Below are 56,498 nucleotides of genomic sequence, written 5' to 3' on the forward strand. Positions count from 1 at the left end.
ATTTCCGCGCTGGCTGGGCTCCTGGGGAGGGCGATGGAATTGAACCGTTGGGCGCTCCGCACCCGGCAGAGAACACGAGGGCCGCCACAGTGGCACGTAGGCTCATGGAGGGCTCTCCGCCTTGGGGCTCTCCCTCGAGCTCAGAGCCGCTCGTCGATGGCGCGGTTGCTCATCTCGTCCGCGGCGGCGTTCATCGCTCGCGGGACGTGGACGAGCTTCACTCGGGAGAAGTCGTTGAGGAGCTTCACCGCCTCCTCATAGAGGGGGCGCAGGGAGGGGCTCTTCACCTGGTAGCGACCGCTGAGCTGACGGATGAGCAGCTCGCTGTCGGCGAAGACCTCGATCTCCTTGGCGCCCAGGGACTTGGCGTGCTTCAGGCCAATGAGCAGTCCCATGTACTCGGCGTAGTTGTTCGTCTGGTTGCCCAGGTACTTGCCGAGCCTGGCCACCACCTGGCCGCCGGGTTCAATCAGCACCGCGCCCGCGCCGCTGGGGCCCGGGTTGCCGCGGGCCGCTCCATCCGAGTACAGCCTCAAGCGAGGCGTGGCGCCGCGAGGCTCCTCGGCAGGGGCAGGGGCGGATTCAGCGGGGGCTTCCGGTGAGCCGGCCGCCAGCCGCTGGGCGACCTCCTCCAGGATCTGCCCCAGCCGCTCGCGGGTGAGCCCGCGAAACGCACGCACCGTCGCCGTCAGCGCCTCCTCGCGCGCAATGTGGCGGAGGATGTCTGCCTCGGTCGGCTTCGGCATGGCGGGACGGAGCGAGCGGAGCTACTTCGAGGTGGGCTCGGCGAGCGCTTCCACCGCGTAGATGATGCGGTGGCACGAGGGGCACACGTCCGTGCCCAGCGAGGTGCGCAGCTGGTTGTAGAGCTGCGGGGGCACGTTCATGTTGCAGCCCTGGCACGTGCCGGCCACCACACCGACCAGCGCGGGCAGCTTCTTCTTGCGGATCGCCTCGTAGCGGCGCAGCAGGTTGGAGTCCACCCCCGCGGCGGCGCCGGAGCGCTGGCCCTCGAGCGCCTTCACCTGGCTCTCGGCCTCGGCCAGCTTCGCGCGCAGCTCGCTCATCCGAGCGCCCAGCTGCTGCTGCCGGGTGGCGAACTCCGCCTCCTTGCCCTTCACCGCCTCGCGCGCCGTGGCCAGCGTTTTGGTGAGCTCCACCAGCTCGTCGGCCATGGTGAGGTTCGCCTTCTTGGCGATGTCGATCTCCCGCGCCAGCGCGGAGTACTCGCGAGTGGAGCGCTGCTCGGCCAGCCGCGCCTCCCACTTCTTCACCTTGTCCTTCTCGTCGGCGATGTTCTGCTCGAGCTGGAGCTTCTGGCGCTCGATATCCGCGAGCCGGTTCCTCTCGGCCTCGATCGCACTGCGCGCCGCGCCCAGCTCGCGCTCCAGTTCAGCGATCTGCTTGGGGTGGACGTCTGCGGCTTTGCGCAGGGCGGCGGCATCCATGTCCACCTTCTGCAGCTCCGCCAGAGCCTTCAATTTCTCCCGCAAAGTTGCTGCCTCCCACGAGGGCCACACCGGCGTGTGACCGGCGCACATCTACCAACAAAACGCATTGGGGTCCAACGCCGAGATGGCTCCGTGTTCATCCCGGCGCCTCGAAGGGGTGGGGTTTGAAACGGACCTTCGGAACCGCTAGACGGGCCCCGTGCACCACTTCCGCTCACTCTCCGCGCTCGCGCTCCTGGCACTCGCGCCCGCCTGCCGACCCTCCTCGGAGTCAAACCCGGCGCAGCCTGCCGCCACTCCCACCCCTCCGCCCGCCAAGGCCGCCGCCGCGCCTGTCGGGCGGGGCTTCATTGAAGGAGTGGTGCGGTTGGCTGGCACCCCGCCCCCTCCCATGCGCTATGAGACGACCCCCAGCGCCACGGACGCCTGTGGCGTGGATGTGGCCGACCGCTCGCTCACCGTGGGGGAGGGAGGCGCCCTGGCGCAGGTGGTGGTGTCGCTCGAGGGTGGGGCCTCGCTGCCAGCCGAGGGTGTCACCGCTCCGACCACCGTCCTGGACCAGCGCAGGTGCGTCTACGAGCCGGCGGCCCTGGCCGCCCGGGCGGGCACCACGCTGGAAGTGCGCAACTCGGACCCCGTCATGCACAATGTACGCGCGGCGGCCGGCGCCCAGCCCATCTTCAATGTGGCCATGCCCCTGGAGGGGATGAGCCTGCGCAAGCCGCTCCCCGCCGCTCCGGGCCTCATCCAGGTGAAGTGCGACGTGCACCCCTGGATGCGCGCCGTGGTGCGCACCTTCGATCATCCCTACTTCACCACCACGGATGCCCAGGGCCGCTTCCGGCTCGAAGTCCCAGAGGGCACCCACACCGTGGTGCTCTGGCACCAGCGCCTGCCCGAAGTCTCCAAGCCCCTCACCGTGAAGGCCGGAGAGACGGTCCGCCTGGAGCAGGAATGGGCCGTCAGCCAGCTCCAGGAGGCAGGGGCGGGTCAGAAGTGACGCCCCCCTGTCCGATCCGGGCACAGTAATCCCGGACTACGTCCTAAAGCTGGAGGGGCTTCGGACGGTGCTTTTCAGCAAGTCACCGGAATGTCGAGAATCGGAACCCTCATTCTGCTTTGGCGGCAAAATTGCTATCTAGTGGCGTGAATCCCACTGGGGAAGGACTCCCACATGCAAGCCAAGAAGCGCGCACAGAATGGGGCTGAGGTCCGCACCGAGGACGCCAAGGCGTCGCGTCCGGTGGGGATGCAGGCCATGGGACCGACGCTCTACGAGCAGATCCGCCGCGTCCTGGTCGAGATGAAGCTGGTGTCCGAGAATTGAACAGGACGCCGTGAAGCGCCGCGCCCTCATGGAGGGCGCGGGTGGTACGGGGCTCCCGCCTGGGGAGCCCTGATTCGGAGTGAGGACTCGCTGGGGTGTTTGAGACCCACCCCCCGCTAGATGTCCTCCTCCTCGTCGGCCTCGACGGGCTCCTCGTCGAAGGAGTCGAGATCCTCCTCGTCCTCGGCGGCCTCAGGCTCCTCGGGCTCCGGCTCGATGACCTTCGGAGCGGCAGCCAGGCGGCCACGGCGCCCCTCGGACGCCGGCTTGAGGGCCGGGCTCTCGCGCTGGTCTGCCCCGCACTTCGGGCAGAGCGGATCCGGCTTCTTCATGTCATAGAACTTCGTTGCGCACTTGAAGCAGACGTACTTTGTCCCGAGGTCCTTCGCCGGCATCTCGCCACCTTCTGAAACGAGGAAAGCTGAAACCCAAGGCGCGGGTGCATAGTTGGCCCTCGCAAAGGAGTCAACGGGACGTTTTGCACCCGAGGACTCTGGAGTAGCATCCCCCACCCGTTTCCCCAGCGCGCATCGGTCGCCCCCTTGAACTTCTCCTGTGACAAGTGTCAGAGGCGGTACTCCATCGCGGACGAGAAAGTCCGCGGGAAGACCGTCAAGGTCCGTTGTAAGAACTGCCAGAACGTCATCTCGGTCCAGGGGCCGCCCGCCGAGATGGAGGAGAGCACCCGCGTGGTGTCTCTCGCGGACGTAGAGCGGATCCGAGAGCAGGAGCGCGCGCTGATGGCCGCCTCGGCTGCTCCGGCCGCTACGGCTGGCGGCAACCCCTGGGAGGAGGAGCCCACCCGGGCTGCTCCGGCCCGTCCCGCGGCCGCGCCCTGGTTCGTGATGGTGAAGGGCAAGCAGGAGGGCCCGCTGGACGAGGCCGGCCTGCAGGCGCTCGTGGAGAGCGGCGCGATCAACACGCGCAGCTTCTTCTGGCAGCAGGGCCTGGCGGACTGGAAGCGCGGCGCGGACATCCCGGAGCTCTCCGGCATCTTCGCGGCGCCGCCTCCTGCCGCCGCGCCGCCGCCCGCGCCGCCGCTGCCGCCCGAGCCCTCCACCTCCAGCATGCGAGGGCAGCGGGGTGGAGCCGCCGCCCGGCAGCAGCCGGTGCAGCAGGAGGACGATGGCGCCTGGGACAACGTGCCCACCACGGTGGGGCGTGCCCCGGTCGCGGCCGGCAGGGAGCCGTGGGATCTGGATCCGCCCGCGGCCGCGCAGCCGCAGCAGGCCCAGCAGCAGCCGGCGTGGGACTTCGACGCCGCGCCGCGGCAGGAGCAGCAGGATCAGCCCGCCTGGGACGAGCCCGCGCCTCAGCATCAGGAGGAGCAGCAGGATCAGCCCGCCTGGGACGAGCCCGCGCCTCAGCAGCACCATCATCATCAAGAGGAGCAGCAGGATCAGCCCGCCTGGGACGAGCCCACCGAGCCCACGCCGCAGCAGCAGCGCACCGCCGCGCGCGGGGGCAACAACAAGGCGGGCGTGGCGGATGATCTGTTCTCCGACCTGGACCTGCCGGACAAGAACGACCAGCTGGATCAGCCCGAGCCGCCGACGTCGGTGAACCCCGAGCCGGATCCGCTGGCCGCGGTGGGCGGGGGCAAGCCGGGTCGCGATGGGAAGAAGCCCGTCGAGGACACGCGCTACTTCATGGCGAAGTCCGGCGTCACCAAGCGCAACCCGGTGTGGAAGGTGGCGCTCTTCATCCTCATCCCCATCTTCCTGGTGGTGGGCGGGGCGTTCGCCGCGGACCGGCTGAACGTGGTGCCCAAGGTGAAGGTGGTGAACGCGCAGGGGCAGACCGAGGAGAAGTCCCTGTTCTTCTCGGGCGAGGGCCGCAACGAGCTGCGCGACCTGCTGATGGGCAAGAAGAAGACGGCGCCTCCCACGCCGCCGCCGACGCCGGCCGCCAACGACAAGAAGCCGACGCCGGGCGGCTCCGCGCCGAAGCCGGATCCGAGCTCTCCCGAGGAGACGAAGGCCGCGGTGCCGGAGACGGGCAAGTCCGCCGCGGAGCTCGACGCGCTCTACGGGGATGGCTCCAAGACGGAGGTCAACCCCGAGGTGCGCAAGGACACCGAGGTGGCGGCCAAGGATGCCGAGAGCACGGGCGGGCTGCCGGCCGAGGACATCATGAAGGTGGTGGCGGCGTCCCAGGGCGCCATCCAGGGCTGCGTGGAGACGGAGCTGCGCAAGAACCCCTCCTTCAAGGGTGGCAAGGTGATGCTGGTGGCCACCGTGGGCACCTCGGGCACGGTGAAGGGGGCGAAGCTGGACCGCAAGGAGCTGGACTCCTCCGCCGTGGGCGACTGCATCAAGAAGAGCGCCAGGCGGATGGTCTTCCCCGCCTTCAAGATGGAGGACGGCTCGGCGGAGATGGACGTGGAGATCCCGCTGGTCCTCTCCTCCGGAGCGAGGTAACAGGCGCGCATGTACCTGGGACGCGTCCTCGGCACGGTGGTGTGCGAGCGGAAGTACGAGGGGCTCGAGGGCAAGCGGTTGCTGGTGGTCCAGCCGCTGGACCACAACCGCGAGCCCACGGGCAGCCCGGAGGTGGCCGTGGACACGGTGTCCGCGGGCCGCGGGGAGCTGGTGTACCTGGTGGGCAGCCGCGAGGCGGCCCTGGCGCTGGAGCCCACGTTCGTGCCGGTGGATGCCGCCATCGTCGGCATCGTGGACGCGGTGGACGTATGAACCTGTGCAAGGTGCTCGGCAGCGTCACCTCCACCCTCAAGCACCCGGCCTTCGAGGGCCGGAAGCTGATGGTGGTGCAGCCGCTGGATGAGAAGCAGCAGCCCACGGGCAAGAGCTTCATCGCGGTGGACCACACCTCCTCGGCCGGGCCGGGGGACGTGGTGCTGGTGATGCGCGAGGGCGGCGGGGTGCGGCAGATCCTCGGCGACAAGACGCTGCCCATCCGCTCGCTCATCGTCGGAGTGGTGGACGGGGTGGACACGTGAGCGAGGGCTTCGTGCCGCTGCCGAAGCTGCGGGCGGACGTGGTGGACACGTCCCGCCGCATGCACGAGTACGGCTGGGTGGCCAACCACGACGGCAACGTCTCGGTGCGGCTCAAGGGTGGGCGCTTCCTCATCACCTGCACGGCGGTGTCCAAGCGGGACGTGGACGACGCCTCGCTGCTGGTGGTGGACGCCCAGGGCAAGGTGCTGGAGGGGCGGCGCAAGCCCTTCAGCGAGCTGGAGCTGCACCTGGCCGTCTACCGGGCTCGGCCGGAGGTGATGGTGGTGCTGCACGCGCACCCGCCGGTGGCCACCGCCTTCGGCCTGGTGGGGCAGGAGCTGTCGCCCATCGCGCTGCCGGAGATGGTGGTTTCGCTGGGGGACCGGGTGCCCACGCTGCCGCGCGCGATGCCCCGGGAGCCCGAGGGCGTCAAGCGCGTGGAGGCCGCCGCCGCCGAGTACGACGCCTTCCTGCTGGCCGGCAACGGTGCCCTCACGATGGGCGAGGACATGACGCAGGCCCTGCTGCGCATGGAGCTCGTCGAGCACTACGCGAAGATCCTCATGGCCGCCCGCTCGCTGGGGCCGGTGCAGCCGCTGGCGCCGGGAGACGTGCAGAAGCTGCTCGAGGCGCGCAAGAAGGCGGGCCTTGGACCGCGCCGCTAGCACCTCGGAGCGGCTGCCGCGCACGGTGGTGGTGCTCGGCCTGGTCTCGCTGCTGACCGACGTGAGCAGCGAGATGATCTTCCCCCTGCTGCCGGCCTTCCTCGCCGCGCGTCTGCCGGCGGTGCCGCTGCTGCTGGGGACCATGGAGGGGCTGGCGGATCTGGTGTCCGCGCTCCTCAAGTACCAGTCCGGCGTGTGGGCGGACCGGGCGCAGCGGCTCAAGCCGCTGGTGCTGCTGGGGTACGGCGTCTCCAGCCTGGCGAGGCCGATGATGGCCTTCGTCACGGCGGTGTGGCAGCCGCTGCTCATCCGCTCGCTGGATCGGGTGGGCAAGGGCGTGCGGACCAGCCCTCGCGACGCGATCATCGCCCACACCGTGCCCGCGGGCCTGCGGGGCCGCGCCTATGGCTTCCATCGAGGCATGGACCATGCGGGGGCGGCGCTCGGGTCGCTGGTGGCGCTGCTGCTGCTGGCGGCCGGGATGAAGGTGGAGCATGTCTTCCTGGCGGCGGCCGTACCGGGCTTCCTGGGCGTGCTGGCCATCCTCATGGCGTCCGAGCCACAGCGCGAGCAGGCCCCGGCGCAATCCGGAGGCGCTGGGCGAGAGCCCGTGCCGCGGCGGCTGGCCTGGTACCTCGTCCCGGTGGTCCTCTTCGGGATCGCGAACTCCACGGATGCCTTCATCCTGCTCAAGCTGAGCGAGGAGGGCGCCAGCCCGACCCTGCTGCCCCTGGCGTGGCTGATGCTGCACGTGGTGAAGGCGGCAGTCTCCTATCCGGCGGGGTGGCTGGCGGACCGGCTCGGCGCGCCGCGCCTGGTGATGGTGGGGTGGCTGCTGTACGCCTTCTGCTACGTGGGGCTCTCGAGGGTGCACGGCGTGACGGGCACGCTCGTCGTCATGGCGGTGTACGGGCTGCACTACGCGCTCTCCGAGGGCGCGGAGAAGTCGCTGCTCACCTCGCTGGTGCCGGCGACCGCCCGGGGGCGCGCGTTCGGGCTCTACAACGGCCTGAAGGGAGGCGCGGCGCTGGCGGCCGGGCTGCTCTTCGGGGCGGTGTGGACGCGGTGGGGAAGCTCCGTCGCCTTCGTCATGGCGGGGATCATCGCGGCGGTGAGCGCGATCCTGCTCGTGCTCTTCCTGCCGCGTGCCCGGCCCTCCGAGACGGCCTGAGGGCTACAGATCGAAGTTCCCAGGGGGCGGCTGCTTCTTCTTCGCCCGCTGGCGCGCCTGGCGCACCTGGGCGCGCAGCGCTTCGGTGGCCTCGGTGTCCACCCAGCCCGTGTCCAGGTCGATGATGTCACCCTCGCGCGCCTCCGCGGGCAGCTCGGCGCGAGGACGGGTCACCTGCCGACCCTCGATGATGAGCACCGCCACTTCCTCCTCGAAGCGATCCACCGTGGCCTTTGGCATGGGCGTTCCTCAGGGATTGCAGTCTCTGGCGGGAGAGCGTTCCTTCATCGCATCTTCCCGAGAGGTGTACGTGACGAGGTTCTCGGCGTGGATCTTCTTCACGATGGGGCAGGTGGCCTTGTGGAAGATCTGCTTGTGCCGGCTGGCGTAGTACAGCTCGCCGGAGCCTCTGCTCTTCTTTCCGGTGCGGACGGCGCGCTCCTCGCCTCGCTTGGGGCTGACCTCCACCACCTTGTCGAAGCGCGAGAGGTCCACGTCCGGCGCCTTGGCGCTCACGGCCTTCGCGGCGGCCGGCTTCACCTCGGGCTTCGCGGGCTCCGGCTTCGCGGGGGCGGGGGGCGGCGTCAGCGCGATGAAGGGCAGGGCGTTCTTGTCCTCGGGCACGAAGACATGCTCGGCGTTCGGGGACTCGCCGGCCTGGAGCTTCTGGGTGGTGAGGACGAACTTCTCCCCGTCGCTCACCGCATGCACCTCGCCCACGACATCGGTGCGGAACAGCTGCGCGTTCACGGCCTTCAGCCGAGCCAGCGTGGCCTGGCCCGGCGCGTGCTTCTCACCCAGGCTGATGATGGCGGCCTGGGGGCCCACCCGCTGGAGGAAGGGCTCGGTGGTGGCGAGGTCCGCTCCGTGCGCCGCCACCTTGAGCAGCGTGGAGCCCAGCTCCGCTCCGCCGTTCAGCAGCGCGGCCTCCGTCTCGGACCGTGCGTCGCCCGCGAAGATGACGGACGTCTTCCCATGCACGAGGCGCAGGACGATGGAGTTGGCCTCGTGCTGCGCGGCCATGCCGTTGCCGGAGGTCTGCACCGCGAGCAGCGGATGGCTGGGCGCCCGGGGCCACAGGACGGTCAGCTCCACATCCTTGCCCAGCGGCAGGCGCATCAGCTCCTGGGGCTGCGAGGGGTTCGGAGCCGGTGAGAAGATCGCCACCCCTTGCGAGCCGAGCGTCGTGAGGAGCGTGTCGTACTCGGGCGGGTTGCCCGGCAGCTGGGGCTCGAGGAGCTGGCGCGGGTTGGCGATCTTCTGCACCACCTCCATGGCGCCGTAGTGGTCCGGGGCCGGGTGGGTGAGGACGACGAGATCCAACCGCGCGGCGAGCAGCTCCGGGAGCCGGTTGATGAGGTGGTTGACGGCCGAGGCCGGGCCGGCGTCGACGAGGACGGTGCGTCCCTCGGGGGAGACGATGAGCGCGGAGTCGCCCTGTCCCACGTCGAGGAAGTAGACGTGGAGCTTCCCGTCCGGCGCGCTGCCCAGGAAGTGGGTCGTCGCGCTGGCGCGAGGGGCCGGCGCGGGGGCGGGGGGAGGGGGCGGCTCCTGCTTGCACGCGGCGACGAGCAGCAGGCCCAACAGTGGCAGCAGGCGCGCGTTCATGGGTTGCAGTCCTCGGCGGGCCGGCGCTCACGGGCAGCGGTGGCACGGCTCGTATACACCTTGCGCTCCTTCGTCTTGGCCCGCTTGAGCGTGGAGCAGTCCTCCCGATGGAAGACCTCGCTGCCCTTGAGGCTCACGAAGCGCAGGACGTTCGTGGGGGCCGGCGCCGGGGGGCTCTCGACAGCGGCGGGCGCGGGCGTGGACGCGGGCGCGGGCAGCCTTCCCGAGGCCAGGATCGTCTCCTTCCCGGAGCGAGCGGAGGCGGGAGGCGCGACGGCGGGGACGGGCCGGGGCGTGGGGCTCGTGGGCGCTGGGGAGGCGCTCGCGGTGGCGGTCCGCACCTCGCCTGGGACGACGAAGCGCGAGGTGTCCCCCTTCTCGGCCTGCAGGGTGACGGTGGTGCCGTCGCTCACGGCCTTGACCTCCCCGTGCTGGTCGGTGCGGAACACCCGGGCGCCGGTGGCCTCGAGCCTCGAGAGCGCCTCGGGGGTGGGGTGGCCGTAGTCGTTGCGCGCGGCGCAGGAGATGACCGCCGCCTTGGGCTTCACCGCCGCCAGGAACGCCTCCGTGGAGGAGTGCTTGCCGCCGTGGTGCGCCACCTTCAGCACGGTGGAGGTGTAGTCCACCTGCTTGCGGAGCAGGGCCTCCTCGGTGTCCGGCTCCGCGTCCCCCGTGAAGAAGAACGCCGTGCGGCCATAGGTCAGCCGCATGACGATGGAGTTGGAGTTCACGTCCGAGCGGGTGCTCTTGAGGAACGGCTCGCGCGGGTAGCGGGGCCAGTAGACGGTGAGCAGGGCGCCCTCGCCCAGCCCGATGGTGAGGAAGCTCTCCGGCGTCTGGGGGTTCGGCTCGGGCGTCATCACCTGGCCGACCTCCTGGCCCACGTACTCGAGCAGATCCCGGTAGGCCGCGCTCGGGTGGTCGAAGCCAGGGTCCATGTAGCGCCGGGCTCCCACCGCCCCGATGGCGTCCTTCATGCTGCCCAGGTGATCCAGGTGCGGGTGGGTGAGGATGACCAGGTCCAGCGGCGCCTGGACGAGCTGCCGCAGCCGGGCCGCCAGATGCTCTCCGGCCTCCGGAGGCCCGCCGTCGATCAGCACCGTCTTGCCCGTGGGCGAGACGACGAGCGCCGCGTCGCCCTGGCCCACGTCGAAGAAGTACACCGCGAGGGGCTTGCCGGGAGCGGTGGGGGCAGGGGCGGGGGCAGGCTGCGCCAGGCCTGGCAGGGCCGTGAGGAGGAGGACGAGGAGGCTGAGCAGCCGGAAGGGGGACATCACAGGGCGACTCTAGCGCCTGCCACCCCCTGTGAGGCACCCGGCAAGCACCCAGGCGGACTCGTCCGAATGCTTCCCGAGGGGCCCCCATCTGGGCTACATCCGCTCCATGGCTCAGGCTGATGACGTGAACCAGGTCGTCGACGAGATCGCCGACCGTGTGCGCCGCAGGATGCAAGCCCTCCGAGCAGGCAAGGAGCAGCCCTGCACCGCTTCCCCCGGGCCCGCCGCACGGGACTCCGGCGCCTCCACTCGCAGTGCGGGTGACGGGGCGGGAACCAGTGGGAGCTCCAAGGAGTGTGCGCCCTCCTGCGATGTGTGCCCCAACGTGGACAGCTGCGGTACCGTGGGAGCCATCAAGGCGGGGGCGGCACGCATCTCGCCGGAGTCCATCCGCACCAGCGCGGACATCGCCCCCTACATCGACCACACGCTGCTCAAGCCCGAGGCCAGCCGCGAGGAGGTCATCAAGCTGGCCGAGGAGGCGCGCAAGCACGGGTTCGCCACGGTGTGCGTGAACTCGGTGAACGTGGCGCTGGCGGCGCGGATCCTGTCCGGCTCGAAGACGGTGCCCATCGCGGTGGTGGGGTTCCCGCTCGGCGCGGCGCTGCCCAGCGCCAAGGCCTTCGAGGCGCGTGAGGCCATCCGCTGCGGCGCGAAGGAGATCGACATGGTGATCAACATCGGCGCGCTGAAGGCGAAGGACTACGCGCTGGTGTTCAAGGACATCTCCATGGTGGTGGAGGCCAGCCGGCCGCACCCGGTCAAGGTCATCCTCGAGACGAGCCAGCTCACCCACGAGGAGAAGATCTCCGCCTGCGCGCTGTCCAAGGCTGCGGGCGCCGCCTTCGTGAAGACGTCCACGGGCTTCAGCTCCGGCGGGGCCACCGCCGAGGACGTGGCGCTGATGCGCAAGGTGGTGGGCGACGACGTGGGGGTGAAGGCCTCTGGCGGCGTGCGCTCGTCCGAGGACGCGATGAAGATGATCCAGGCCGGAGCCAACCGCATCGGCGCCTCGGCGTCGGTGGCCATCATCACCGGCCAGAAGTCCACCGCGAAGTACTGACCACCGATTGAGGCCCGGGGGAGCGCCGTGACGGACGCCCAGCGAGAGGAACTGCGCAACCTGCTGCTCGGGCTGCACGCCGAGCTGACTGGCAAGGCGCCGCTGAAGATCGAGCCCAACCGGACGGATGACGCGAAGGTGGGCGGCGACGAGGACGAGCAGCCGCTCAACGAGATGATGCAGGCGATTGCCTCCAGCCGGAACCGGAACATGGACGGCGTGCTGGCGCGCGTGGTGAAGGCGCTGGGCAAGCTGCGCAACGATCCGGACAGCTTCGGCGAGTGCGAGGACTGTGGCGACGAGCTGCCGTATGGGCGGCTCAAGGCCATGCCGTACGTGGAGTACTGCGTGGAGTGCCAGGGCAAGAAGGACAAGCCCAAGGGTGGGCCCACGCGCAAGAAGCTCACCGACTACACCTGAACGCGTCACGCGGGGCCCCGGGAGACGGGGCGAGGAGGCGGGACATGGACATCACCAGGCTGAGGGAGCAGGCGGAGGCGTGGCGCAAGGCGGATCCGGACCCGAACACCGCGGAGGAGCTGGCGCGGCTGCTGACAGCCGGGGATGCCGCGGAGCTGGCGGACCGCTTCGCGGGCAACCTGGAGTTCGGCACCGCGGGGCTGCGCGGCGTGCTGGGCGCGGGGCCCAACCGGATGAACCGGGCGGTGGTGCGCCGCACCACGGCGGGGCTGGCGCGCTACCTCAAGGCCCAGGTGCCGGACGTGGCCACGCGCGGCGTGGTGGTGGGGCGGGATGGGCGGAGGATGAGCGCCGAGTTCGCGGAGGACACGGCCTGCGTGCTCGCCGCCGAGGGCATCCCCGCGCTGGTGTTCCCCACGCTGGCTCCGACGCCGCTGACGGCGTTCGCCACGCTGCACCTGAACGCGGCGGCGGCGGTGATGGTCACCGCCAGCCACAACCCGCCCGAGTACAACGGCTACAAGGTGTACTGGGGCAATGGCGCGCAGATCATCCCTCCGCACGACAAGGGGATCGCCGCCGCCATCGACGCGGTGGAGCCCGCCAACGAGGTGCGGCTGCTGACTCCGGCCGAGGCTCGCTCCAAGGGGCTGTGGCGGGAGCTCCAGGCGGATGTGGGAGAGGCCTACCTGAAGGCCATTCTGGGGCTGCGGATGTATGGGCGCGGCTCGGACACGCTCGCCATCGTCTATACGGCGATGCACGGCGTGGGCGGCGTGTGGATGGACCGTGCCATCCGTGCGGCGGGCTTCTCGCGCTTCCACGTCGTGGCTGAGCAGCAGCAGCCGGACGGAACCTTCCCGACGGTGCGCTTCCCGAACCCCGAGGAGCCTGGCGCGATGGACCTGTCCACCGCCGTCGCCGAGCGCGAGAAGGCGCAGCTGGTGCTCGCCAACGATCCGGACGCGGATCGGCTCGCGGTGATGGTGCGTGACGGGGAAGGCAAGCTGCGCATGCTCACCGGCAACGAGGTGGGCGTGCTGCTGGGCCACTACCTGCTCACCCAGGGCACCAAGAAGGCCCGGCCCTATGTGGCCACCACCATCGTCTCGTCGGTGCAGCTCGGGCAGATCGCCCACGAGCTGAACGCCGCGTATGACGAGGTGCTGACGGGCTTCAAGTGGATCGCCAACCGCGCGCTGGAGCGCGAGCGGAGCGAGAGCATCCAGTTCGTCTTCGGCTACGAGGAGGCGCTCGGCTACACGGTGGGCACGGTGGCGCGCGACAAGGACGGCATCAGCGCGGGCCTGGTGTTCGCGGACCTGGCGGCGTGGTGCGAGTCTCGCGGGACGACGGTGCTCGGCTACCTGGAGGAGATCCAGCGCCGGCACGGCCTCTTCGTCGGGGGGCAGCGCAACTTCACGTTCAAGGGCGCGGAGGGGGCGCAGACCATCGCGCGCATCATGGAGGGCTTCCGTGCCGCGCCTCCGGAGCGCGTGGGGGCCTACGCCGTCCAGAACTCCAAGGACTACAAGAAGCGCGAGGCGCGCAGGGGCGGGAAGGTGGAGCCGCTCACCCTGCCGTCCTCGAACGTCATCGCCTACGAGCTGGAGGGCGGCCACCGTGTCACCCTGCGGCCCTCCGGCACCGAGCCGAAGATCAAATACTACTTCGAGCTGAAGGAGACGCTCGGAGCCGGTGAGCCCATGGCCCAGGCCCGTGCTCGGGCGGAGGGGCGGCTCCAGGCGTTGATGGATGCCTTCGTGGCGCTCGCGCGTGATCGCGGGCAGCCCGCCTGAGTCTCCTGCTGCGTCAGCTCCGTTTCCCCTGGCCGCGCTCGTCGCGGCCTCTCACCGAGGGTGTTTCGTGAAGCGTCTCGTTGCTGGGTTCTTCCTCTGCTCGCTCCTCGCCGCCACGGGGGCGTTCGCGCAAGAGGAGCAGGCCTCCTACGGCCGTGGACAGGGCTGGTCCCTGCTGGCGGGCGATACCGTGGGCGCCAACCAGAATGTCCTCTCGGCCCAGATCGGTTGGCCGGGCCTCTCGCTGGGGCTGCTCCACGGCGCCAGCTCCCGGTTGGACCTGGGCGGCAAGTTCACCTTCAACTACGGCCAGGAGGGCATCGTCGAGATCGTCGAGCCCGGCATCAAGCTCCAGGGCTGGGTGCGGCTGATGCTGGCGCGCACGCCCCAGGCCACGCTGGCGCTCGTCTTCCAGCCCGGGCCGCTCTTCTACTTCCACGATGGAGACACGGACGTGGGCCTGGCGCTGCCGGTGTCGCTGGTGGCCGGCATCCCGGTGGGCAGCGCCATCATGCTCAACCTGGGGCTGGACGTGCCCTTCCACGTCTACTTCGGCTCCGGCGGCGGTCCCGTCTTCCCCCTCCTGGCGGGAGGGGGGCTGGAGTACTTCATCGACCGCAGCCTGCAGGTGAACTTCAACGTCCGGATGGGGCCTTCCATCATCCCGGAGTCAGGCCGCCGAGGGCGCAGCGACGCGTACTTCACCCTCGAGGCCCTGATGGGCGTGGCCTGGCGCCTCTGAGAGGTTCAGGCCGTCCTTGGAGGTTCCTGGAGGCGCCTCGCTCGAGCGACGCGGCGACGCCTGGGGTGTGGCGGACGTATTCTCGCGGCACCATGAAACGACCCCCCTTGCGGTGGGCGTGGCTGCTGCTGTGCAGCGCGCTGGCAGCCTGTGCGACGACCTCAGCTTCCTCGCTCGAGAGCGTGGAGGACGACGACGCGGGAGAGATCGTCTCGTTCGAAGAGGCGTGCACCGAAGAGAGCAGCCTGCTGGCGCTGTGCGCCGGAGAGCGGTGCGGGCTGTACCGATGCCGCGAGGTGATGGAGCAAGCCGGCGCGGGCCGCGTGGTGCTTACCCGTGGCGGACCGCCGGTGCTGCCTGGCCCGCAGGCGGGACCCCTGCGCTACCGGGGGAGCGCGCAGCAACTGCCTCGGGACACGCGGCCCGTGTTCATCATCCCGTGGAGACACAGGCAGGAGCTGCTACCCAGTCAGCAGAAGCTGCTGGAGGAGCAGGCGGCGGAGCGCAGCCAGCCGCACGAGCGCCACCACATCTTCCCCCGTGCGTTCAGAGCGTGGTTCGGCCTCCAGGGCATCGACATCGACGAATACGTGATACCGCTGCTGGTGACGAAGCACCGAAGCATCCACCTGGGAGCGAATGGCGGCCCGTGGAACGCTGCCTGGCGGAAGTTCATCGAAGCGCACCAGGAAGAGGGCGTTACGAAAGAGGAGATCTATCGATACGCAGGACAGCTCATCTACGAGTTCGAGCTGTTCGGTCCAGTGGTGCCGTACTGGAAACAGCCGCCACCGCTGCCTCTGGGGTATTGAGGAACCGATGCGATTCTACTGGCTGCGCAACGTCCCGCGCCCACGTTACCCAGGGGGGTATACGGACGGCCGCACCTGGTTCCTGCCGGGAGTGCACTGCCCGCTGTGTGGTGCGACAGGGGGGACGACCGCGAATGCCTATCCCTCGGTGGATCTGTCCCTGCTGCCGGCTCAGGAACAGGGGAAGTATTTGGCGCGCCTGGAGGAGGACTATGCGGAGTTCGAGCGGTTGCGCGAGCAGGTACGCCCGCTCGTGCCCGCCGGAGCCCACCTCTGGCCGGGGACGGGCTTCGGCCCCATGAACGGCTCGGCCCAGGGAGAGTTTGGTCCGCTGGTGCTCGTCAACCCCTGGGAGCTGCTGATGAAGCCCGAGCCCTTGCAGCGCCTGCAGGCCGAGGGACTGCGTGGCCTGAAGGGATGCCGCACGGCCCTGCGCTTCCGCAAGAAGAACCCGCCCGAGCTGCTGGAACTGGAGCTTCTGCCCGGAGGCGACCTTCACCCGGACTGTCTGTCGGAACGCCCCACGCCCTGCCCGAAATGTGAGCGCATCGGCCTCAAGCGTCCGGAGGAACCCATCCTGGACGCGGCCACGCTGCCAGGAGAGCTGGACGTGTTCCGGCTGGCTGCCTTCAAGACGATGCTCATCGGCACCGAGCGGTTCGTCGAGACGGTGCGACGGCTGGGCTACGAGCAGGACATCGCCTTCCGCGAACTGCCTGTGCGCTCGTAGCCAGCTGCGACTACCAGGAGCGGACCTGCTCCGCGGGCAGCTCCACCGTGAAGATGTTGCCGCCGGTGGGGCGGTTCTTCACCGTCAGCCGCGTGCCCAGCGTCTCCGCGCGCTCGATCGTCGCCTGCATCGCGTCCTCGACGATGACGCTCGCCCCGGTGTCCTGCACCCGCAGCCGCGGGCCGTAGTCACCGAACGGATCCGCCGGCTCCACGATGACCCGGAGCACGTGCGCGCGGTCCGTCAGCGCCTTCATCGCCGCGGCCGCCGTGGCCACCATGTGCTCGATGATCTGCGCGAACTGGCGCCGCGGCAGCTCCACCTTCACCGTCTCGGTCGGCAGGTGGTAGTGGATGTCCACGTTGTCCAGCCGGCCCTCGGTCAGCATCTGCGCCACCACGTCCTGCGCCAGCTCGCTCAGGTCCAGCGGCAGTGTCTCGCGCAGGTAGGCATCCAGCGAGACGACGTTGTCCAGGCTCGGCGCGGTCTGGGGCGCGACCATTTCCGTCGGAGACTCCACCGACAGGGTCTTGCGAGCGGTTGCCGTCGTTGCCGAAGTCGCCATCATCTCGCCACCTCCACCGAGTGCCGCCTCTTGGACGGCCGGGCAGGAGAAGTTCCAAACCGTATAATCCCACCTGCTAGATGCGTGCCTAGTTTTTGTCCTGAAAACTTCTTCTCGTCTCTCTGGAATTGTCGCCGTTGCCCAAGAGAAATCATGGGGTTGGCAGCCCCCACCGCTCCCGGAATTCGAGAAAAGGAAGGCATGCCTACACAGAGGGGTGGGTCAACCGTGAATCCTGGTCAGTCCTGACCCGGGTGTTTTCCGACTCTCACCAGCAGGTGGGGTTTATCGGGATTCCTGCTCGTAGGGCGTTCCGAGCGCCGCTGGAGCGCTGCTGCGCTGGCCCTGGATGGTGAGCAGCAGCAGGGTGAGCAGGTACGGCAGCGCGAGCAGGAAGCCCTGGGGGACGACCTCCAGGATCTGCGGAGCGCTGGAGGCCAGCCCGATGCGCAGGGCGTTGCCGAAGGCGAAGAAGGAGGCGGCCCCGAAGGCGCCCAGCGGCGTCCAGCGTCCGAACACCATGGCGGCCAGGGCCATGAAGCCCAGGCCCGCGGGGGTGTGCTGCTCGAAGCGGTCCAGCACCGCGGTGGAGAGCACCGCGCCGCCCAGGCCCGCCAGCAGGCCTCCTCCGAGCACCGCGCCCCAGCGCAGCGCCGGCACGCTCAGGCCCAGGGTGGCCACCGCGTGGGGCTTCTCGCCCACCGCGCGCAGCCGCAGGCCCATGGCGGTGTGGTTGAGCACCGCGTGGAAGATGAAGGGCAGCACCAGCGCCAGGTACGCCAGCCCCGGGTGGTCCGAGAGCGCGCGCAGCAGGGGCACATCGTGAATCAGGGGCAGCTTCCAGCGCGGCAGCTGCGCGATGGGCGGCGTGCCGTTGGGGCTGTAGAGCGCCTCCAGCAGGAAGGTGCCCCCGGCGAGCGCCACCAGGTTGATGGCCATGCCCGAGACGACCTGGTCCGAGCGCCAGCGGATGCTCAGGTAGCCATGGATGGAGGCCAGCGCCGCGCCCGCCACCATCCCCACCATCACCCCCAGCGGGGTGGGCATGTACAGCGCCGCCACCGCCGCGACGAAGGCGCCGGCGCGCATCTGCCCCTCCAGGCCCACGTTCACCACGCCCGCGCGCTCGGAGAGCACACCTCCCAGGGTGGCGAAGATGAGCGCGGGGGCCGCGTCCAGGGTGGAGAAGAGGAGCGCCTCGAGGATCTCAAGCACGGGGCACCTCGGCGGGGGCGGCAACGGCTCGGCGTTTGCGCAGCAGCGCCAGCCACACCAGGCGGCCCGCGACGAAGAGCAGCGCCAGGCCCTGGATGAGCTCCGGGAAGCTCTTGTGGACGCCCAGCAGCTGCATCCGCGTGCCCCCGGCGCGCAGGGCTCCGAAGAACAGCGCGGTGAGCGTCACACCCAGCGGGTTGCTGTTTCCGATGAGCGCGATGGCGATGCCGTCGAAGCCATAGGGCGCCCCCAGCACGCCGGGGTAGCGGAACTCGGTGCCCAGCACCAGCACCGCGCCGGCCATCCCCGCCAGCGCCCCGGCCATCGCCATGGCCTCGGCCGCGCGCTGCTTCACGGGGATGCCCGCCGCCCGCGCCGCGTCCGCGCCCAGGCCCGCCGCCCGGGTCTCGAAGCCGCGCCGGGTCCGGTTCAGCCACACCCAGACGAGCAGCGCCACGAGCAGCGCCACCACGAAGCCCAGGTTCAGCCGGGAGATGTCTCCCAGCAGCCGGGGCAGCCGCGCGGTGGCGTGGATCTCCGCCGTGCCGGACACCGACTGGCCCGAGCCGGCCGCCGCGCGCAGCGGGCCCACCACCAGCCAGTTGTCCACCAGGCTCACCGCCACCCAGTTGAGCATGATGGTGGAGATGACCTCATGGACGCCGCGCCACAGCTTGAGGGCCGCGGCGATGAGCGCCCAGGCCGCTCCGGCGAGGGCGGCGGCCAGCAGCGCCATGGGGATGTGCAGGGGGCCGGGGGCAGACACCTGCGCGCCCACCACCGCCGCCACCAGCGAGCCCACCACCATCTGGCCCTGCGCGCCGATGTTGAACAGGCCGGCCTTGAAGGCCACCGCCACCGACAGGCCGGTGAGGATCAGCAGGGCCGCCTTGCCCGCGGCCTCACCCAGCGGCCGGGCCAGCAGCGCGCCGTCGCCCACCTCCAGGTACCGGGGCCACTGGCCCAGGCCTCCATAGAGCATCTGGAGGTACGCCTCGCCGGCGATCTTCACGTCCCGTGTCAGCGCGATCGCGATCCAGCACACCACGAGCGCCAGCAGCACGGACAGGATCGACGGTACCGCGGCGCGCCACTTCTCACCCATGGCTCGACCCCGTTCCCAGCATTCGACCGCCGATCTCCCGCTCGTCGAACTCGGGCCGGGTGAAGGTGCCCGTCACGCGCCCCTCGAAGAGCACGTAGACGCGATCGGCCATCGTCAGCACCTCCTCCAGGTCCAGCGAGATGAGCAGCACGCCCACGCCTCGGGCCCGCTCCTCGCGCAGCCGCGAGTGCACCTGGGCCACCGCGCTGATGTCCAGCCCGCGCGTGGGCTGCACCACCACCACCAGCTTCGGCTCGCAGTCCAGCTCGCGCGCCACCACCACCTTCTGCTGGTTGCCTCCCGAGAGCGCCTGGATGGGGAGCAGCGGATCCGGCGGCCTCACGTCATACGCGCCCAGGAGCTTCCGCGTGCGCTCCCGCCGCCCCTTGAAGTCCAGCCAGGGGCCCCGCGCGAAGGGCGGCAGGCCCTGGCGGCCGAGCGCCACGTTCTCCTCCACGCTCATGCCCTTGACCACCGCGCGCCGCAGCCGGTCCTCGGGCACGTGGCTCAGGCCGCGCCGTCGCGCCTCGTCCGGGTTCAGGCCCCGCAGCGGCTTGCCGAGCAGCGTCCCGCCGCCGTCCTCCAGCGGGCGCAGGCCCGTGAGCACCTCGGCCAGCTCCCGCTGCCCGTTGCCGTCCACCCCGGCGATGCCGACGATCTCCCCGGCGTGCACGGTGAGCGACACCCCGTTCAGCGCCATGCCCCCGCCATCGGTGCGGGCCTTGAGGTTGGTGGCCTCCAGCACCACCGGGCCCGTGGGCGGCTGGTAGGGCTGGATCGCCGCGCCGGCCGGACGGGCCTCGCCCACCATGAGGTTGGCCAGCGCGTCCGCGCTCGTCTCCGCCGCCTTCACCTCGGCGACCCGTTTGCCGCGGCGCATGACGGCGATGCGCTCGGCCACGCTGAGCACCTCGCGCAGCTTGTGGCTGATGAAGACGACGGTGTGCCCCTGCTCCTTCAGCCCGCGGGCCACCCGGAACAGATCCTCGGCCTCCTGCGGGGTGAGCACGGCGGTGGGCTCGTCCAGGATGAGCACCTTGGCGCCGCGGTGCAGCGCCTTGACGATCTCCACCTTCTGCTGCGAGCCCACCGAGAGCGTGTCCACCCGGGCCCGCACATCCAGCTGGAAGCCGAAGCGCTGGCAGGTGGCCGTCACCTCGGCGTGCGCCCGCTCCACGTCCATCCGCCCCCAGCGCGTGGGCTCGCGGCCGAGCACCACGTTCTCGGTCACCGTGAGGGTGGGCACCAGCATGAAGTGCTGATGCACCATGCCGATCCCCCGGGCGATGGCGTCCCGGGGGCTCTTGAAGCGGACCGGCTTGCCGTCCAGCAGGATGTCACCCGAGTCCGGGTGATAGAGCCCGTACAGCACGTTCATCAGGCTGGACTTGCCCGCGCCGTTCTCGCCCACCAGCGCGAGCAATTCGCCCGCGTGGATGTCGAGCGACACGTCGTCCAACGCCGCGACGCCGCCGAACCGCTTGTGGATGTGGCGAAGGGAGATCAGGGCGTGGCCTGGAACGCGTTGAGCTCCTCCAGCGTCCCGGGGACCTTCAGCTCCCCGGAGATGATGCGCTGGCGCAGCGCCTCCACCTTCTGGAGGGCCTCGGCCTTGCCCGGGAAGTCCACGCGGACCTCGGCGTAGCCCACGCCGCCGTCCTTGAGGCCCAGCACCTGATCACCCGAGGAGAACTTGCCCTCGGCCAGGTCGCGGCAGGCGTTGTAGATGGCCAGGTCCACGTGCTTGAGCATGGAGGTGAGGATGATGTCCGGGCCCAGGTGCGACTGGTCCGAGTCCACGCCGATGGCGTACACCGTCTTGCCCGCCGCCTTGGCCTCCTTCACCGCCTGGATGACGCCCAGGCCGTCCGCGCCCGCCGCCTGGTAGACGACGTCCGCGCCCTTCTTGAGCAGGTCCTGCGCCACCTGCTTGCCGGCCGCCACGTTGTCGAAGCTGCCGGTGTAGACGGCCATCAGGCCCGCCGCGGCCTTCGGGTTGGTCATCTTCACGCCCGCGCGGAAGCCCGCCTCGAAGCGCTTGATGAGGGGCACCTCCATGCCGCCCACGAAGCCAATCTTGCCCGTCTTGGACGCCAGACCCGCCAGCGCGCCCACGAGGAAGCTGCCCTCATGCTCCTTGAAGGTGACGGTGCGCACGTTGGGCAGCGTGTACGGCTTGAAGTCCTTGTCCATCAGCAGGCTGTCCACCAGGAGGAACTTGGCGCTGGTGTTCTTCTGCGCCACCGCCTCCACCGCGGTCTCCAGCAGGAAGCCGTTGCCGATGGTCAGGTCCGAGCCCTGCTCCACCAGCAGCTGCAGGTTGGGCTCGTAGTCCTCCGGGGACTTGCTCTGGATCACCAGCGGCTCGATGGGCTGCGCGGTGATGGGCGGCTGGAGCGTGGCCAGATCCGCGGTGATGGCCTGCTTGATCTCGTCCGCGCTGGCCTGGACGTACTTGCCGCCGTCGTACTTCTTGCCCGCGGCGAAGATCTCCAGGCCTCGGAGCGCCGCGTCATTGAAGGAGTGGTCTCCGCGGCCACCCACGTCCACGACGAGACCTACCTTGAAGGTCTTCGGCGCCGGGGGCGGAGGCGGCTTGGCCTCGGCCTGGGCCTCTGGCGGCTTGGCCGGCGCGGCGGGAGCAGGGGGCGGTTCTTCCTTCTTGCAGGCGCCGAGCAGCGCCACAAGGGCCAGGGCAGACAGGCGGAGGGTTCGGGTCATGATCGCGTATCTAGCAGATGATGGACCCGATGGAAGGGGTAGGCTATGGGCACGATCGTGAGACCCTACGAGCTCATCAAGGCCAAGCGGGAAGGCCGGACGCTGGATCCGGACGCCATCCGCGAGTTCATCACCGCCTACACCCGCGGTGACGTCCCCGACTACCAGATGTCCGCCATGTGCATGGCCGTCTTCTTCCGCGGCCTGAGCGCCGTGGAGCTGGGCGCGTGGACGCGCGCCATGCTCGAGTCCGGCGAGGTGCTGGATCTGTCCGAGACGCCTGGCGTCAAGGTGGACAAGCACTCGACCGGCGGGGTGGGGGACAAGGTCTCCCTGAGCCTGGCGCCGCTGGCGGCCGCCTGCGGGGTGCCCGTGCCGATGATCTCCGGCCGCGGGCTGGGGCACACCGGCGGCACGCTGGACAAGCTGGAGTCCATCCCCGGCTTCCGGGTGGACCTCTCGGTGGCCGACTACCGGCGGCTCGTGCGGGACGTGGGCGCCTGCCTCATCGGGCAGACGGCGACGCTGGCCCCCGCGGACAAGAAGCTCTACGCGCTCAGGGACGTGACGGCCACCGTGGACTGCATGCCGCTCATCGCCAGCTCCATCATGAGCAAGAAGCTGGCGGAGGGCATCGACGCGCTCGTGCTGGACGTGAAGACGGGCAGCGGCGCCTTCATGAAGCGCCTGGAGGACGCGCGCGAGCTGGCTCGGACGATGATCGGCATCGGCACGCAGATGAAGCGCAAGGTGACGGCGCTCATCACCGACATGGATCAGCCGCTGGGGCGCGCGGTGGGCAACGCGCTCGAGGTCATCGAGGCCGTGGACATGCTGCGCGGCAAGGCCCCCGAGGACTACACCGAGGTGACGCTGGCGCTCACCGCGGAGATGCTCGTGCTGGGCGGCAAGGCGGCCACCGTGCAGGAGGCGCGGGCGCGATTGACGCGCTCGGTCGAGGACGGCAGCGCGCTGCGCAAGCTCCAGGAGATCGTCCAGGCGCAGGGCGGCAACCCGCGCGCCATCGAGGACTACTCCCTGCTGCCCCAGGCCCGGGCCACGGCGGACGTGCTGGCGCCGGGTGACGGTTTCGTCACGGGCATCGACACGGAGGCGGTGGGGCTGGCGGCGGTGGCGCTGGGGGCGGGCCGGCAGCGGGTGGACAGCCTCATCGATCCCGCGGTGGGCTTCACGCTGCTGCGCAAGGTGGGCGAGCCGGTGAAGGCCGGCGAGCCGGTGGTGCGCGTGCACTACAACAACGAGGGTCCGCTGAGGGACGTGAAGGAGCGGCTGCTCTCGGCCTACCGCTTCGGTCCTCAGGCGCCCGCGCCGCGCCCGCTCATCGTCGAACGCCTGGAGTAGGCCTCACGAGCACCTCGCGTGTCATGAGTCCTTGATGACGTGGGGGGTCTTGTGGGAGATCGCTCGCGCCATCCGGGAGGGGTGCCACATGACTCGCAACCTGCTGTTCCTCGCCACACTCGTCGCCGTCTTCCTGTCTCCGGTTCAAGCTCAAGCGGGTGTGTGGTTCGAGGTTCTCCACGCCCCCTGCTGGACGGGGGACGAGAACAACGTGAAGCACCCCACCGAGGGCGACCTGACGTACGGTCGCTACCGGGGCGCCGTCGACTGCTTCAACGACGACTTCAACGGCCGCGGCTCGCGCACCATCCTGTCCATCAAGGCGTTCCAGGCCTGGGAGTACGGGACGATGTTCCTGTACTACGACATCACCGGCCCCTGGAATGGCGCGAACTCCAAGACGGACGGCGCGGATGATCGCGCCAACGAGCGCGGCGGCTTCTTCGGCGGCATCACCACGACGGTGTCCCCCAAGAAGATCGGCGAGAAGATCGCCGGCCGCCAGTTCGACTGGGGCCCCATCGCCGACCTGGAGATCAAGTACGAGATGGAGCACGTCGCGAAGTTCGGCATGCTCAACTACTACGGCCTGCAGTGGGGCCTGAAGGCGCCGTTCCTGGACTTCCTGACGGTGACCACGGTGATCCGCGACGACAGCGTGTTCAAGGGCATCGACTTCCAGGTGGGCGCGGCGTGGCAGAAGTCGTTCTCCATCGCCAGCCAGGACTTCATCTTCGCCGGCTTCTTCCAGGCGGGCCTGTTCGGCGAGGGCGAGGGCGTGGGCAACTTCGAGGGCAGCAAGGGCAACCAGTTCTTCCTCTCCCAGCCGCAGCTGCTCTGGGACTTCGGCAAGCCCATCGGCTTCACGCCGGGCAAGCTGTACGCCGGCTTCGAGTACCAGCTCGCCTTCAACCGCTACCTGATCGGCGGCAAGACGGAGAACGTGCTCCAGGGCATGCTCCGCTGGAACATCTGAGCCGGTCGTAGGTCAGTCCCCGCGCGAGGTTCTCGTGCGGGGACGCAGTGAAGCAGTCGTTGACGTGCGGGGGGATGAGATGAGCGAGTCGTTCGAGGCCAGGTGCCTCCGGTGCGGTGCGCCGGATCCAGGGGACAAGCCGCGGTGCATCTGTGGCGCCAGTCTCCTGGTGGATGTGTTGTTGAAGCAGCCCATGGAGGATGAGCGCCAGCGCTTCGTGATGGCGCGCGCCCTGGCCCTGCTGGGACCGCCGGCGCCGGCGTTCTCCCAGGCGCGGGTCGCGCTGGGCATTCCCGGAGAGCGCCTGGTGCGTGGCGCCTCGCGGGTGTTCGCCGAGAAGATCGTCGCGGTGCTCTCCGAGCATGGAGCCCAGGCGGTCCTCCAGCAAGCGGAGCAGTCCGTCGTGCAGCCCGCCGCCGCGCCTCCCCGGAGCTCGGCACGCTCCGCGCTGATGGCGGTGTTCCTGCTCGTGGTCGTCGCCGGGGCGGGACACCGGCTCTGGACCTCCCAGTCCGCCGAGATCCAGAAACAGGTGGCGTTCGGGCTCGGGGCTCCCTCGCTGGCTCCCGCGGAGTCCGGCAAGCCCGCCTGGCTGACGACGCAGGAGATCTCCCAGCGAGCCTCTCCCAGCACGCTGAGCCTGCGCTGTGGAGGGCAGATGGGCTCCGGCTTCTTCGTGGAGCCGGAGCTGGCGCTCACCAATGCGCATGTGGCCTGCCCGCTGGGGAAGACCATGACCGTGGTGCTGCCCGATGGCCGCCAGCTCATTGGGGAGACCCTGGCGCGGGACGAGGAGCTGGATCTCGCGACCGTGCGGGTGGTGGGCGCCAAGGCGGTGCCGCTGAAGCTGGGGGATGTCACGCGCCTTCAGCCCGGAGATCCGCTCGTCTTCATCGGCAGCCCCAAGGGGCTGGACTTCACCGTCCACGAGGGGAAGGTGGGCTTCGTGGGGCGGCACTACCTGGGGCTCGGCTACGTGCAGTTCAACGCGTCGGTGAACCCCGGCAACAGCGGGGGACCACTCCTGGATGGGCGCGGCGAGGTGGTGGGCGTCGTCTCCCTGAAGATCGAGAACGCGGACGGCCTGGGGCTGGCGCTGCCCATTCCGTACGCCAGCAAGCTCATCCCCGTGAGTGCGTCTCCCGAGGCGACCGCTCGCTGGGAGGAGTTGCTGGCGCGTGTGGAGCGTGAAGAGGCGCGGGAGGTCGAGTCCTTCAAGGTGGAGACGTCCCGGCCGGTGCTGGCCTCGGTGAAGGAGGCCCCAAACGTCGGGCTCGTCGTACTGATCGTCGAGCGCTTCGACGCCCCTCCGTCTCGCAAGAGGCATGGTCTGGTGCTCCAGACGAAGGATGAGACGTGCGCGATGCCCGCGGACTTCGAGTTCTGGCTGCCCATCCAGGAGGCGATGGAGCGCGAGAAGGACTCGCGCCGCATGCGCTGGATCGCCTCTCGTGGAATCACCGAGGGGCTCTACGTGGGCGCTGCCCGGCTCCCCGTCGAGGACTGCTCCCTGCCGGAGGTGGGGAAGGCCTGGCTGAAAGTGGATGGGGCGGGCGACGAGGAGTTCGACCGGTATGAGCTGCCTCTGCAGGCCGTGACGACCGCTCGCGGGGTGTGGAACCGCAACAAGCGAGGCATCAAGGCGTGGGAGCAGACGCTCTGGCAGGCGAGGGTGGAGAATGATCGCTCGCGGGAGGATGCCGAGCAGTGGCGCGCCTCCTTCCGCCGGGCGCGTGAGCGGCTCTCCCGGGCCGAGGAGGCGAAGCGACGGTTGGAGGAGGACGCGGCCGCTGGCAGGTACGTGCGCCAGAAGCTCTCCGAGGCCGAGGCGGAGCTGAAGCTCGCCAACCAGCAGCTCGCGGAGCTCGAGCGCTATGCCTCCGACAAGCGGGTGCCGGAGGAGTGGCGGCAGTAGCGCGCGGAGCCCGCCGCCCGGGCGTCACCGGGCGGCCAGGGCGTCCAGCTCGGCGACCAGGGCGGGCACGTTGCCACGAGGCACCGTCCGGCAGGGCAGGAAGCCGGACGAGCGATCCGTGGCGATGACCGGGATGCCCCGAGCCACCGCTCGCGCCAGCTCGGGCGGGTGGCTCTCGCACCAGGAGGGGGCGAGCACCACGTCCACTCCGTGGAGCGTCCGCTGTACCTCCGCCGTCACCCGTCTCACCCGCGGGTGGTGGAGGTGCTTCGGGTCCGTCCCCTCGGCGGGCCGCACCCACAGGCTCCACTGGGGCCGCGCCTCGATGGCCGCCAGCGCTTCCCGCAGTCCGCCTCGCGCGAGCGCAGGGCCCGCGAGCAGCGCCACCTGGAGCGTGTGAGGCTCGAGGGAGCCCCTCGGCGGTGGCCTGGTGGTGCCGGCGTCCTCCTGGAGCGGAGGCAGCTCCCGGATCAGCTCGGGCGCGTGGCCCGCGGCCATCAGCCGCTCGCGGCAGAACTCGCCTCGCACCCAGAGCTCGTCCGCCAGCACCCGCTCCGCCTCCTGCCGCGCCACGTCCTCCGCCGAGGCGCGGTGGTTGCGCAGGAACGCCTCCTCCGGGTGCCTCGAGGCCGCCTCGTCCAGGTCCGCGTGCAGCGCTCTCAGGGTGGGCAGGTCCTCCACCAGCACGCAGCGCGCCCCCCGGCTGCGAGCCAGGGCGAACACTTCCCGCGCGCACAGCGAGGGCGCGAGCACCGTCTCCACCGAGCGAGGCAGCAGCGTCGCCACCGCCTGCGCCACCCGCCTGCGCAGCGCGAAGCGCGCCCGGAAGGTCGCCGCCGTCGAGGGCGCCGCCAGCCGCATGCCCGCCTCCACCGCCGCCCACCCTGGCAGCCCCCACACCCGGAAGCCCTCGGGCACCGGGAGCGTCCTGCGCTTCCAGGCCGTGCGCAGTCGCGCGGGGGCAGGCACTCGCAGGGGCAGGGACGGAAGCGCCCACGGTGCCACCACCTCGCCCCCGCGCTCGGACTTCAGCAAGGACGGGAGCTGGTGGAGCCACGGCGCGGGCTCTGGCGCGAGGACCAGGTTCATGACGCCGCGCTCCCAGGCTGGGGGACCTCCACCCGCGCGTGGCACGCCGCCTCGCCGCACGTCAGGCACGTGCGCTTGCGCGACTCGGGGTTCAGCATCCGCCGGCGGTTCTCTCCGATCGTCCGCTCCTCCAGCACCGCGCCCGTGCCCACCTCCTCCACCCGCCGGACGATGCGGTTGGTGCGCACCGGGCCCTCGGCCGTCTCCACCACGGCGTCATCCTCGGACCACAGCCGTGCGCGCGTCCGCGGAGCCGCCTCCCCGTGGAGGGTGAGCCGCAGCTTGCCGCCCTGCACGCGGGCCCCCAGCCGCACCGGCCCCTCCCTCGGCGCCACCACCAGATCCACGTAGGGCCAGGCCACCGTCGCGTCCATGCCCCACAGCGCCCCTTCCAGCGCAGGCACCGCCTCCAGCGTGTGTCCGTGGCGCTCCAGGATGTGCCAGCCCTGGCGCGCCGCCAGCTCGAAGAGCGCATTGGCCACCAGGCAGATGCCTCCACCGACGGAGGGAGTCAGGCACCCGCCGCGCAGCGACAGGCCATACCGGTAGCCGGCCTGCTCCGTCAGCCGCCCCAGCGTGCGCCAGAAGGAGAGCGGCCGATCCGGCGCCAGCAGCAGCCCATCGAAGGCCGGCGCGGCCAGGCGGACGTTGTGCTGCTTGCCTGCCTCCAGCAGCGGATCCGCCTCCGGATCCGTGCGCGCCATATCCACGGTGTGCGAGGCCAGCAGCACGCTCATGCCCCTGGCCGGCGCCAGCAGGGGACGGGGCCAGCGCTCGGGGGTGGCGGCCCACCGCACCAGCCGGTTCGCCTGCAGCGCCAGCTGCTTGCTCCGCCGCCACAGCAGCGCGGCCGCGGAGAGATCCACCAGGCGAGGAGCCACTGTTCGCGAGGACATGTCCGTCTCCGGTGCAAGGCCACGGCCAGCCAGCGGAGCAAAGCCCGAAAGGGCAGGGAGACGTAAGGCCTTCACTGCCACACATGCAGCCCGGTGGTCCCAAGGGTATTTGTTCAGAAGCGAGCTTGGGTGAAATAGTCTGGCTTCAATTATTCAATCAGGGCGGTATAGCACCGGTGTTGGAGTCAACGGACGAAGCACTCGCGGAGAGGGCCTCCGCGGCGGAGCGAGGCCTCGCGGTCCAACGCGTGCTGATCGTCGCGGCCGGGTGGATCACCTACCCCCTGCTGGATCACACCGGGACGACTCCCTGGCTGGCATACCTGCTGCTGAGCCTCGCCACGCTCTACTCCCTCGGCGTCTTCCTGCTGAAGCCCTACCGCCGGGACACGGTGCGGCCCTCGTCCCTGGTGACGTCGATCAGTGACGTGCTCATCACGCTCTTGTGGCTGTACGCCACCGGCGGCGTGCTCTCCCCCTATGTCATCACCCTGCCGCTGGGGGTGATCACCGTCGGCATCCGCTTCACGGCGCGGGACACCGCCATCGCCACCGCGGTGGTCGCGAGCGGCTACCTCGTGCTGGTGTTCCTGATGGGGCAGCTCGTGGAGCACCTGGCCCTGGTGCTGATCCGCCTGAGCTACATCCTGGTGGCTGGCATCCTGGGGCAGCTCGTGGCCCGGCTGGTGCTCGAGCAGCTCGTGGCCCGGGTCGAGCTCCAGAAGCGGCTGCGGATGGAGGAGCGCCTGTCGAGCAGCGAGGCGGCGCTCGCCGAGGCCCAGGCCATCGCCCACACGGGGAGCTGGAACTGGGAGTTCGCCACGGACCAGCACACCTGGTCCGCCGAGCTCTATCGCATCCTGGGCCGAGCCCCCGGCGAGCCGGTCCGGCACGACTCCTTCGTCCAGAGCATCCATGCCGAGGAGCAGGCCTCGCTCCAGCTCGCGCTGGCGCAGGCCCGCGCGGACCGGCGGCCCTTCCATGGCGAGTACCGCCTGGTGCGGCCGTCGGGCGGGGTGCGCTGGGGCCACCTCAAGGGGCAGGTGGTGACGGACGCGCGGGGCGAGCCGGTGCGCATGAGCGGCACCCTGCAGGACATCACCGAGCGCAAGACGATGGAGAAGCGCCTCATGGTGGCCGATCGCATGGCCGCCCTGGGCACGCTGGCGGGGGGCATCGCCCACGAGATCAACAACCCGCTCACCTTCATCACCAGCAACCTGGTCTACCTGGAGGAGAGCCTGGACTCCCAAGCCGCCAAGCAGCTGCCCATCCAAGAAGAGCTCCGAGGCGCCGTCTCCGATGCGCGCGAGGGCGCCGAGCGCGTGCGCAACATCGTGCGCGATCTCAAGACGTTCTCCCGCGTCGACGAGGCCCGGCTCCAGCCGATCGACGTCCACAAGGGCCTGGAGTTCTCCATCAACGTCGCCGCCCAGGAGTTGCGCGCGCGCGCCCAGCTGGTGAAGGACTTCCAGCCCGTCCCGTTCGTGCTCGGAGACGAGACGCGGCTGGGGCAGGTCTTCCTCAACCTCCTGGTGAACGCCGCGCAGGCCATTCCCGACGGCCGCCCCGAGGCGCACACCATCACGGTCCGCACCCGGCTGGAGGAGTCGGGGCACGTCCTGGTGGAGATCTCCGACACGGGGATGGGCATCCCGCCGGAGATCCTCGAGCACATCTTCGAGCCGTTCTTCACCACCAAGCCCGCCGGGGTGGGCACGGGGCTGGGCCTGTCCATCTGCCACGGCATCGTGACGTCGCTCGGGGGGAAGATCACCGTCCGGAGCGAGGTCGGCCGGGGCACCACCTTCACCGTGACGCTGCCCGCCACCGAGACGTCCCCGGCCACCACCGCCGAGAGGCCCCCCGCCGCCATGAGCCCCCAACGCGCACGCCTCCTGATCGTGGATGACGAGCCCATGGTCGCCGCCTCCCTCAGCCGACCGCTCCGCACGGAGTACGACGTGACGACCAGCTCGGGGCCCGAGGCGCTCCAGCGGCTGCTGGCCGGCGAGGACTTCGACGTCATCGTCTGCGACCTGGCCATGCCGGACATCAGCGGCATGGAGCTGCACGCGCGGCTGAAGGAGCAGCGTCCCGCCCTGGCTGACCGGATGATCTTCCTGACGGGGGGCGCGTTCACGGCCCGGGCCCAGGAGTTTCTCGACCAGGCGCGTTATTGGCTCGAGAAGCCGGTGGAGCTGGCCACGCTCCGCAACCTCCTCCAGGAGGTGATGAAGGCGCCCCCCCGGGGGGGCCCGGACGACAGCTCGGTGGCCTGAACCTCGTCCATTTCGCGGCGGCGTATATGATGCCGGGAAAATGGGGCTTTACGAACAGGTCCAGGAGACGGTGCAGGCCATCCGCCAGCGAGCGGGGGGACTGACGCCACGCGTCGGCATCATCCTCGGAAGCGGGCTGGGCGCCTTCGCGGACGGCTTCGGGCGCAAGGTGGTCATCCCCTACCAGGAGCTGCCGCACTTCCCCCACTCCTCGGTGCCCGGGCATGCGGGCCGGATGGTGGTGGGCGAGGTGGGCGGTGAAGTCGTCGTGGCGATGCAGGGCCGCGTCCACTCCTACGAGGGCTACACCTCCACGCAGGTGGCCTTCCCGGCCCGGGTGCTGTGCGCGCTCGGCATCCGGGGGCTGGTGGTGACCAACGCCGCGGGCGGCATCAACACCCAGTTCGCCCCCGGCGACTTGATGGCCATCACGGACCACATCAACCTGTCCGGGTGGAACGCGCTGACCGGACCGAATGACGAGCGGCTGGGGCCTCGCTTCCCGGACATGAGCCGGGCTTATGCGCCCTTGCTCCGGGGGCTTCTGCTGGAGGCGGCCCAGCGCACCCAGGTTCCCCTGCGCCAGGGGGTGTATGCCATGGTTGCGGGCCCCTCCTATGAGACGCCCGCGGAGATTCGCATGCTGCGGACGCTCGGGGCGGATGCGGTGGGCATGAGCACGGTGCCGGAGGCGGTGGCCGCGGGCCACATGGGCGTACCCGTGGTGGGGATCAGCTGCATCACCAACCTGGCGGCAGGGGTGGGAGACAAGCCCCTGACGCATGAAGAAGTGGCAGAGACGGCAAACCGGGTGGCGGGTATCTTCTCGCGGCTGCTGACGGACTTTCTTCCTGTGGTGGCACGCGCGTGAGCAAGGATTCGACAGCGATGGCGGAGAGGACTGATTCCACGGGGCCCAAGAACGAGGAGCGGCGCGAGTCGCCTCGGGTGCCCATGAGCTTCCAGGTGCGGCGCGCCGGCAGCGAGGCGACGTTCGAGTCGCACCCGGGCGATTTGTCGCTCGGGGGGTGTGCGTTCAAGGGGGCGGGGCTGGAGCCGGGCACGCAGCTGGAGCTGCGCTTCCGCCTGCCCGCCGCCTCGGACGAGCTGCAGGTGCGCGGCGAGGTGCTGGCCGGCTCGGACGGGAGCGCCACGCGGGTGCGTTTCCTGGACATGGCCGTCGAGGCGGAGCTGGCCATCGCCAGGCACCTGGACGACATGGAGCTGGCCGCACCGAAGAGCTGAGCCACTGAGCCCTGGAGGCAGCATGGCCGAGGAGATTCCCTGGGAGGCGCTGTTCCAGCAGGCGACGAAGGTGCGCGAGCGCGCCCACGTGCCCTATTCGCGCTTCCCGGTGGGCGCCGCGGTGCTCTTCTCGGACGGGGCGGTGGTGGCGGGCTGTAACGTGGAGAACGCCACCTATGGACTGACGGTGTGTGCCGAGCGCAACGCCTTCGCCGCGGCGGTGGCCCAGGGGCACAGCCGGCCGGTGGCGGTGGCCATCGTGGTGGACACCCCGGCGCCCTGTCCCCCCTGTGGCATGTGCCGGCAGGTGATGGCCGAGTTCGGCGGGCCGGACCTGCCCGTGCGCAGCCGCAACCTCAAGGGGGAGGAGGCCCAGTACACGCTCCGGGACCTGCTCCCCCACGCCTTTACGCGCGACTTCCTCTGACACCGGGCTGCTCTGTGTTAAGAGCAGCCCCGCGCGTGGATATCCTCCTTACCCATGGCACCGTCGTCACGATGAACCGCGAGCGCGAGGTGCTCGCGGACGCGGACGTGCTCATCCAGGATGGGCGCATCGCTCGGATTGGCCGTGGGCTGAAGGCTCGCGGCGCCGCGCGGCGGGTGATCGATGTCCGGGGCCAGGTGGTGCTGCCCGGCCTCATCCATGGCCACCTGCACGCCTGCCAGACGCTGTTCCGCAACCACGCGGACGGGCTGGAGCTGCTGGACTGGCTCCGCGAGCGCATCTGGCCCTACGAGGCGGCGCATGACGCGGACTCCCTGCGGGCCTCGGCGGACCTGACGTTCGCCGAGCTCATCCAGTCCGGCGCCACGGCGGCGCTCGACATGGGGACGGTGCGTCACTACGACTCCGTCTTCGAGTCCGCCCGGGACTGCGGCTTCCGGCTCACCGGCGGCAAGGCGATGATGGACACGGGCCACGGGCTGCCCGCGGGCCTGCGGGAGACGACGGAGGCCTCGCTCGCCGAGAGCCTGGCGCTGCTGGAGCGCTGGCATGGCAAGCACGAGGACCGGCTGCGCTACGCCTTCGCGCCGCGCTTCGTCCTGTCCTGCACCGAGCCGCTGCTCAAGGCGGTGTCCCGGCTGGCCAGGGAGAAGGGCGTGCGCATCCACACGCACGCCAGCGAGAACGCCACCGAGTGCGATCTGGTGCGCCAGCGCATCGGCCAGGACAACATCGCCTACTTCCACTCGCTGGGCATCAGCGGCCCCCACGTGACGCTGGCCCACTGCGTGTGGCCCACGGCCGAGGAGCAGCGCCTGCTGCGTGAGACGGGGACGGTGGTGTGCCACTGCCCCAGCTCCAACCTGAAGCTGGCCTCCGGCATCGCCAAGGTGCCCGAGCTGATGGACGCGGGCGTGCGCGTGTGCCTGGGCGCGGATGGCGCGCCCTGCAACAACAACCTGGACATCTTCGTGGAGATGCGGCTGGCGGCCCTGCTGCACAAGCCGCGCGTGGGCCCGCTGGGCATGCCGCCGCTGCGCGTGCTGGAGATGGCCACCCTGGAGGGGGCGCGGGCGCTGGGGCTGGAGCAGGAGATCGGCTCGCTGGAGGAGGGCAAGCGCGCGGACGTCACCGTGGTGGACGTGCGCGGCCTGCACACCCTGCCCACGCCGGAGAGCGTCCTCGGGGTGCTCGTCCACTCGGCCCGCTCCACGGACGTGTCCCACGTCATCATCGACGGCCAGCCGGTGCTCAAGGAGCGGCAGCTGCTCACGATGGATGCGCGGGAGGTGGCCGACAAGGCGCGTCTGCACGCCGCCCGCCTCGTGGAGCGCGCCAGCGTCTGAGCCGGGGCGGGCCCCGTCAAGCCACGCGGGTGGACTCGCCCGGAGTCGTGGGCAGCCGCGCGACGAACGAGGTGCCCCAGCCCGGCGCGTCCTCCACCGCGATGCGGCCACCGTGGGCCTCCACCGCGAGCCGGGAGAAGTAGAGCCCCAGGCCGTAGCCCTTCCGGGTGGCGCGCTCCTGCTCTCCCTGCACGTGCTTGTCGAAGATGCGGCCTCGCAGCTCCTCGGAGATGGAGGGGCCGTCGTTGCGCACGGCGAGGTAGGGAGCGCCTGCCTCCAGCCCCGTCTCCAGCCGCACGCGCCCGCCAGGAGGCGTGTAGCGCAGGGCGTTGGCGACCAGGTTCTCGACCACCCGCGTGAGCAGCGCCCGGTCCCCGTGGAGCACCAGGCCCTGGGTGGCCTCGACCTCCAGGGTGAGCCGGCGGAACTGCGCCGCCCCGACGAAGGCCTGGCGCACCTCCTCGAACAGGGAGGAGGTGTCGATGCGCTGGGGGCGCAGCTCCAGCTTGCCCTCCTCCAGCCGGGGCAGGTCGAGCAGCTCGGAGATCATCCGCTCCATGCGGCCGGTGACGGCCAGCCCCGTGCGCACCCCCTGCATGAGCGCCAGGTCGGCCTCGGCCAGCTCGGTCTCCAGCCAGGAGAACGTCATGCTCAGGGCCGACAGCGGCGAGCGCAAGTCATGCACGAGGAACTGGATGAGCTGGTCCTTGTCCCGCTGGAGCGTCAGCAGCTGCTCGTTCTGGGCGCGCACCTCGCCCAGCATGCGCTCGATGGTGCCGCGGGCCTGCTCGACTTCCTGGAAGCGCCGGGCCTCCACCTGGCGCTCCACCTCCGTGCGGGTGAAGGCCACCGCGAGCTGGCGCATGCGCTGGCCGCCGTACTGGCTCAGGAAGGCCACCAGCAGCAGCACCACGCTGGCGATGGTGACCGAGCCGTAGCTGACGTCCGCCTCGCGCATGAGGACGGCCTCGGCCACGGCGGCCAGCAGCGCCGTCGCGTAGACGACGCCCGGCATGAGGGTGAGGCTGCTGAGCACCACCACGAGGGCGAAGAGCCCGAGGCTGAAGCCGGCGATGCCCGGCGGGAAGCGGGACAGCGGCAGGGCGGTGTGCTGGACCCAGAAGATGAGCCCCACGTCCACCAGGGACTGGGCCACGTCCAGCCAGTGCACGTACGGCTTGTCGTGCAGGGCGAGCAGGCCCGCGGCTACCAGCAGGTACACCGTGAGGGGCAGCGGGTAGTGCGCCCAGTCATGGCGCCCGCTCAGCCACATCGCCAGGATGATGAGGAGGAAGAGGAAGGTGCCGGCGACCCGGACCGCCGCACCTACCCTCAGGATGCGGCGGCGCTGCTGATCGACTGCCTCGGCGAGCTGCGCATCGAAGGCTGTGGTGTCCGGCTGGGCCATGTGAGAGGGAACCAGACACTATCACCCCGGGAGGTCCGGAGTGGACTGCCCTCCGGCTGGAAGGGGAGGGGCCGGCCACGGTCCGATGGAACCGTTCGGGGGAAGGCAATGTCCCACCCGAGATATCCGTAGGGGAGGGAGAAGGGTAGGCTGGCGCCCCACGGGATCGTGTAAGGTCCAGTCGTCCGAGGTTTCTGGAGGAGGTAGCAGCCAACATGTGGCAACGGTTCAAGAGAGCAATGCGTAGCTTCGCGGGCTTCTTCGTCTCCTCCATCGAGGACCCGGAGCTCATTCTCGAGCAGAACGTTCGGGACCTGAACGACCAGGTGCCGAAGATGAACGAGTCCATCGCCATGGTGCGGGCGAACGTGACGCTGCTGGAGAAGGAGAACCAGAAGTACCAGCAGGACGTGCGTGAGCTCACCGCCAAGGTGAAGGCCGCCATCCAGGCGGGCCGTGACGATCTGGCCGCCCAGTACGCCTCCAAGCTCCAGATGGAGAAGCAGGCGCTCGAGCGCAACGAGCAGCAGCTGCAGACGGCTCGTGCGGCGTACGAGAAGGCGATGAACGTCAAGAAGCTCTTCATGCGCGAGAAGGAGCGCAAGACGCAGGAGGCGATGAACGCCATCCGCGACGCCCGCCGCGCGAAGTGGCAGTCGAAGGTCGCCGACGCGATGGAGAGCTTCCAGGTCGCCGGCATCGACGCCACCCACGACGAGATGCTCCGCAAGGTGCAGGAGAACGCCGCCGTCAACGAGGCGCGCATGCAGATGGCGCTCGAGTCGGTGGATCACCAGTCGCTGGCCATCGAGGAAGAGGCCGAGAAGATGCAGGCCAACGAGCTGGTCAAGCAGTTCAAGATGGAGATGGGCCTGGACAGCCCTGCGCCGGTGAGCGACGTGGGCGCGCCGGCGGAGAAGACCATCGGCAAGAAGGTGGAGGTGAAGTAGCCCTCCCTTCGGGAAGGGGCCGCACCCATGAAGCTGCATCGCGGGCCAGGCCTCTTCCTGTTCCTCACCCTGTGCCTGTTCGGCGCGGGCTACACGCTCGCGTCGCGGCTGGGGTACCTGGATCGGCTCCAGGCGCGCCTGTTCCCGCCCGCCAAGGAGGCGATTCGCCTGTCCCCCGGTGACTTCCCCGCCGGGGTGGCGGCTCCGGTGGCGGATGTGGCCTCGGTGCCCTTGAGGCCCGTGCTCATCGGCTTCACCCCGCGAGGCTCGGCGTCGGCGCTGCTGCTGGCCACGGGCGGCTCCATGACGCTGGATGCGCCCGCGGCTCCGCCCGGCGCGGCCCAGGGGCTGCTCAAGACGGCCTACGCGCTGGATGCCCGCGCGGTGCTGTTTGCCCGTGAGGAGGAGCTGCGGCAGGCGCTGGCCATCGGCGCGGAGAACGGCGGGGTGGACATGGCCGCGCTGTCGGTGGACCGGCTGGCGGCGTGGGCTCCCTCGCTGCGGGACGCGGCGCCGCGCACGGTGATGCTGCTGGGGCGCAGCCGGGGGCAGGAGGCGCTGGCGGCGGTGGGCGTGCCGGACCTGGCCTCGCTGCGGGGCAAGCGCATGGGTGTGTATCCGATGAGCTCCGCGCACTACTTCGCGCTGTGGGTGCTGTCGCGGACGGGGCTGCGGACGACGGATGTGACGTGGGTGGAGCTGCCCTCCACGCTGGATGCGGGCCGCGCGCTGCGCGAGGGCCGGGCGGACGCGGTGGTGGGGCTGTGGGGAGACGTGGAGCTGGCCGCGAGGGACAGGGGCGGGGCGGTGCTGGCGACGACGGCGGATGCGCCGCACCTCATCGCCACGGTGCTGGTGGCCCGCGGGGACTTCGCCGCGCGCTATCCGGACGCGGTGCGCAGGGTGCTTCGTGGCCTGCTGGATGCCGGGCAGAGTGTCCAGAAGGAGCCGGCCCCGGCTGCTCGGATGCTGGGAGACGTGGCGCCGTATCTGGGAGACCCCATCGAGGCCATCCGGTCGGCGCCTCCGGCGACGCTGGCGGACAATCGCTCCTTCTTCGGGCTTTCCGGCGAGGCGCCTGTCACCTATGACGAGCTCTTCCAGAGCGCCTCGGCGCTCTTCCAGAAGCTCAAGCGGGGGGCGTCGGCGCCTCCCGCGGAGGACACGCGGGACCTGGGGGCGTTGAAGTACGTGTCGGAGGCTCGCGGACCCTGACGCCCCCTGGTGGGGCAGGAGAGATGCGTCGTGGCGGATTCGCCCAGCTTCATCAAGGCGGCCTTCCTGTTGCCCGCCAACCTGGTGGGCCTGCTCACGGCCGGCGCCTCGTCGCTGATGACGGGCGAGCCGCTGCCGGCGCTGGTGGCGTTGGGGGTGGAGGGGCTGTACCTGGGCATCGTCCCCTCGATGAAGCGCTTCCAGCGGGCGGTGCGCGCCAAGGGTGGGGACGAGGCGCCGGATGCGGAGCGCAAGCAGGTGGACGCGCTGCTGGCGGAGCTGGCGCCGTCGCAGCGGGAGCACTACCAGGCGCTGGTGGGGCTCAAGGAGAAGATCCTGGAGAACTACCGCCGGCTGCCCGCGGGCAAGGTGCTCGCCAGCGACAGCGAGCCGCGGCTGGACGCGCTGCTCACCTCGTTCCTGCGGTTGGTGTCGGCGCTCAACCACCACCGCACGTACCTGAACAGCACGGACCGGGCCCAGCTCGAGAAGGAGCTGCGCGAGCTGGAGGCCGAGGTGGCGCAGGAGCCCAATCCGCGGCTCAAGGACGTGAAGGAGAAGCGGCTCGAAATCCTCCGCAAGCGGGTGGCGCGCTTCCAGCAGGCGGGCGAGAGCCGCGAGGTGGTGAGCCATCAGCTCGCGGGCATCGAGGACCTGATGCGGCTGACCCACGAGCAGTCCATCACCATCCGCGATCCGGAGACGGTGAACCGCCAGCTGGACGTGGTGAGCGCCGAGGTGGAGGCCACGGACGAGACGGTGCGCGAGATGGAGCGCTTCATGGACTTCCAGGAAGAGGTCGGCAAGCCGCTGCCGCACGGTACACGGGTGCGGTGAGACGGGGACACAGTCGGGGGACGCAGGTCGCGGGTCCCTCGTCTCGGCGCGGGTCCCCCCATCAGCGGATGGGTCCTCCCGCGCCGGCCGTCCCGCTCTCCCAAGGCTCACAGTCCGGCTCCACGGACTCGATTTCGGCTCTCCTCTGGCGCGCTCGTGCAAGGGCCGGTACGTCTCCGAGGTGCTGGAACTGGAGTTCGAGGTCCTTGGCGAGAGGTTGCAGGTCTGGGCAGGCAACGCGCTGCTGCTGGAAACCAAGGAACTGCTCGACTGTGCGCAGGCAATGCTGGACCAGGTGCTCCGACGAGCGGATGAACCAGAAGAGGCCCGCCTTCTCCAGGAAGTGATTCGACGGCGCGAGGCCGCGGAGCAACGCGTCGCGGAGCTCCAGGCTCAACTGGAGCGCCTTCAGAACCCCAGGTAACCGGGGCCGTGTCGCTCAGTACACCGTGCTCTGCCACGGGAAGAGGTACGTGAGCGGCAGGTTCAGCCTCGCCGCCCATGACGCCTCGTTGTGACCCGCTCCCTGGGCCACGTGGTAGTACAGGTCCTTGCCCTGCACGTAGCCGTCCGCCACGAGCGCATCCTTCATCCGCGTGGTCTCCGGCTGCCCGTCGCCGTTCGTCCCCGCGTCCAGGTAGATGCTCACCGCTACCTTCGTCGTCGACGCCTCCACCTGCTGCGTCAGCGCCTGGTTGTTCCACCAGAACGAACTCGAGAGCGCCGCCAGCTTCGAGAACACCTCCGGGTGTCTCCTCCCCGTGTAGAACGAGTCCAGCCCGCCCAGCGACGAGCCCATGATCGCCGTGTTCTTGTTGCCCGGCAGCGTCCGGTAGTTCTGGTCGATGTACGGCTTCACCGTCTCCAGCAGGAACCGCTCGTAGGTGTCCGCGCCTCCACCGCCGTACTGCGGATCGCAGCACGGCGTCAGCTCGTAGATGCGGTTGGCCCCGCCGTTGTCCACGCCCACCACGATCACCTCGTCCATCTGCCCGTTGTTGATCAGGCTGGTGGCCGTCTCGTCCACCCTCCACTCCACGCCGCCGAACGCCGTCGACGCCTCGAACAGGTTCTGCCCGTCATGCATGTAGAGCACCGGGTAGCGCTTGAGCGGGTTCTGCCCGTAGCTCGGCGGCAGGTAGATCCTCAGGCTCCGCGTGTTACCCAGCTGCGGCGAGCTGAAGTTGCTCACCTTCACCAGGCTCCCAGCCCGCGCCTGGAAGAACGGGTAGATGTCCACCGTGGTGCCCGCCTTCACCTTGTAGTTCGCGCCCACCGACCAGGTCGCATCGTTGATCAGCGGCTTGACCTCCACGTCCCCCACCGAGTCCGCCCACGTGTACGTCCACTTGTTCCCAGACGTCCATGTGGTGTTGATGCCCGCGCTCCACGAGAACGGCGCCTTGCTGCCTCGCAGCGTGATGCGATTGCCGTAGCCCACGTCGTAGTGCACCCGGAGCGTCGTGGCCTCGGCCACCGCCGCGACCCAGAGAGCCCACAGGCACACCAGGACCCGGGCCTGGCTCGAGACGAACCTTCGCATGGCGAGACTCCTCCTCAAGGGATGGTGCCGCCCGGCCGGCATACAGGGGGCCCGGCGCAGGCATGCCGGCCCTGTTAACAGCGTGTCCTGCCGTGAACAAGGCGGGTCCTACGCTTATCCAGCGGTTGTGACAGGAAGAAATTGACTCTGGACCCAGGTCCGTCTGCACTCACCTCCATGCTCCGCCGTGCCTCGTCCTGGTCCCTGCTCCTGCTCGTCTTGCTCGCCGGCTGCTCCCGCTGTGGGAAGGACAGCGGCCCGACCGGCCCCGCCGGCAAGCCCGCCTCCGTCGAGCGCTTCCTGCCTCGCGACGCCCAGGCCGCCATCGTCGTCCAGGATCTCGGCGCGCTCGGCGAGAAGCTCGCGCGCTTCCAGAACCTGAAGATCGCCTCCTTCCTCGCCCAGCTGCAGAACTTCCAGACCGCGGAGGCCTATGTCTCCGCCGTCATGCGCCAGGTGGGCGTGGATCTGCGCAGCCGCCAGGCCATGGAGAAGGCCGGCATCGACCCGGGCAAGGGCGCCGGCGCCGCGTTCCTCTCCCAGACCCAGGCCTTCTCCGTGCTCGGTGTGAAGGACGCGAAGACGCTGGAGGAGACCTTCTCCAACCTCGCCCGCAACCGCCTCGGTGCTCCCGAGCGCGCGGAGCAGAAGGCCGGCGGCGGCACCCTCATCACCTTCAGCCGGAAGGGCGCCACCACGCCCCAGCTGGGCCTGCTCTTCATCGGCGACTTCGTCCTCGTCGCCCCGGGCTCCACCGTGGAGCGGCTGGCGACGTTCGCCTCGCAGCCCTCCGAGAAGTCCCTCGCCGAGGAGCCCGTGCTGGCCGCCTCCCTCGGGCGGCTCCCGAAGGAGCGGGACTTCCACATCTATCTCCCCGGCGGCACCGACCTGGTTCGCCCCGGCACCGTGCAGGGGCTCACCCTCACCGGCGTCATCGAGGAGCGCGCCGTCACCCTGCGCGCGGATGCCCCGTGGCCCGACACCCAGCAGGCGCTCGCGCCGCTCGTTCCCAAGGAGGGGCCGGACCTGCTCGGCTACCTGCCCGCGGACAGCTTCCTCGTCGCCCGCTACCGGGGAGACCCGGCCACCCTCGGCGGCGTGTGGCCGTACATCGTCGGCCCCTACGTCACCCGCGCCGTGCAGCAGAGCAACTTCGACATCAAGGGCGAGGTGCTCGACAACCTCCAGAGCGGCATCGCGATGGGCGTGGCCCTGGCCCCCACCGCCCAGTTCGGCAGCGGCATCCCCGAGCTCGACATCCGCCGCACCAGCCCCTTCCGCTACGTGCAGCTCATGGTCGTCGCCGAGCCCAAGGACGTGGCGAAGGCGGACGCCACCCTGGCTCGCGTGCCCGACATCGCCGGCAACTTCGGCGCGCAGGTGAAGCCCGAGGACGTGGGCGGCAAGCGCGTGTACCTCACCTCGTACCGGGCAGGGGAGGGCGCCCACTTCGCCCAGGCTGGGGGAAAGCTGGTGCTCGCCGCGCCTCGCTCCCGCCTGGAGGCGGCGCTCACGGGCCTCGCCGGCAAGCCGGGCGAGTTCCCCCTCGCGCAGGACCTTCAGGGCGCCATGAAGGATCAGGTCCTCTCCGTGGTGATGGACCTGCGCAAGCTGTCGGACGCCGTGCGCAACCTGCCCTCCGAGGCCTGGGGCATTGGCGGCTTCGCCATCAAGGCCACCGCCCTCCGGTGGCTCGAGGCCACCGATGACCTGCGCGCGGTGACCCTCAACCTCTCCCAGAAGGAGAAGGCCCTGCAGGCCGAGGTGTCGCTGAAGCTGACGCTCCCTCCGGCCCCGCAGCAGCCTTCGTCCCAGCCCGCTCCCCAGCCCACCGAGGCCAAGTGATTCGAGCGCGAGACATCGTGAAGGAGTACCACGACGGTGACGGCACGCTGGTGCGCGTGCTGGATGGTCTGTCCCTGGAAGTCGACCAGGGTGACTTCGTCGCCGTGGTTGGCCCCTCCGGCAGCGGCAAGTCCACGCTGCTCCACCTGCTGGGCGGGCTCGACGTGCACTACTCCGGTGAGGTGGAGGTGGGTGGCGTCAAGCTGCGCGGCCTGAACGATCGCGCGCTGGCCCGCTTCCGCAACTCGCACGTCGGCTTCGTCTTTCAGTCCTTCCACCTCATCCCCAACCTCTCGGCCGTGGAGAACGTGCTGCTGCCCTCGCACTTCGGCGCCGCCTCCCTCGAGGCTCGCAAGCGGGCCGAGGCCATGCTCGACCGCGTGGGCCTGCTCTCCAAGAAGGACCGTGCCCCGGTGCGGCTGTCCGGCGGCGAGCGCCAGCGCGTGGCCATCGCCCGCGCCCTCTTCACCGGCCCCAAGCTGCTGCTGTGCGACGAGCCCACCGGCAACCTCGACGCCGCCACCGGCGCTGGCGTCATCCAGCTCTTCCACGAGCTGCACCGCGAGGGGCTCACCATCCTCGCCGTCACCCACGAGGAGCGCATGAGCTCCGCCGCCCGCCGCGTGCTGCGACTCAAGGAGTGTCGGCTCGTCGAGGAGCCTGTCGCCCGCACCGCTCCCGGAGGTGCGTCATGAGGCTCGCCGCTCTGTCCCGCCTGGTGCGCCTGAGCATCGCCCGCGAGCGCCGGGGCGCCTTCTTCTCCGCCTTCGGCGTGGCCGTCGGTGTCGGGGCGCTCGTCTTCTTCGTCGGCCTGGGCCTGGGCGTCGGCCGAGTCATCCGCGAGCGCATCTTCCCCACCGACGCGCGGCTGGTGGATGTGGTGCCCCCGGCGGTGTCGCTCGGCTCGCTGCTCGGCGGCGGCAAGCTGGATGCCGAGACCGTGGAGCGTCTGTCCGCCCTGCCCGGCGTGGAGAAGGTGTACCGGAAGATGAACGTCCGCGTGCCCGCCGTCAGCCGCTACGAGGGCGCCTTCTTCGGCGCACGGCTGCGCATGGGCATGGAGGTGCTCGCCGTCGGCGTGGACCCGGGCCTCGTGTCCGCCGACGTGCAGCTCGGCGAGTTCAAGGACCCCGGGCCCGACAAGCCCATCCCCGCCGTCATCTCCACCCGGCTGCTGGAGATCTACAACAAGACCTTCGCTCCGGCGCGCAAGCTCCCGCAGATCTCCCCGCAGATGATCGTCGGCTTCGGCTTCCCCGTGGAGTTCAACCGCTCCTATGTGGCGCAGACCACCGGCGGCCCGACCACTCCCACGCAGGCCCAGGTGGTGGGCGCCTCCGACCGGGGCCTGCTCGCAGGCATCACCATCCCGCTCGAGACGGCCATCCGCCTCAACCGCGCCTCCGGCGTGGATGCCGAGACGTTCACCGGCGTGACGCTCGTGGCCCAGGACCCCTCGCAGGTGTCGGCCCTCGTCTCCGCCGTGAAGGAGATGGGTCTGGAGATCGATGATCAGGAGCGCAGGCTGGCCGAGAACGCGGGCGCCGCCGTCACGCTCACCACCTCCGCGCTCGCCCTGCTGTCCATCCTCATCTGCGTGCTGGCCGCCGTGAACATCGCCCACGCCCTCTCCGCCTCCGTGCGCGCTCGCGCCAAGGAGATCGGCGTCATGCAGGCTGTCGGCGCCTCGCGCGGAGACGTCCGCAACATCGTCCTCGCCGAGGCCGGCGTGGTGGGCCTTGCCGGCGGTGCCATCGGGACAGGGGCCGCGCTGCTGCTCGCCCTCGTCATCAACCGGCTCGCCGCCCGCTACCTGCCGGACTTCCCCTTCAAGCCCGACAGCTTCTTCTCCTTCCCCTGGCCCGTGGTGCTCGGAGGCGTGGCGCTTGGGCTGTTCGCCGCGCTCGCCGGCGCCTACTTCCCCAGCCGCCGCGCCGCCGCCATGGATCCCGCCCGGACGCTCGCCGGATGACGCTGCCTTCCCGAAAGGTCCTCCTCGCCAACGGCGTCTGTCTGGTCCTCCTGGCCTGGCTCTATGGCGGCGACGTCTTCGACGCCGTCCAGGCCCGCTCCGCCGAGGTCTCCGCCTTCCTCGAGCCTCCGCCCCTCGTCCGCCCCATCATCGTCCTCGTCATCGGCACCCTCGCCCTGGGTGTGGTGGTGTGGGGACTGCTGCGCCGCCAGGACGATGACTTCAAGGGCTACAGGCTGCTACCCATCGTCCTCGTGGCCGCACTCTTCGTGGATCTCGTGTTCGCGGAGAAGCGCATGCCGCTGAGCTCCGTGGACCTGGCCTCCATGTCCCTGCGCTACTTCCAGGACCTGGCGCAGCGACAGGCCACCCGGGATGCGGTCCCCGCTGACCCTGCCTCCCTCAACCCCCTGCTCGAGCAGCTCGGGCGCCCGCCGTACCTCATCCGCGGCCAGCCGGCCTCCCAGTACACCCTCCAGGTCCGCCAGGACTGCGAGGGCCCCGTGCGCTCGGCCCCCGGCCTCCAGCCCGGCACGCTCATCTACTGCGTCGCATCAGGGCGGAAGGGGGCCTGGATCACCCTGGTGGGGCTCCCCGCCGAGCGCCGCTTCGGCTCTCCAGAGGTGCTCTCCGTCGGGGGTGAACCGCGCTTCATGTTGGTACAGCCCTTGCCCTCCGAGGAGGCTCCCGCCCCCGAGCCGGCACCCTCCGAGCCCTTCCGAGGCTCGGGCCGCACCGCGGCGCAGCCCTCCGAGCCCGGCAACGGGGGCCAGGATGCTCGCCCGGCACCCTGAGCAGGCGGCCTGCTTGCCTACACGCTCCCCTCCGCGTCCGCGATGGTTGACCCTGTAGAGCCGCGATCGCTAGGCTCGGGTCCCAAACCCCGAGACACTCGAATCTCGTGACGACCTCTCAACCGAAGCGGCAACCCATCCCATTTGGGAAGTACCTCCTTCTCGACCGCATCAACATCGGCGGCATGGCCGAGGTGTGGCGCGGGAAGATGTTCGGCGCGGGAGGTTTCGAGCGGCTCGTCGCCATCAAGCGAATCCTCCCGAACATCGCCGAGGACGAAGAGTTCATCACGATGTTCATCGATGAGGCGAAGATCAGCGTCCAGCTGAATCACGCCAACATCGCGCAGATCCACGAGCTGGGGCAGATCGCCAACAACTACTTCATCGCGATGGAGTACATCCCCGGCAAGGACATGCGGGCGATCTTCGACCGGTGCCGCAAGAAGGGTGAGCCCGCCCCCATCCCCCTGGTGGCCTACTGCGTCTCCAAGATGTGCGAGGGCCTGGACTACGCCCACCGCAAGAAGGACGGCATGGGGCGGGACCTCAACATCGTCCACCGCGACATCTCACCTCAGAACGTCCTCATCTCCTTCGAGGGCGAAGTCAAGGTCATCGACTTCGGTATCGCCAAGGCCGCCGGCAAGGCCACCAAGACGCAGGCCGGCATCCTCAAGGGCAAGTTCGGCTACATGAGCCCGGAGCAGATCCGCGGCCTGCCGCTGGATCGCCGCTCGGACGTGTTCGCCATCGGCGTGTGTCTCTACGAGATGCTCACCGGCGAGCGCCTCTTCGTGGGCGACAGCGACTTCTCGGTGCTGGAGAAGGTGCGCAAGGCCGAGGTGGCTCCGCCGTCCACCTACAACCGGCGCATCCCCGAGCAGCTCGAGAAGATCGTCCTCAAGGCGCTCGCCCGCGACGTGGACGAGCGCTACCAGTACGCCAGCGAGCTGGGCGACGACCTGCAGCGCTTCCTCATCACCAGCGACACCATCTTCGGCCGCAAGGACCTCATGCAGTACATGAAGGCCACCTTCGCCGAGGACGTGGAGCGCGAGAAGCAGCGCCTGGCCGAGTACGCCAACATCAAGCCTCCCGACGGGATGCTCTCCGCCATCGAGGCCGGCTTCAGCGGCTCCTCGAGCCCCAGCGCTCCGCCCCCCACTCCCGCCCCGCCCACCCAGACGCCGATGGAGACGCCCAAGGCCTCTGGCGCCACCGCGGTGATGGGGCCCGCGGGCGCCAATGGCGAGGCCATCCGCCGCACCCCCTCGCTCACCGCGCTGCCCAAGCTCACCGCCGCCGCCGCCACGCCGACGCCCAAGGACGACGAGGCCGTCGCGACGATGCTGGTGGACTCGCGCGAGTACTTCGACGACGAGGACGAGCCCACCACCCAGCCGGGCGCCAGGGCCGGCCGCACCGTGACGCCGCTGGAGTCCGAGCGGGCCGAGCTGGCCGAGGGTGAGCCCGCCAGCACCGGCAAGACGGCCGTCATCGGTCCTCCCCCGGGCGCTCAGTCGCCCCGCATGTCCTCGCCGAACATCCCCGTGGTGACGCCCACGCCCAACGTGCAGGTGCGTCCCTCCGTGTTCGGCATGCCCTCCGTGTCGGCCGAGCCCGTGGCGCCGGCCCGTCCTCCTCCGGGCCGCCTGCCGGGTGATGGGCTGCCGCGCATCGCTCGCCAGGAAGGTCCCGGCGGCGGGCCGCCCATGCTGAGCCCCGCGGGCATGCAGGGCAATGCCGCCGGGCATGGGGCGAGGCCCGCGCCCCAGGTGCCCGCCCCGCCCATCGGCACGCCCTCGCCCACGCCCGCCGCGAAGACTCCGGGGCGCGCGGACAAGGACGAGCCTGGGCAGCGCTCCGGCCCGAACCGGATGGTCCTCTTCGGCGGCATCGGCGCCGCGGTGCTCGTGGTGCTGGCGGTGGTCATCATCCTGGCGACGCGCTCGCCCGCCTCGGGCTTCATCATGGTGGAGCTGCCGCCCCAGCTGAAGGGCAAGGCCCAGGTCACCCTCAACGCCCAGCCCGCCACGGCGAACAACGGCGTCGTCCTGCAGCCGGTGCCCGCCGGCCCCGTCGTGGTCGCCGTCAGCGCCGAGGGCTACAAGGCCTTCATGCAGACGGTCACCGTCGAGGAGGGCACGCAAGTCACCCGCGTGGTCCCCGAGATGGAGTCCCTGGTGAAGTCGGTGTCCATGGTGCTCGCCACCGTGCCCCAGGACGCCCAGGTGACGCTCAACGGCAAGGTCATCCGCGCTCAGGGCTCCCAGGACGCCTTCATCAAGGATCTGCCCGCCACCGATGAGATGGTCATCGAGGTGCGCGCCCCGGGCTTCAAGCCCCACCAGCAGAAGTACACCCTGCCCGCGGGCTCCGAGCCGCTGCAGGTGACGGTGCGGCTGGAGGCGGCGGAGGTCGCGGTGCGCGTGGAGTCCGAGCCGTCGGGGGCCACCATCCTCGCCAGCGGCAAGGAGCTGGGCTTCACCACGCCGGCCACCGTGCGGCTGCCGCCCGGGGTGAAGCAGGTGACGCTGCGGCTGAAGTGCTTCGAGGAGGCCGAGCTGCCGGTGAGCCTCGCCTCGTCCGGGGACGGCCCGCCCGTGGTGAAGGGTGCCTTGAAGAAGCAGCCGGGCTGCAAGTAGTCGCGCCTGCCTGAGACAGAGGCGGGCCGGGGCCCCTCAACGGGGCGGAGGGACATTCGTCCGTGAGCAAATCGCGCAGGAGCAAGTCGGATCCGCTGGCGGATCTGCCCCGCTGGGCCCAGAAGCTGGCCCAGAAGTACTACACGAAGACCGTCTCCACGTTCCTGCTCTACGGGGCGGTGAGGGATCTGCAGCCCCTCACCCTCGAGGACGGCAACCGGGGCTACGGCATCCTCAAGACGTTCCTCGCCGACGAGCTGTTCGGCGGGCGGGACCACGTCATCTTCTACGATCGTTCCTCCGGCATCCGCGCCGCCGCGCCCGAGACGCAGAAGGACCTGCAGCGGGCCATGGCGGGCTACGACGCCCTCTACGGCACCGACTACGCCAAGTCCCTGCCGAGAGACCCGGGCCGGGCGCTGCAGATCCTCGAGAACTTCCTGCGCCTGCGCCTGGGCGAGGGCAAGTCGATGGCGCTCATCATCGACTTCGCGGAGACGCTGGTGCCCGGCGGAGAGATGAGCCACCTGTCCGCCGAGGACCGCTTCGTGGTGGCCACGCTGGACAAGTGGGCGCACGATCCGCAGTTCCTCTCCAACGACATCTCCGTGGTGCTGCTGGCGGAGAACCTGGCGGACATCTCCCCGCGCATCTCCCGCAACCCGTACGTGGCGCCCATCGAGCTGCCGCTGCCGGGCGAGGAGGAGCGCCTGGACTACGTGCGCTACAAGCTGGAGGGCAAGCGGCTCCAGTCCATCTCGGACGTGTCGCTGGCCGCGCTGGCGAAGATGACGGCGGGCCTGTCGCGCATCAACCTGGACCGGGTGCTCACCGAGGCCATGGAGCGCGACGTGCGCATCACCCCCGAGCTCCTCAAGGAGAAGAAGAAGGAGCTCATCCAGGCCGAGTGTCATGGCCTGCTGGAGTTCATCGAGCCGGCGCACAACCTGGACGCGGTGGCCGGCCACGGCAAGGCCAAGGAGATGCTCCGCCACGCCGCCAACGCCCTCAAGAAGGGCCGCATGGAGGTGATGCCCATGGGCTACCTCATCAGCGGCCCGGTGGGCACCGGCAAGACGTTCATGGTGACCAGCTTCGCCGGCGAGATTGGCATCCCCGCGGTGAAGTTCCTCAACTTCCGCAGCCAGTGGCAGGGCGTCACCGAGGCCAACCTGGAGCGCATCTTCACCCTGCTCAAGGCCCTGTGGCCCGTGGCGGTGATGGTGGACGAGGCCGACACCTTCCTGGGCAACCGAGACTCCGGCGGGGACTCCGGCACCAGCAGCCGCGTGTTCGGCTCCATCGCCTCCTTCATGGGCAACACCCAGTACCGCGGGAAGATCGTCTGGTTCCTGATGACGGCCCGGCCGGACCTGCTGCCCATCGACCTGAAGCGGCAGGGGCGCGCCGAGGAGCACCTGGCCCTCTTCTACCCGCAGACGGACGCCGAGCGGGACGAGCTCTTCAAGGTCATGCAGAAGAAGACGGGCGTGTCCGTGGACGTGCCGTCCTTCGCGTCGCTCATCCCCGAGGGCACCCGCCAGTTCAGCGGCGCGGACATCGAGGCCGTGATGGTGCGCGCGAAGTTCCGCGCCCTGGCCGAGGGCCGTGAGCAGGTGTCCGTGGATGACCTGAAGGCCGTGCTCGCCGACTTCATCCCGCCCAGCTACCCGCTGGAGATCGAGCTGCAGAACCTGGTGGCCGTGCAGGAGTGCACCAGCCGCGAGCTGCTGCCCGAGCAGTTCCGCTCCATGGACCGGGACGACGTCACCCGGCGCGTGCGCGAGCTGAAGATGCTGCTCGAGGAGCAGTGAGCCCCGAGCCGTCCGCTCGCTTCATCCCCCCGGGGCCTGCTGACGCCAGGCCGAGGCCTGGGGGGATGCGCTGGTGAGGCCACGGATGGCGCCCAGCAGCTGGGCGAATTCCACCGGCTTCACCACGTGCAGATCGAAGCCGGCCTGGTGGGCCCGGAGCCGATCCGACTCCTGCCCGTAGCCCGTCAGCGCGATGAGCTTGAGGCCGTGCAGCGCCGGCTGCGCGCGCAGCCGGCCCGCCAGCTCGTAGCCGTCCATGACGGGCAGGCCGATGTCCAGCACCGCCACGTCCGGACGGAAGGCCAGCGCGGCCTCCAGCCCCGAGGGCCCGTCCGCCGCCGTGTGCGTGACGAACCCCACCATGCCGAGGGCCTCCGCCAACATCTCGGCCGCGTCCTGGTTGTCGTCGACCACCAGCACCCGCGGCGCGGACTCGCCGCGCTCCTCGGTGGCCAGGGCCGGGCCGGGCGCCGGCAGCGCGGGGAGCTCCTGGGAGCGCGCCTTCACCAGCGGCAGGCGCACCACGAACTCGCTGCCACGGCCCACCCCCTCGCTGTGGGCCGACACCGTGCCGCCGTGGAGCTCGATGAGGCTGCGGACGATGGCGAGGCCCAGCCCGAGCCCTCCTTGAGAGCGGTCGATGGCCCGCCCATCCTGGACGAACATCTCGAAGACGCGGGGGAGGACCTCGGGGGAGATGCCCGTCCCCGTGTCCCGCACGCGCACCACGCTCTGCTCGCCCTCCGGCGCCACGCAGACGCGAACCCTGCCCCCGGGCTCGGTGTACTTCGCCGCGTTGTTGAGCAGGTTGGCCACCACCTGCGCCAGCCGGGCGCTGTCGCCGTCGACGATCTGCGGCGCCTGTGGCAGGTCCAGCTCGAGGTGGTGCGAGCGCTGCTCGAACAGCGGCGCCGTCATCTCCACCGCCCTCGTCACGATGTCCAGCACGTCCACCCGCCCACGCTTGAGCTGGATCTTCCCCCGAGTGATTCGCGACACGTCCAGCAGGTCATCCACCAGCCGGACCATGTGATCGATCTGCCGCTCGATGATCGTCCGCTCGCGCTCCACGGAGTGGGGGGCCTTCTGCCGCATGAGCTGCAGGGCCGTGAGGATGGGCGAGAGCGGGTTGCGCAGCTCGTGGCCCAGCATCGCGAGGAACTCGTCCTTGCGGCGGTCCGCCTCGCACGCCGCCTCGTAGAGCCGGACGTTCTCGAGCGCCACGCCCGCGCGGAAGCCGAGCTCCTCGATCATCCCCAGCGTCTCCGTGCCGTAGCGGCCCGGCTGCTCCGAGCTGAGGATGACCACGCCCAGGCGCCGCCCCCGCGCCGCGATGGGCGCGAGGACCGAGTTGTTCGTCATGCGGACCCGGGGCTCTCCGCTCGTGGAGAGCAGGGCCCGGGCGTACTCCCGGGCCTGGTCCGTCCTCGAGGCGTCGCGGTGGACGACCACCGTGCGCATCTCCTCGACGGCCGACGAGACGCGCACCGCCACCCGCAGCATCACCCAGTCGGCGAAGCGCGGCACCACCAGGTGGGCGATCGCCGTGAGCGCCTCCGTGAAGTCCAGCGAGGAGCCGAGGATGGCGCTCGCCTCCGAGAGGAAGTCCGCGCGCTGCTGTCGCGCCTCGGCCTCGAGGCGGGCCCGGGTGAGCACCCGGTTCATGTGCTCCAGGCGCCCGCGCTCCTCGACGAGGCAGCGCTGCGTGCGCGCCTCCCGGCTGGACTGCATGGCGAGCGCCGCCTGGTTCGTGGCCGTCCGCAGCAGCTGGAGCTCGTGGGACGTGGGGAAGTTCTGGCGCCACGAGCCCACGATGACGATGCCCTGCTCCCCGAGCGGAACGGTCGTGACCACCCGCACCACCGTGCGCCCCACCGTGTTCGGCCGAGGCAGCCCGAACAGGATGGAGGCGCCCTCCGAGGCTTCCTGGACGGTCGCCAGCAGCTCGGCGGCGTCCAGATCGACGGGGAAGCGCTGCTCGAGGGCTCCCTCCGCCTCGTGGATGCGGATGAAGGCCAGATCGAGCCGGAGCAGGTGGGTGATGACCTCCACGAAGCTCTGGGCAATCTCCCGCGGCTCCCGGCCTCGCCACTGCGCGGGCAGCTCGAGCAGCGCGAACAGGTCATGCACCTGTCGCCGCAGCGCGAGCGCCCCCTGCTCGGCGAGCTCCGACAGGCGGAGTGTCCTGTGTTCGTGCATCACGGGCGCTTCGCTGGACCGCATCAGGACCGGTTCGTGGACAGCGGCAGGGTGCTCAAGAGCTTCTCGGGCGGGACGTAGTACGGATTCTCCCGGAGCACGCCGTCGATGATGGCGTAGGGGTGCGTGCGCAGGATGTCCACGATGGTCATGCCGTTGAAGTGGCTGATGTCGTAGACGCAGATCGCCGGCTGCTTCAGCCGGTTGAGGAAGTTGTTCACGAGCGCCTCGTACTCGATGAGCCGCTCCACCCCCGGCCAGCTCTCGCTCGCCCACTCCATGTGGCCCACGAGCCGCACCCGCGGGAAGCCCTCGGCCAGGCTCGTCCTGATGGCCTCCTCCACGAGCGCCATCATCGTTTCTCCGTCGAAGCGGTCGTTCTTCAGGTAGGCGTCGTGCCAGCCCAGCACCTCGAGCTGCCCCGTCCGCGTGCAGTCGGCCGTCGGGATGCCCATGTGCTCCAGGTGGTGCAGGTGCTCGTCCACCTGCTTGGGATTGCAGATGTGGATCGCCTTCTCGCCGGCGGTGATGCCTTCCTGGATGTAGGACTGCAGCGCCTCGTACTCCTCTTCGCGCGAGCGCACGAAGGCCGCGACGTGGTAGTGGCGAAGCTTGCTGCCTGCGAGGGTGACGTCGTTCAAGGGATCCTCCGGGGGGACGGCCACGGGTTGCTCCCAGACTCTGCGGGCGCTCCAGCGAGGTGTTGTGCCTGGGTACAGCTCCCCAGAGGGTAGCGGGTCTGGTAGAGCTGCCCGCCAGGGGGGGAGCTGCTCGCCATTGCGGCGGACGACGATGACCCAGCCCCACGGGGCAGTTGACCCCAGAGGTTGTGAACGTTCGGCCGGCCCAACCGTCAAGCGGGAGGCGCGAGCCGCCGCCGGTACCCGGCCGGAGGCACCCCGAGCGCCCGCTTGAACACGCGGTGCATCGTGCGCACGGCCTCGGCCCGCGGCTGTATGCGGACAAGAAGCTGGAGCAGGCGCCATGCTGGAGCATGCGCCGCGCGACTGAGCCCGCGGGCTACCGCCCGAGCACGGGGAACCAGCGGAACCACTGCGCGTCGATGGGCCGCGTGATGGCGGGCACCCGGCTCCAGTCCTCCCTCCCGGAGCAGGGCTGCCACAGGCCGCGCGTCCCGTCCCTCGGCAGGTACTGCTCCTCGTAGAGGGAGCGGCTCAGGAAGCGCGAGTCCAGCAGGGCGCTGCACGCCGTCGTGGGGGTGCAGCGGAGGATGGCCTCCGGCACGGGCTCCGCGCCCACGTGCACGTGGAGCCGCCCGTTGTCGATCAGGTCGTCCTGGCCCATGGCCAGCCGGAAGCGGCCGTCGATGAAGGTCGCCGCGTGCTCCGGGTTGATGTGGCCGGCGAAGCTCTCGTCCCACAGGAACATCGCCCCGGACAGCGCGGCCAGGCTGAGCAGCGCCGCCAGGCAGTGGTCCTCCGAGTCCACGAGCATGCCGGACCTCAGCGCGGCGGGGATGCCGAGCCGGACCCGCCACTCCTCCTCGGAGGCCTCCTCGCGCCAGCCCGGCGCGTACGTCAGCTCCTCCGGGTTGAGGTGCGGGCTGGGCAGGAACCAGCCGCCCGGAAACCCCGCGGCACGCAAGGGGATGGCGGCGCGCCCTCCGCCGGGAACGACCCGATCGTAGAGCGCGACCGCTGCCTCATGCAGCACGAGCACGCCATGGAGATGGAAGCCCACGGTGTGAGGAGAATGCTCCGTTTCGGCGTCAGGGGTTCAGCTTGTTCTTGAGCGCCGTCACCAGCGAGCCCTGCGGATCATCCCCGCTCAGCTCCCAGATCATCGCGCCGCCCAGATTCTGGGTGTTGATGTAGTCGCCCTTCACGCCCAGCGAGACGGGATCGTCGTAGCTCACCCAGAGCCCCGTGGAGGGGTTGTACAGGTAGGGCACCAGGGCCTCCGGGTGGCGGCGCTTCACCGCCGTCGGCTCGAGCGTGTTGCGGATGTAGTAGTAGTCGAACATGCCGCTGGGGCCCGTGGTGTCCCAGTTCCCCCACGCCGGTCCCCACGTCGACTGGTACAGGCCGTCTCCCGCCGGGCCCGCCTGCGTGCCCTGCCAGCCGCGGCCGTAGAAGGGCACTCCCACGATGAGCTTGCTGGCCGGCACGCCCGCGGCCAGGTGCCCCTGCACCGACTCGTGCGTGCTGTCCTGCAGCGAGCGCGCCGGGTTCGACGCCGGGTTGTAGAGCGCCGCGTGGAAGTTCGCCGTCGAGTCCCAGGCGCCGTGCATGTCGTACGTCATGATGTTGATGTGGTCCAGGTACGCCTGCACCTGGCCCAGCTGGATGTTCGTGTACGCCCTCGGCGCCGAGCCGGTGGCGATGGTCAGCTGCAGCCCTGGCCGCACCGCATCCAGCTGGCGGCGGAACTCGGCCAGCACCGCCGTGAAGTTCGCCGTGTCCTCCGGCCGGCCCGGCACCAGGCCGCCCGAGACGGGGAACTCCCAGTCGATGTCGATGCCGTCGAAGATGCCCGCCGCCGCGCCCGCCGGCAGCCCGGGGATGTTGCCGCGGATGTACAGGTCGATGCACGAGCTGACGAACTCCTTGCGCTTCTCCGGAGTGCTCACGGCGTCCGAGAAGCCGCCGGACCAGTCCCAGCCGCCCAGCGCGATGAGCATCTTGAGGTTGGGGTACTTCGCCTTCAGCTTGCGCAGCTGGTTGAAGTTGCCCTTGAGCGGCTGCGTCAGCCCGTCCGCCTGGCCGTCCACGCTGTTGGTCGCGGTGAAGCCCATCTGGTAGTCCGCCCAGGGGTCGCCCAGCGGAGCGGGGAGGATGCCGCACCGGCCGGCCACCACGTTGCCGAACGCGTAGTTGAGGTGCGTCAGCTTCGCGGCCATGCCGTTGGTGTCCAGCGTCTTCGCGTAGAAGGCCTTGCCGTACACGCCCCAGCGCACGAAGTAGCCGACGATCTTCTTCGGGCTCGTCGTGGTGGCGGTGACCGCGGCGCTGGCGGCGGAGCGGTTGCCCGCGGCATCCCGCGCCTTCACCGTGAAGCTATACGTCACCCCCGAGCTCAGCCCCGTCACGCTGGCGCTCGTCCCCGTCGGCGAGGCCACCGGCGCGGCGTTGCCGTTGAGGAACACCTCGTAGCCGGTGACGCCCACGTTGTCCGTGGAGGCCTGCCACGCCAGGTCGACGTTCCTGGGCCCCTTGCCCACGACGGTGAGGCCGACCACCGTGGACGGCGGCTGCGTGTCCAGGGGCGGCGGAGGAGGAGGCACGCCGCCACCGCAGGAGCGCCCGTTGATGGTGCAGCTGATGGGCTCGCTGACGGGCACCGTCCGCGTGCCGCAGAAGCCGAAGGAGGCCTGGGCGCCCGCGCGGAGCGCTCCGTTCCAGCCCTGGTCCTTCACCGTGTGGAGCGTGCCCTGCTGCGTCCAGTTGGCGTTCCACAGCGAGCTGATGGCCATCCCGGGCACCAGCTGGAACGTCACCGTCCAGCTCTTGATGTCCTGGCCCGTCAGGTTGGAGACGCGCATCTCCGCGCAGTAGCCGGTCGGCCACGTCGTGGTCGTCGTGAAGGTGAAGCCCGTGTTGGCCAGCTCCTGGCGGTGCGTGGTGGTGAGCGAGGGTTCTTCCCGCGAGAGCTCCTCCTCCGAGGACAGCTCGCCGGAGCAGGCCGGCGCCGTGCCTAGCACCAGCAGGAGACTGAAGAGCAGTGGGGGAGCGACGCGGGCAGAGCGTTGTTGCGTGGAGGTGAGACGCATGGGGGAGCCTCCTGAGAGGGCACGGCGGCACCGCCCTTCCGGCCGGGCGGTGGCGCGAAGTGCGCGCTCTGTATTGGAGGCAACGGACCCCGAAATCGGGTCACCACTCTTTGAGAAAATGAGATGCGCGCGGAGCCGATATGTGCTCGCGAGAAACGTGCGTCGTCAGCGGACGGCGTGAGCGGGTGCTTCCTCTTCCGCGGCCAGCACGCGCAGCGCGGCGCGGCCCAGGCGGAGGCGGCTGCGCACCGTCTCGAAGGGAATGCCCAGCTCGGCGGCAATCTCCGGCACGCTCATCTCCAGCACGTGGTGGAGGACCAGGGCGTGGCGCTGCTCGCTGGGGATGAGATCCAGGAGCGTCACCAGGTGCTGCCGGTGGAGGTACTCGTCCAGCGGCGCGTCGTCGGAGGGCACCGCCACCAGCTCCTCCGGCTCGTGGGCCTGTGGCCCGCGGTTGCCTCGCGTGCGCCGGAGCCACTGGAACGTCGTGCGGACCACCACGCGGTCGGCCCAGGTGCTCAGCAGCGCCTCGCCCCGGTACGTGGGCAGTCCGTGCATCAGCGCGACGAGCGCCTCCTGGGAGATGTCCTCCACGTCGCCGTCGCCGTGCACCAGGTAGCGCACCAGGCTGCGCACGCGCGGCAGCAGATCCAGCAGCAGGGCCTGGGTCGCCGCGGGACTCCGGTGAATGGGAGGGCGGGGCAACCGGGGCACGCGTCCGCTCTCCTCTGCCTCTTGCGCCATACGCATCATCCCCTCGCCGAGCGTACAACCCGTGAAACCCGGGCACCGGGATTCACAGGGAAAACTCTAGCGCCGTGGCCGCTTCGCCGCTGCCTGTCCGTGCGATCACTTCGGGGCTCGAAGTTTCCACCGCGAGCACACGCGCGCGCGCGTGTGCGCGGCCCTCGCGAGCACAGTGAGAGCGGCAAGCTTCATGAGCGACGGAGCACGCGGGTGGGCGTGGCTCGGGCGTCCTGCTCGGATGCGCGTGCGGGTGCGTCGGGGTGAACGCACGAGTCCGCACTCGCGCCCGGTCCGGTCGCAACCTGTCCGAACTGGTCTGCTTGTCATACCAGTTGGGTACCGGTTCGAGCACGGGGTGCCTCCCGGCTCAGAGGCTGCTGCCCTGGCGCAGGTGCCTGCCTCCTGGGTGCAGGCACTTCTTCGGAACGACCTGGGAGGGTGCCGAGCTCACCCGCCAGGAGCGGGGCAGAGAGGTCAGCTGAGGACCCGATAGCGGACGTAGATGAGACCGTTGTCGAAGGCGCGGTGCTCGAGCCGCTCGAGCTTCAGCGTCTGCCACACCTCCTGGAACATCGCGGTGCCCCCGCCGACGACCACGGGCACGTAGTAGATGCTCACTTCGTCGATGAGGCCCTGCTTCAAGAAGGACGAGGCGAGCGTGGGCCCGGAGATGTTGATGTCCTTCTCTGTCGAGGCCTTGAGGCGCCGGAGGTCGTCCGCGGTCAGCTCGCGGACCAGCCGCGTGCGCTTGCTCGTCACCTTCTCGAGGCTCTTCGAGACGACGAGCTTGTCGGTCTGCTGCCAGAGGAGGGCGAAGTCGCGGTAGTGAGGCTCGATGTTCTCGTGCTGGTCGGCGGTCTCCCAGAAGACCATGGTCTCGTACATGCGCCGCCCGTAGATGGTCAGGCCTGCGCGCCGCTGCTCCTCCTCGGCGAAGCGGTGCACATCCTCGCTCACCTGGCCCCAGTCGAAGCTGCCTTTGCGGTCGCTGATGTAGCCGTCGAGCGACGTCATCATTCCGAAGAGCACCTTGCCCATTTTCGTCTCCTCCTCATGAAGCACCGCGGCCGAAGCCCGGTAGCGTTTCGATGGCGTCCACCACCGCGGCGATGTCGCCATGGGTGAACTCGTGATCGCCGTCGATCTCCCGCGTCGTCACGGTGGGCACCGCTCGCGCGTAACGAGAGAGATGGTCGAGCGGCACCACGTCATCGCCGCGACCATTGAGCAGCACGATGCGTGGCACGGAGGCCAGCCGCTCGCCGGCGTTCGGTGGCAGCGCGAACTCCGCCACCTCCCAGTCCGGCGCGTTCCAGAACGGGGCGGCGACACTCACGACGCCGACGAGGCCGCCGGGCACGGGGTTCTCGGCGAGGTACTTGAGGATGAGCGACCCACCCAGCGAATGCCCGACCAGGGCGAACGGTGGCCTGGCCCTGGCAACGTGCCGGGCGAGCGCCTCGAGCCATGGGCGCGCCCTGGGCGCGTCCGGGGCCGGCATCAGAGGTGCCTGAAGGGTGTAGCCAGAGGGCAGGGCGCGCTTCAGCCCCGCGACGAGCCGCCCGCTGCCTTCCAGGTCGCCCTGGGGGCCGGCGCTGTGGATGAAC

54 protein-coding genes (2 of these 54 cut by a window edge) are annotated in these 56,498 nt (G+C 70.2%); 31 read left to right on the forward strand and 23 right to left on the reverse strand.

Annotated features, from left to right (window positions below):
* The 3 genes in view from KY572_RS18315 to KY572_RS18325 are tightly spaced (at most 34 nt apart) and all read right to left on the reverse strand, a layout consistent with a single transcriptional unit that may run on beyond the window.
* On the reverse strand, nt 1-106 hold the start of the coding sequence (locus KY572_RS18315) for a hypothetical protein (RefSeq protein WP_224244106.1). 524 nt of this gene lie to the left of the window's left edge; only the first 106 of its 630 coding nucleotides appear in the window; its start codon is at nt 104-106; the stop codon falls past the left edge of the window.
* Between the two features lie 34 nt (nt 107-140).
* Nucleotides 141-746: a ribonuclease HI family protein gene (locus tag KY572_RS18320; RefSeq protein WP_224244107.1), complete on the reverse strand. Its 606-nt coding sequence runs from the start codon at nt 744-746 to the stop codon at nt 141-143.
* A gap of 21 nt (nt 747-767) precedes the next feature.
* A complete protein-coding gene (locus KY572_RS18325) occupies nt 768-1,493 on the reverse strand; it encodes a zinc ribbon domain-containing protein (protein WP_224244108.1) in 726 nt (241 codons plus the stop codon).
* A 319-nt stretch (nt 1,494-1,812) separates the two neighbouring features.
* Between KY572_RS18325 and KY572_RS18330 the strand changes: the two genes are divergently transcribed.
* Together KY572_RS18330 and KY572_RS18335 are read left to right on the forward strand one after the other, a co-directional pair.
* Nucleotides 1,813-2,451: a cupredoxin domain-containing protein gene (locus KY572_RS18330; protein ID WP_224244360.1), complete on the forward strand. Its 639-nt coding sequence runs from the start codon at nt 1,813-1,815 to the stop codon at nt 2,449-2,451.
* 174 nt (nt 2,452-2,625) lie between these two features.
* Nucleotides 2,626-2,778: a hypothetical protein gene (locus KY572_RS18335; protein ID WP_224244109.1), complete on the forward strand. Its 153-nt coding sequence runs from the start codon at nt 2,626-2,628 to the stop codon at nt 2,776-2,778.
* A gap of 116 nt (nt 2,779-2,894) precedes the next feature.
* Here the strand turns inward: KY572_RS18335 and KY572_RS18340 are convergent, their stop codons facing one another.
* Nucleotides 2,895-3,173, reverse strand: coding sequence for an FYDLN acid domain-containing protein (locus KY572_RS18340; protein WP_224244110.1), 279 nt, complete (start codon nt 3,171-3,173; stop codon nt 2,895-2,897).
* Nucleotides 3,174-3,320: 147 nt separating this feature from the next.
* Here KY572_RS18340 and KY572_RS18345 point away from each other — a divergent pair, with 147 nt between their 5' ends.
* Genes KY572_RS18345 through KY572_RS18365 form a run of 5 tightly spaced genes read left to right on the forward strand, consistent with a single transcriptional unit; the run spans nt 3,321 to nt 7,573 of the window.
* Entirely contained in the window at nt 3,321-5,198 is a 1,878-nt protein-coding gene (locus tag KY572_RS18345; RefSeq protein ID WP_224244111.1) for an AgmX/PglI C-terminal domain-containing protein, read from the forward strand.
* A 9-nt stretch (nt 5,199-5,207) separates the two neighbouring features.
* On the forward strand, nt 5,208-5,471 hold the full coding sequence (locus KY572_RS18350; protein ID WP_224244112.1) for a EutN/CcmL family microcompartment protein: 264 nt from the start codon (nt 5,208-5,210) through the stop codon (nt 5,469-5,471).
* A complete protein-coding gene (locus KY572_RS18355) occupies nt 5,468-5,737 on the forward strand; it encodes a EutN/CcmL family microcompartment protein (protein ID WP_224244113.1) in 270 nt (89 codons plus the stop codon). Before KY572_RS18350 ends, KY572_RS18355 begins: the two co-directional genes overlap by 4 nt.
* Nucleotides 5,734-6,402 carry a class II aldolase/adducin family protein gene (locus KY572_RS18360; RefSeq protein ID WP_224244114.1) on the forward strand — a complete coding sequence of 223 codons (669 nt, stop codon included), beginning with the start codon at nt 5,734-5,736 and terminating at the stop codon, nt 6,400-6,402. Before KY572_RS18355 ends, KY572_RS18360 begins: the two co-directional genes overlap by 4 nt.
* Nucleotides 6,386-7,573 (forward strand): MFS transporter, encoded by a 1,188-nt coding sequence (locus tag KY572_RS18365; protein ID WP_224244115.1) that lies wholly within the window; start codon nt 6,386-6,388, stop codon nt 7,571-7,573. The genes KY572_RS18360 and KY572_RS18365 overlap by 17 nt, the downstream gene beginning before the upstream one ends.
* A 3-nt stretch (nt 7,574-7,576) precedes the next feature.
* Here the strand turns inward: KY572_RS18365 and KY572_RS18370 are convergent, their stop codons facing one another.
* Genes KY572_RS18370 through KY572_RS18380 form a run of 3 tightly spaced genes read right to left on the reverse strand, consistent with a single transcriptional unit; the run spans nt 7,577 to nt 10,455 of the window.
* A complete protein-coding gene (locus tag KY572_RS18370; protein ID WP_224244117.1) occupies nt 7,577-7,813 on the reverse strand; it encodes a DUF3006 domain-containing protein in 237 nt (78 codons plus the stop codon).
* A 9-nt stretch (nt 7,814-7,822) separates the two neighbouring features.
* Nucleotides 7,823-9,181, reverse strand: a complete 1,359-nt coding sequence (locus KY572_RS18375) for a ComEC/Rec2 family competence protein (protein ID WP_224244118.1) — start codon at nt 9,179-9,181, stop codon at nt 7,823-7,825.
* On the reverse strand, nt 9,178-10,455 hold the full coding sequence (locus KY572_RS18380) for a ComEC/Rec2 family competence protein (protein WP_224244119.1): 1,278 nt from the start codon (nt 10,453-10,455) through the stop codon (nt 9,178-9,180). Before KY572_RS18380 ends, KY572_RS18375 begins: the two co-directional genes overlap by 4 nt.
* Before the next feature lie 346 nt (nt 10,456-10,801).
* On the opposite strand from KY572_RS18380, the gene deoC reads away from it, so the two are divergent.
* From deoC to sitI6, 6 genes are all read left to right on the forward strand, one after another.
* Nucleotides 10,802-11,521: a deoxyribose-phosphate aldolase gene (deoC, locus tag KY572_RS18385; RefSeq protein WP_317987866.1), complete on the forward strand. Its 720-nt coding sequence runs from the start codon at nt 10,802-10,804 to the stop codon at nt 11,519-11,521.
* Between the two features lie 27 nt (nt 11,522-11,548).
* Nucleotides 11,549-11,941, forward strand: coding sequence for a TraR/DksA family transcriptional regulator (locus KY572_RS18390; protein ID WP_224244121.1), 393 nt, complete (start codon nt 11,549-11,551; stop codon nt 11,939-11,941).
* Between the two features lie 44 nt (nt 11,942-11,985).
* A complete protein-coding gene (locus tag KY572_RS18395) occupies nt 11,986-13,740 on the forward strand; it encodes a phospho-sugar mutase (RefSeq protein WP_224244122.1) in 1,755 nt (584 codons plus the stop codon).
* 67 nt (nt 13,741-13,807) lie between these two features.
* Nucleotides 13,808-14,482: a hypothetical protein gene (locus KY572_RS18400; protein ID WP_224244124.1), complete on the forward strand. Its 675-nt coding sequence runs from the start codon at nt 13,808-13,810 to the stop codon at nt 14,480-14,482.
* 92 nt (nt 14,483-14,574) lie between these two features.
* The gene (gene sitA6 / locus KY572_RS18405) at nt 14,575-15,294 is read left to right on the forward strand and encodes a SitA6 family polymorphic toxin lipoprotein (protein WP_224244126.1); all 720 of its coding nucleotides are present in this window, start codon (nt 14,575-14,577) and stop codon (nt 15,292-15,294) included.
* A gap of 7 nt (nt 15,295-15,301) precedes the next feature.
* The gene (gene sitI6, locus KY572_RS18410; RefSeq protein WP_224244128.1) at nt 15,302-16,024 is read left to right on the forward strand and encodes a SitI6 family double-CXXCG motif immunity protein; all 723 of its coding nucleotides are present in this window, start codon (nt 15,302-15,304) and stop codon (nt 16,022-16,024) included.
* A 10-nt stretch (nt 16,025-16,034) separates the two neighbouring features.
* Here sitI6 and KY572_RS18415 read toward each other — a convergent pair whose 3' ends face one another.
* The 5 genes from KY572_RS18415 to KY572_RS18435 form a co-directional block, all read right to left on the reverse strand.
* Entirely contained in the window at nt 16,035-16,592 is a 558-nt protein-coding gene (locus tag KY572_RS18415) for an ATP-binding protein (protein ID WP_224244129.1), read from the reverse strand.
* 282 nt (nt 16,593-16,874) lie between these two features.
* Nucleotides 16,875-17,804 (reverse strand): ABC transporter permease, encoded by a 930-nt coding sequence (locus tag KY572_RS18420; RefSeq protein WP_224244131.1) that lies wholly within the window; start codon nt 17,802-17,804, stop codon nt 16,875-16,877.
* On the reverse strand, nt 17,797-18,909 hold the full coding sequence (locus KY572_RS18425; RefSeq protein ID WP_224244132.1) for an ABC transporter permease: 1,113 nt from the start codon (nt 18,907-18,909) through the stop codon (nt 17,797-17,799). Before KY572_RS18425 ends, KY572_RS18420 begins: the two co-directional genes overlap by 8 nt.
* Entirely contained in the window at nt 18,902-20,359 is a 1,458-nt protein-coding gene (locus KY572_RS18430; protein ID WP_224244134.1) for an ABC transporter ATP-binding protein, read from the reverse strand. Before KY572_RS18430 ends, KY572_RS18425 begins: the two co-directional genes overlap by 8 nt.
* 53 nt (nt 20,360-20,412) lie before the next feature.
* Nucleotides 20,413-21,630, reverse strand: coding sequence for a BMP family lipoprotein (locus KY572_RS18435; protein WP_224244136.1), 1,218 nt, complete (start codon nt 21,628-21,630; stop codon nt 20,413-20,415).
* A gap of 57 nt (nt 21,631-21,687) precedes the next feature.
* Here KY572_RS18435 and KY572_RS18440 point away from each other — a divergent pair, with 57 nt between their 5' ends.
* From KY572_RS18440 to KY572_RS18450, 3 genes are all read left to right on the forward strand, one after another.
* The gene (locus KY572_RS18440) at nt 21,688-22,992 is read left to right on the forward strand and encodes a thymidine phosphorylase (protein WP_224244138.1); all 1,305 of its coding nucleotides are present in this window, start codon (nt 21,688-21,690) and stop codon (nt 22,990-22,992) included.
* A gap of 88 nt (nt 22,993-23,080) precedes the next feature.
* A complete protein-coding gene (locus KY572_RS18445) occupies nt 23,081-23,968 on the forward strand; it encodes a hypothetical protein (RefSeq protein ID WP_224244140.1) in 888 nt (295 codons plus the stop codon).
* 79 nt (nt 23,969-24,047) lie between these two features.
* The gene (locus tag KY572_RS18450; protein ID WP_224244142.1) at nt 24,048-25,883 is read left to right on the forward strand and encodes a S1C family serine protease; all 1,836 of its coding nucleotides are present in this window, start codon (nt 24,048-24,050) and stop codon (nt 25,881-25,883) included.
* 24 nt (nt 25,884-25,907) lie between these two features.
* On the opposite strand, the gene KY572_RS18455 is transcribed toward KY572_RS18450, so the two are convergent.
* The gene (locus tag KY572_RS18455; RefSeq protein ID WP_224244144.1) at nt 25,908-26,972 is read right to left on the reverse strand and encodes a hypothetical protein; all 1,065 of its coding nucleotides are present in this window, start codon (nt 26,970-26,972) and stop codon (nt 25,908-25,910) included.
* Nucleotides 26,969-27,868 (reverse strand): VanW family protein, encoded by a 900-nt coding sequence (locus KY572_RS18460; RefSeq protein ID WP_224244145.1) that lies wholly within the window; start codon nt 27,866-27,868, stop codon nt 26,969-26,971. Before KY572_RS18460 ends, KY572_RS18455 begins: the two co-directional genes overlap by 4 nt.
* Before the next feature lie 248 nt (nt 27,869-28,116).
* Between KY572_RS18460 and KY572_RS18465 the strand changes: the two genes are divergently transcribed.
* The 5 genes from KY572_RS18465 to KY572_RS18485 are packed head-to-tail and all read left to right on the forward strand — an operon-like array spanning nt 28,117 to nt 33,189.
* A complete protein-coding gene (locus tag KY572_RS18465) occupies nt 28,117-30,150 on the forward strand; it encodes an ATP-binding protein (protein ID WP_224244146.1) in 2,034 nt (677 codons plus the stop codon).
* Between the two features lie 40 nt (nt 30,151-30,190).
* Entirely contained in the window at nt 30,191-31,021 is an 831-nt protein-coding gene (locus KY572_RS18470; RefSeq protein WP_224244147.1) for a purine-nucleoside phosphorylase, read from the forward strand.
* A gap of 17 nt (nt 31,022-31,038) precedes the next feature.
* A complete protein-coding gene (locus tag KY572_RS18475) occupies nt 31,039-31,395 on the forward strand; it encodes a PilZ domain-containing protein (RefSeq protein ID WP_224244148.1) in 357 nt (118 codons plus the stop codon).
* Nucleotides 31,396-31,417: 22 nt separating this feature from the next.
* A complete protein-coding gene (locus KY572_RS18480; RefSeq protein ID WP_224244149.1) occupies nt 31,418-31,822 on the forward strand; it encodes a cytidine deaminase in 405 nt (134 codons plus the stop codon).
* Nucleotides 31,823-31,857: 35 nt separating this feature from the next.
* The gene (locus KY572_RS18485; RefSeq protein ID WP_224244150.1) at nt 31,858-33,189 is read left to right on the forward strand and encodes a 5'-deoxyadenosine deaminase; all 1,332 of its coding nucleotides are present in this window, start codon (nt 31,858-31,860) and stop codon (nt 33,187-33,189) included.
* A 16-nt stretch (nt 33,190-33,205) separates the two neighbouring features.
* On the opposite strand, the gene KY572_RS18490 is transcribed toward KY572_RS18485, so the two are convergent.
* Complete coding sequence (locus KY572_RS18490; RefSeq protein WP_224244152.1) at nt 33,206-34,597, reverse strand: sensor histidine kinase; 1,392 nt, start codon at nt 34,595-34,597, stop codon at nt 33,206-33,208.
* Between the two features lie 215 nt (nt 34,598-34,812).
* Between KY572_RS18490 and KY572_RS18495 the strand changes: the two genes are divergently transcribed.
* From KY572_RS18495 to KY572_RS18510, 4 genes are all read left to right on the forward strand, one after another.
* Nucleotides 34,813-35,547, forward strand: a complete 735-nt coding sequence (locus tag KY572_RS18495) for a PspA/IM30 family protein (RefSeq protein ID WP_224244153.1) — start codon at nt 34,813-34,815, stop codon at nt 35,545-35,547.
* Nucleotides 35,548-35,574: 27 nt separating this feature from the next.
* Entirely contained in the window at nt 35,575-36,762 is a 1,188-nt protein-coding gene (locus tag KY572_RS18500) for an ABC transporter substrate-binding protein (protein WP_224244155.1), read from the forward strand.
* A 30-nt stretch (nt 36,763-36,792) separates the two neighbouring features.
* Nucleotides 36,793-37,599, forward strand: a complete 807-nt coding sequence (locus KY572_RS18505; RefSeq protein ID WP_224244157.1) for a hypothetical protein — start codon at nt 36,793-36,795, stop codon at nt 37,597-37,599.
* A gap of 181 nt (nt 37,600-37,780) precedes the next feature.
* The gene (locus tag KY572_RS18510; protein ID WP_224244159.1) at nt 37,781-38,023 is read left to right on the forward strand and encodes a hypothetical protein; all 243 of its coding nucleotides are present in this window, start codon (nt 37,781-37,783) and stop codon (nt 38,021-38,023) included.
* Nucleotides 38,024-38,038: 15 nt separating this feature from the next.
* Here the strand turns inward: KY572_RS18510 and KY572_RS18515 are convergent, their stop codons facing one another.
* On the reverse strand, nt 38,039-39,142 hold the full coding sequence (locus tag KY572_RS18515; protein ID WP_224244161.1) for an alpha/beta hydrolase: 1,104 nt from the start codon (nt 39,140-39,142) through the stop codon (nt 38,039-38,041).
* Nucleotides 39,143-39,319: 177 nt separating this feature from the next.
* Between KY572_RS18515 and KY572_RS18520 the strand changes: the two genes are divergently transcribed.
* The 6 genes from KY572_RS18520 to KY572_RS18545 all read left to right on the forward strand — a co-directional run bounded on the left by KY572_RS18520 (nt 39,320) and on the right by KY572_RS18545 (nt 48,215).
* Nucleotides 39,320-40,987 (forward strand): DUF3352 domain-containing protein, encoded by a 1,668-nt coding sequence (locus KY572_RS18520; protein ID WP_224244163.1) that lies wholly within the window; start codon nt 39,320-39,322, stop codon nt 40,985-40,987.
* Nucleotides 40,984-41,682 (forward strand): ABC transporter ATP-binding protein, encoded by a 699-nt coding sequence (locus tag KY572_RS18525; protein WP_224244165.1) that lies wholly within the window; start codon nt 40,984-40,986, stop codon nt 41,680-41,682. Before KY572_RS18520 ends, KY572_RS18525 begins: the two co-directional genes overlap by 4 nt.
* Complete coding sequence (locus KY572_RS18530; protein ID WP_224244166.1) at nt 41,679-42,959, forward strand: ABC transporter permease; 1,281 nt, start codon at nt 41,679-41,681, stop codon at nt 42,957-42,959. Before KY572_RS18525 ends, KY572_RS18530 begins: the two co-directional genes overlap by 4 nt.
* Entirely contained in the window at nt 42,956-43,753 is a 798-nt protein-coding gene (locus tag KY572_RS18535) for a hypothetical protein (protein WP_224244167.1), read from the forward strand. The genes KY572_RS18530 and KY572_RS18535 overlap by 4 nt, the downstream gene beginning before the upstream one ends.
* A gap of 107 nt (nt 43,754-43,860) precedes the next feature.
* Nucleotides 43,861-46,401 (forward strand): serine/threonine protein kinase, encoded by a 2,541-nt coding sequence (locus tag KY572_RS18540; protein WP_224244168.1) that lies wholly within the window; start codon nt 43,861-43,863, stop codon nt 46,399-46,401.
* A gap of 62 nt (nt 46,402-46,463) precedes the next feature.
* On the forward strand, nt 46,464-48,215 hold the full coding sequence (locus KY572_RS18545; protein WP_224244169.1) for an ATP-binding protein: 1,752 nt from the start codon (nt 46,464-46,466) through the stop codon (nt 48,213-48,215).
* 21 nt (nt 48,216-48,236) lie between these two features.
* Here the strand turns inward: KY572_RS18545 and KY572_RS18550 are convergent, their stop codons facing one another.
* The 7 genes from KY572_RS18550 to KY572_RS18580 form a co-directional block, all read right to left on the reverse strand.
* Entirely contained in the window at nt 48,237-50,414 is a 2,178-nt protein-coding gene (locus KY572_RS18550) for a hybrid sensor histidine kinase/response regulator (RefSeq protein WP_224244170.1), read from the reverse strand.
* Between the two features lie 23 nt (nt 50,415-50,437).
* Complete coding sequence (locus KY572_RS18555; RefSeq protein WP_224244171.1) at nt 50,438-51,055, reverse strand: MEDS domain-containing protein; 618 nt, start codon at nt 51,053-51,055, stop codon at nt 50,438-50,440.
* A gap of 379 nt (nt 51,056-51,434) precedes the next feature.
* Complete coding sequence (locus KY572_RS18560) at nt 51,435-52,115, reverse strand: hypothetical protein (protein WP_224244173.1); 681 nt, start codon at nt 52,113-52,115, stop codon at nt 51,435-51,437.
* Between the two features lie 28 nt (nt 52,116-52,143).
* Nucleotides 52,144-54,144, reverse strand: a complete 2,001-nt coding sequence (locus KY572_RS18565) for a glycosyl hydrolase family 18 protein (RefSeq protein ID WP_224244175.1) — start codon at nt 54,142-54,144, stop codon at nt 52,144-52,146.
* Between the two features lie 165 nt (nt 54,145-54,309).
* On the reverse strand, nt 54,310-54,858 hold the full coding sequence (locus tag KY572_RS18570) for a sigma-70 family RNA polymerase sigma factor (protein ID WP_224244176.1): 549 nt from the start codon (nt 54,856-54,858) through the stop codon (nt 54,310-54,312).
* A gap of 507 nt (nt 54,859-55,365) precedes the next feature.
* A complete protein-coding gene (locus KY572_RS18575; RefSeq protein WP_224244178.1) occupies nt 55,366-55,929 on the reverse strand; it encodes a dihydrofolate reductase family protein in 564 nt (187 codons plus the stop codon).
* A gap of 13 nt (nt 55,930-55,942) precedes the next feature.
* Nucleotides 55,943-56,498: the 3' portion of an alpha/beta hydrolase gene (locus KY572_RS18580; RefSeq protein WP_224244179.1), read on the reverse strand. Its footprint extends 14 nt past the window's final position; 556 of the gene's 570 nt are visible here — the last part of the coding sequence; its start codon lies beyond the right edge, outside the window; it ends in the stop codon at nt 55,943-55,945.

Source organism: Hyalangium gracile (assembly GCF_020103725.1).
In the GTDB taxonomy this organism is placed as follows: Bacteria; Myxococcota; Myxococcia; order Myxococcales; family Myxococcaceae; genus Hyalangium; species Hyalangium gracile.

Bases quoted from the DNA above. Each gene is read 5' to 3' on its own strand.
- KY572_RS18320 (WP_224244107.1), bottom strand. From the start codon at position 746: ATGCCGAAGCCGACCGAGGCAGACATCCTCCGCCACATTGCGCGCGAG.
- KY572_RS18335 (WP_224244109.1), top strand. From the start codon at position 2,626: ATGCAAGCCAAGAAGCGCGCACAGAATGGGGCTGAGGTCCGCACCGAG.
- KY572_RS18340 (WP_224244110.1), bottom strand. From the start codon at position 3,173: ATGCCGGCGAAGGACCTCGGGACAAAGTACGTCTGCTTCAAGTGCGCA.
- KY572_RS18350 (WP_224244112.1), top strand. From the start codon at position 5,208: ATGTACCTGGGACGCGTCCTCGGCACGGTGGTGTGCGAGCGGAAGTAC.
- KY572_RS18355 (WP_224244113.1), top strand. From the start codon at position 5,468: ATGAACCTGTGCAAGGTGCTCGGCAGCGTCACCTCCACCCTCAAGCAC.
- KY572_RS18370 (WP_224244117.1), bottom strand. From the start codon at position 7,813: ATGCCAAAGGCCACGGTGGATCGCTTCGAGGAGGAAGTGGCGGTGCTC.
- KY572_RS18375 (WP_224244118.1), bottom strand. From the start codon at position 9,181: ATGAACGCGCGCCTGCTGCCACTGTTGGGCCTGCTGCTCGTCGCCGCG.
- KY572_RS18380 (WP_224244119.1), bottom strand. From the start codon at position 10,455: ATGTCCCCCTTCCGGCTGCTCAGCCTCCTCGTCCTCCTCCTCACGGCC.
- KY572_RS18395 (WP_224244122.1), top strand. From the start codon at position 11,986: ATGGACATCACCAGGCTGAGGGAGCAGGCGGAGGCGTGGCGCAAGGCG.
- sitA6 (WP_224244126.1), top strand. From the start codon at position 14,575: ATGAAACGACCCCCCTTGCGGTGGGCGTGGCTGCTGCTGTGCAGCGCG.
- sitI6 (WP_224244128.1), top strand. From the start codon at position 15,302: ATGCGATTCTACTGGCTGCGCAACGTCCCGCGCCCACGTTACCCAGGG.
- KY572_RS18415 (WP_224244129.1), bottom strand. From the start codon at position 16,592: ATGATGGCGACTTCGGCAACGACGGCAACCGCTCGCAAGACCCTGTCG.
- KY572_RS18425 (WP_224244132.1), bottom strand. From the start codon at position 18,909: ATGGGTGAGAAGTGGCGCGCCGCGGTACCGTCGATCCTGTCCGTGCTG.
- KY572_RS18435 (WP_224244136.1), bottom strand. From the start codon at position 21,630: ATGACCCGAACCCTCCGCCTGTCTGCCCTGGCCCTTGTGGCGCTGCTC.
- KY572_RS18445 (WP_224244140.1), top strand. From the start codon at position 23,081: ATGACTCGCAACCTGCTGTTCCTCGCCACACTCGTCGCCGTCTTCCTG.
- KY572_RS18450 (WP_224244142.1), top strand. From the start codon at position 24,048: ATGAGCGAGTCGTTCGAGGCCAGGTGCCTCCGGTGCGGTGCGCCGGAT.
- KY572_RS18455 (WP_224244144.1), bottom strand. From the start codon at position 26,972: ATGAACCTGGTCCTCGCGCCAGAGCCCGCGCCGTGGCTCCACCAGCTC.
- KY572_RS18460 (WP_224244145.1), bottom strand. From the start codon at position 27,868: ATGTCCTCGCGAACAGTGGCTCCTCGCCTGGTGGATCTCTCCGCGGCC.
- KY572_RS18470 (WP_224244147.1), top strand. From the start codon at position 30,191: ATGGGGCTTTACGAACAGGTCCAGGAGACGGTGCAGGCCATCCGCCAG.
- KY572_RS18475 (WP_224244148.1), top strand. From the start codon at position 31,039: ATGGCGGAGAGGACTGATTCCACGGGGCCCAAGAACGAGGAGCGGCGC.
- KY572_RS18480 (WP_224244149.1), top strand. From the start codon at position 31,418: ATGGCCGAGGAGATTCCCTGGGAGGCGCTGTTCCAGCAGGCGACGAAG.
- KY572_RS18490 (WP_224244152.1), bottom strand. From the start codon at position 34,597: ATGGCCCAGCCGGACACCACAGCCTTCGATGCGCAGCTCGCCGAGGCA.
- KY572_RS18495 (WP_224244153.1), top strand. From the start codon at position 34,813: ATGTGGCAACGGTTCAAGAGAGCAATGCGTAGCTTCGCGGGCTTCTTC.
- KY572_RS18500 (WP_224244155.1), top strand. From the start codon at position 35,575: ATGAAGCTGCATCGCGGGCCAGGCCTCTTCCTGTTCCTCACCCTGTGC.
- KY572_RS18515 (WP_224244161.1), bottom strand. From the start codon at position 39,142: ATGCGAAGGTTCGTCTCGAGCCAGGCCCGGGTCCTGGTGTGCCTGTGG.
- KY572_RS18520 (WP_224244163.1), top strand. From the start codon at position 39,320: ATGCTCCGCCGTGCCTCGTCCTGGTCCCTGCTCCTGCTCGTCTTGCTC.
- KY572_RS18530 (WP_224244166.1), top strand. From the start codon at position 41,679: ATGAGGCTCGCCGCTCTGTCCCGCCTGGTGCGCCTGAGCATCGCCCGC.
- KY572_RS18535 (WP_224244167.1), top strand. From the start codon at position 42,956: ATGACGCTGCCTTCCCGAAAGGTCCTCCTCGCCAACGGCGTCTGTCTG.
- KY572_RS18550 (WP_224244170.1), bottom strand. From the start codon at position 50,414: ATGCACGAACACAGGACACTCCGCCTGTCGGAGCTCGCCGAGCAGGGG.
- KY572_RS18565 (WP_224244175.1), bottom strand. From the start codon at position 54,144: ATGCGTCTCACCTCCACGCAACAACGCTCTGCCCGCGTCGCTCCCCCA.
- KY572_RS18575 (WP_224244178.1), bottom strand. From the start codon at position 55,929: ATGGGCAAGGTGCTCTTCGGAATGATGACGTCGCTCGACGGCTACATC.